53 protein-coding genes (1 of these 53 running past the window's edge) are annotated in these 57,671 nt (G+C 59.4%); 11 read left to right on the top strand and 42 right to left on the bottom strand.

What is annotated here, in order from left to right:
- From CAY35_RS08245 to fabF, 4 genes are all read left to right on the top strand, one after another.
- Positions 1–314, top strand: partial view of a PucR family transcriptional regulator gene (locus tag CAY35_RS08245; protein ID WP_109304153.1) — the end only. It extends 964 nt beyond the left edge of the window; only the last 314 of its 1,278 coding nucleotides appear in the window; its start codon lies off the left edge, out of view; the stop codon is at positions 312–314.
- A 206-nt stretch (positions 315–520) separates the two neighbouring features.
- Positions 521–1,447 carry an ACP S-malonyltransferase gene (locus CAY35_RS08240; RefSeq protein ID WP_109304152.1) on the top strand — a complete coding sequence of 309 codons (927 nt, stop codon included), beginning with the start codon at positions 521–523 and terminating at the stop codon, positions 1,445–1,447.
- Between the two features lie 162 nt (positions 1,448–1,609).
- Positions 1,610–1,858 (top strand): acyl carrier protein, encoded by a 249-nt coding sequence (locus CAY35_RS08235; RefSeq protein WP_035754216.1) that lies wholly within the window; start codon positions 1,610–1,612, stop codon positions 1,856–1,858.
- A gap of 219 nt (positions 1,859–2,077) precedes the next feature.
- A complete protein-coding gene (gene fabF / locus CAY35_RS08230) occupies positions 2,078–3,316 on the top strand; it encodes a beta-ketoacyl-ACP synthase II (protein WP_109304146.1) in 1,239 nt (412 codons plus the stop codon).
- Between the two features lie 91 nt (positions 3,317–3,407).
- Here the strand turns inward: fabF and CAY35_RS08225 are convergent, their stop codons facing one another.
- From CAY35_RS08225 to CAY35_RS08140, 18 genes are all read right to left on the bottom strand, one after another.
- Positions 3,408–3,911 carry a DUF3145 domain-containing protein gene (locus tag CAY35_RS08225; RefSeq protein WP_101629430.1) on the bottom strand — a complete coding sequence of 168 codons (504 nt, stop codon included), beginning with the start codon at positions 3,909–3,911 and terminating at the stop codon, positions 3,408–3,410.
- Positions 3,912–4,081: 170 nt separating this feature from the next.
- Positions 4,082–5,071, bottom strand: coding sequence for a tyrosine recombinase XerC (locus CAY35_RS08220; RefSeq protein ID WP_109304145.1), 990 nt, complete (start codon positions 5,069–5,071; stop codon positions 4,082–4,084).
- A 50-nt stretch (positions 5,072–5,121) separates the two neighbouring features.
- Positions 5,122–6,348, bottom strand: a complete 1,227-nt coding sequence (gene dprA / locus CAY35_RS08215; RefSeq protein WP_109304144.1) for a DNA-processing protein DprA — start codon at positions 6,346–6,348, stop codon at positions 5,122–5,124.
- Between the two features lie 2 nt (positions 6,349–6,350).
- A complete protein-coding gene (locus CAY35_RS08210; protein ID WP_258265709.1) occupies positions 6,351–7,928 on the bottom strand; it encodes a YifB family Mg chelatase-like AAA ATPase in 1,578 nt (525 codons plus the stop codon).
- Positions 7,929–8,011: 83 nt separating this feature from the next.
- Positions 8,012–8,491 (bottom strand): YraN family protein, encoded by a 480-nt coding sequence (locus CAY35_RS08205; protein WP_109304142.1) that lies wholly within the window; start codon positions 8,489–8,491, stop codon positions 8,012–8,014.
- Between the two features lie 146 nt (positions 8,492–8,637).
- Complete coding sequence (locus CAY35_RS08200) at positions 8,638–8,970, bottom strand: DUF2469 domain-containing protein (RefSeq protein ID WP_109304141.1); 333 nt, start codon at positions 8,968–8,970, stop codon at positions 8,638–8,640.
- A gap of 56 nt (positions 8,971–9,026) precedes the next feature.
- The gene (locus CAY35_RS08195; protein WP_258265708.1) at positions 9,027–9,740 is read right to left on the bottom strand and encodes a ribonuclease HII; all 714 of its coding nucleotides are present in this window, start codon (positions 9,738–9,740) and stop codon (positions 9,027–9,029) included.
- Positions 9,741–9,744: 4 nt separating this feature from the next.
- Positions 9,745–10,488, bottom strand: a complete 744-nt coding sequence (lepB, locus tag CAY35_RS08190; protein ID WP_109304139.1) for a signal peptidase I — start codon at positions 10,486–10,488, stop codon at positions 9,745–9,747.
- A gap of 113 nt (positions 10,489–10,601) precedes the next feature.
- Positions 10,602–10,955, bottom strand: a complete 354-nt coding sequence (gene rplS, locus CAY35_RS08185) for a 50S ribosomal protein L19 (protein WP_109304138.1) — start codon at positions 10,953–10,955, stop codon at positions 10,602–10,604.
- A 194-nt stretch (positions 10,956–11,149) separates the two neighbouring features.
- Positions 11,150–11,953, bottom strand: a complete 804-nt coding sequence (trmD, locus tag CAY35_RS08180; protein ID WP_109304137.1) for a tRNA (guanosine(37)-N1)-methyltransferase TrmD — start codon at positions 11,951–11,953, stop codon at positions 11,150–11,152.
- A 21-nt stretch (positions 11,954–11,974) separates the two neighbouring features.
- Entirely contained in the window at positions 11,975–12,484 is a 510-nt protein-coding gene (rimM, locus tag CAY35_RS08175; RefSeq protein ID WP_109304136.1) for a ribosome maturation factor RimM, read from the bottom strand.
- 139 nt (positions 12,485–12,623) lie between these two features.
- Positions 12,624–12,866 carry an RNA-binding protein gene (locus CAY35_RS08170; protein ID WP_101629440.1) on the bottom strand — a complete coding sequence of 81 codons (243 nt, stop codon included), beginning with the start codon at positions 12,864–12,866 and terminating at the stop codon, positions 12,624–12,626.
- A gap of 11 nt (positions 12,867–12,877) precedes the next feature.
- Positions 12,878–13,318, bottom strand: coding sequence for a 30S ribosomal protein S16 (gene rpsP / locus CAY35_RS08165; protein WP_109304151.1), 441 nt, complete (start codon positions 13,316–13,318; stop codon positions 12,878–12,880).
- 210 nt (positions 13,319–13,528) lie between these two features.
- Positions 13,529–15,226 carry a hypothetical protein gene (locus tag CAY35_RS08160; protein ID WP_109304135.1) on the bottom strand — a complete coding sequence of 566 codons (1,698 nt, stop codon included), beginning with the start codon at positions 15,224–15,226 and terminating at the stop codon, positions 13,529–13,531.
- A complete protein-coding gene (locus CAY35_RS08155; RefSeq protein WP_109304134.1) occupies positions 15,223–16,182 on the bottom strand; it encodes a DUF308 domain-containing protein in 960 nt (319 codons plus the stop codon). Before CAY35_RS08155 ends, CAY35_RS08160 begins: the two co-directional genes overlap by 4 nt.
- 4 nt (positions 16,183–16,186) lie before the next feature.
- Entirely contained in the window at positions 16,187–17,728 is a 1,542-nt protein-coding gene (ffh, locus tag CAY35_RS08150) for a signal recognition particle protein (protein ID WP_109304133.1), read from the bottom strand.
- A 124-nt stretch (positions 17,729–17,852) separates the two neighbouring features.
- Positions 17,853–19,052 carry a signal recognition particle-docking protein FtsY gene (gene ftsY / locus CAY35_RS08145; protein WP_258265707.1) on the bottom strand — a complete coding sequence of 400 codons (1,200 nt, stop codon included), beginning with the start codon at positions 19,050–19,052 and terminating at the stop codon, positions 17,853–17,855.
- A 40-nt stretch (positions 19,053–19,092) separates the two neighbouring features.
- Positions 19,093–21,132, bottom strand: a complete 2,040-nt coding sequence (locus tag CAY35_RS08140) for an acyltransferase family protein (protein ID WP_109304132.1) — start codon at positions 21,130–21,132, stop codon at positions 19,093–19,095.
- Between the two features lie 173 nt (positions 21,133–21,305).
- On the opposite strand from CAY35_RS08140, the gene CAY35_RS08135 reads away from it, so the two are divergent.
- The gene (locus tag CAY35_RS08135) at positions 21,306–22,556 is read left to right on the top strand and encodes an MFS transporter (RefSeq protein ID WP_109304149.1); all 1,251 of its coding nucleotides are present in this window, start codon (positions 21,306–21,308) and stop codon (positions 22,554–22,556) included.
- 25 nt (positions 22,557–22,581) lie between these two features.
- Here CAY35_RS08135 and smc read toward each other — a convergent pair whose 3' ends face one another.
- From smc to coaD, 16 genes are all read right to left on the bottom strand, one after another.
- Positions 22,582–26,166 carry a chromosome segregation protein SMC gene (smc, locus tag CAY35_RS08130; protein WP_109304131.1) on the bottom strand — a complete coding sequence of 1,195 codons (3,585 nt, stop codon included), beginning with the start codon at positions 26,164–26,166 and terminating at the stop codon, positions 22,582–22,584.
- 19 nt (positions 26,167–26,185) lie between these two features.
- On the bottom strand, positions 26,186–27,142 hold the full coding sequence (gene mutM, locus CAY35_RS08125; protein ID WP_101629447.1) for a bifunctional DNA-formamidopyrimidine glycosylase/DNA-(apurinic or apyrimidinic site) lyase: 957 nt from the start codon (positions 27,140–27,142) through the stop codon (positions 26,186–26,188).
- Complete coding sequence (gene rnc / locus CAY35_RS08120) at positions 27,142–27,879, bottom strand: ribonuclease III (protein WP_101629691.1); 738 nt, start codon at positions 27,877–27,879, stop codon at positions 27,142–27,144. The genes mutM and rnc overlap by 1 nt, the downstream gene beginning before the upstream one ends.
- Positions 27,880–27,886: 7 nt before the next feature.
- On the bottom strand, positions 27,887–28,090 hold the full coding sequence (gene rpmF / locus CAY35_RS08115) for a 50S ribosomal protein L32 (protein ID WP_035757176.1): 204 nt from the start codon (positions 28,088–28,090) through the stop codon (positions 27,887–27,889).
- 100 nt (positions 28,091–28,190) lie between these two features.
- Positions 28,191–28,772, bottom strand: a complete 582-nt coding sequence (locus CAY35_RS08110) for a YceD family protein (protein WP_258265706.1) — start codon at positions 28,770–28,772, stop codon at positions 28,191–28,193.
- 139 nt (positions 28,773–28,911) lie between these two features.
- Positions 28,912–32,322 carry a CDP-glycerol glycerophosphotransferase family protein gene (locus CAY35_RS08105; RefSeq protein WP_181377531.1) on the bottom strand — a complete coding sequence of 1,137 codons (3,411 nt, stop codon included), beginning with the start codon at positions 32,320–32,322 and terminating at the stop codon, positions 28,912–28,914.
- A gap of 113 nt (positions 32,323–32,435) precedes the next feature.
- Positions 32,436–33,782 (bottom strand): Stealth CR1 domain-containing protein, encoded by a 1,347-nt coding sequence (locus CAY35_RS08100; protein ID WP_109304129.1) that lies wholly within the window; start codon positions 33,780–33,782, stop codon positions 32,436–32,438.
- A 65-nt stretch (positions 33,783–33,847) separates the two neighbouring features.
- Positions 33,848–35,095 carry a CDP-glycerol glycerophosphotransferase family protein gene (locus CAY35_RS08095; protein WP_181377530.1) on the bottom strand — a complete coding sequence of 416 codons (1,248 nt, stop codon included), beginning with the start codon at positions 35,093–35,095 and terminating at the stop codon, positions 33,848–33,850.
- Between the two features lie 62 nt (positions 35,096–35,157).
- Positions 35,158–35,619, bottom strand: coding sequence for an adenylyltransferase/cytidyltransferase family protein (locus CAY35_RS08090; RefSeq protein WP_109304127.1), 462 nt, complete (start codon positions 35,617–35,619; stop codon positions 35,158–35,160).
- Between the two features lie 114 nt (positions 35,620–35,733).
- The gene (locus CAY35_RS08085) at positions 35,734–36,687 is read right to left on the bottom strand and encodes a glycosyltransferase family 2 protein (protein ID WP_109304126.1); all 954 of its coding nucleotides are present in this window, start codon (positions 36,685–36,687) and stop codon (positions 35,734–35,736) included.
- Positions 36,687–37,673 (bottom strand): CDP-alcohol phosphatidyltransferase family protein, encoded by a 987-nt coding sequence (locus CAY35_RS08080; RefSeq protein ID WP_258265705.1) that lies wholly within the window; start codon positions 37,671–37,673, stop codon positions 36,687–36,689. Before CAY35_RS08080 ends, CAY35_RS08085 begins: the two co-directional genes overlap by 1 nt.
- On the bottom strand, positions 37,670–38,728 hold the full coding sequence (locus tag CAY35_RS08075) for a glycosyltransferase family 2 protein (protein WP_109304125.1): 1,059 nt from the start codon (positions 38,726–38,728) through the stop codon (positions 37,670–37,672). The genes CAY35_RS08080 and CAY35_RS08075 overlap by 4 nt, the downstream gene beginning before the upstream one ends.
- Positions 38,728–39,549, bottom strand: coding sequence for an ABC transporter ATP-binding protein (locus CAY35_RS08070; RefSeq protein ID WP_109304124.1), 822 nt, complete (start codon positions 39,547–39,549; stop codon positions 38,728–38,730). The genes CAY35_RS08075 and CAY35_RS08070 overlap by 1 nt, the downstream gene beginning before the upstream one ends.
- Positions 39,533–40,384, bottom strand: coding sequence for an ABC transporter permease (locus CAY35_RS08065; protein ID WP_109304123.1), 852 nt, complete (start codon positions 40,382–40,384; stop codon positions 39,533–39,535). The genes CAY35_RS08070 and CAY35_RS08065 overlap by 17 nt, the downstream gene beginning before the upstream one ends.
- A 137-nt stretch (positions 40,385–40,521) precedes the next feature.
- Positions 40,522–41,577, bottom strand: coding sequence for an LCP family protein (locus CAY35_RS08060; protein ID WP_109304122.1), 1,056 nt, complete (start codon positions 41,575–41,577; stop codon positions 40,522–40,524).
- A gap of 170 nt (positions 41,578–41,747) precedes the next feature.
- On the bottom strand, positions 41,748–42,215 hold the full coding sequence (coaD, locus tag CAY35_RS08055) for a pantetheine-phosphate adenylyltransferase (RefSeq protein ID WP_109304121.1): 468 nt from the start codon (positions 42,213–42,215) through the stop codon (positions 41,748–41,750).
- Positions 42,216–42,301: 86 nt separating this feature from the next.
- Between coaD and CAY35_RS08050 the strand changes: the two genes are divergently transcribed.
- Genes CAY35_RS08050 through rsmD form a run of 3 tightly spaced genes read left to right on the top strand, consistent with a single transcriptional unit; the run spans position 42,302 to position 45,176 of the window.
- Complete coding sequence (locus CAY35_RS08050) at positions 42,302–43,609, top strand: aminotransferase class I/II-fold pyridoxal phosphate-dependent enzyme (protein WP_109304120.1); 1,308 nt, start codon at positions 42,302–42,304, stop codon at positions 43,607–43,609.
- Between the two features lie 11 nt (positions 43,610–43,620).
- Positions 43,621–44,523 (top strand): spermidine synthase, encoded by a 903-nt coding sequence (locus tag CAY35_RS08045; protein WP_109304119.1) that lies wholly within the window; start codon positions 43,621–43,623, stop codon positions 44,521–44,523.
- A complete protein-coding gene (gene rsmD, locus CAY35_RS08040) occupies positions 44,520–45,176 on the top strand; it encodes a 16S rRNA (guanine(966)-N(2))-methyltransferase RsmD (protein ID WP_109304118.1) in 657 nt (218 codons plus the stop codon). Before CAY35_RS08045 ends, rsmD begins: the two co-directional genes overlap by 4 nt.
- 18 nt (positions 45,177–45,194) lie before the next feature.
- On the opposite strand, the gene CAY35_RS08035 is transcribed toward rsmD, so the two are convergent.
- From CAY35_RS08035 to CAY35_RS08025, 3 genes are read right to left on the bottom strand one after another with little or no spacing between them, the layout of a single operon-like run.
- Positions 45,195–47,426 carry an ATP-dependent DNA helicase RecG gene (locus CAY35_RS08035; protein ID WP_109304117.1) on the bottom strand — a complete coding sequence of 744 codons (2,232 nt, stop codon included), beginning with the start codon at positions 47,424–47,426 and terminating at the stop codon, positions 45,195–45,197.
- A complete protein-coding gene (locus tag CAY35_RS08030; RefSeq protein WP_109304116.1) occupies positions 47,426–48,559 on the bottom strand; it encodes a DAK2 domain-containing protein in 1,134 nt (377 codons plus the stop codon). The genes CAY35_RS08035 and CAY35_RS08030 overlap by 1 nt, the downstream gene beginning before the upstream one ends.
- A gap of 47 nt (positions 48,560–48,606) precedes the next feature.
- A complete protein-coding gene (locus CAY35_RS08025) occupies positions 48,607–49,851 on the bottom strand; it encodes an LCP family protein (protein ID WP_109304115.1) in 1,245 nt (414 codons plus the stop codon).
- 109 nt (positions 49,852–49,960) lie between these two features.
- On the opposite strand from CAY35_RS08025, the gene CAY35_RS08020 reads away from it, so the two are divergent.
- The gene (locus tag CAY35_RS08020; RefSeq protein WP_109304114.1) at positions 49,961–50,548 is read left to right on the top strand and encodes a DUF3515 domain-containing protein; all 588 of its coding nucleotides are present in this window, start codon (positions 49,961–49,963) and stop codon (positions 50,546–50,548) included.
- A 54-nt stretch (positions 50,549–50,602) separates the two neighbouring features.
- On the opposite strand, the gene CAY35_RS08015 is transcribed toward CAY35_RS08020, so the two are convergent.
- From CAY35_RS08015 to CAY35_RS07995, 5 genes are all read right to left on the bottom strand, one after another.
- Complete coding sequence (locus CAY35_RS08015) at positions 50,603–51,736, bottom strand: D-alanine--D-alanine ligase family protein (protein WP_109304113.1); 1,134 nt, start codon at positions 51,734–51,736, stop codon at positions 50,603–50,605.
- Positions 51,733–52,752 (bottom strand): NAD(P)H-dependent glycerol-3-phosphate dehydrogenase, encoded by a 1,020-nt coding sequence (locus CAY35_RS08010; protein ID WP_109304112.1) that lies wholly within the window; start codon positions 52,750–52,752, stop codon positions 51,733–51,735. Before CAY35_RS08010 ends, CAY35_RS08015 begins: the two co-directional genes overlap by 4 nt.
- A 102-nt stretch (positions 52,753–52,854) precedes the next feature.
- Positions 52,855–53,634: a lysophospholipid acyltransferase family protein gene (locus tag CAY35_RS08005; protein WP_109304111.1), complete on the bottom strand. Its 780-nt coding sequence runs from the start codon at positions 53,632–53,634 to the stop codon at positions 52,855–52,857.
- Positions 53,634–54,965 carry a UDP-N-acetylglucosamine 1-carboxyvinyltransferase gene (murA, locus tag CAY35_RS08000; protein WP_109304110.1) on the bottom strand — a complete coding sequence of 444 codons (1,332 nt, stop codon included), beginning with the start codon at positions 54,963–54,965 and terminating at the stop codon, positions 53,634–53,636. The genes CAY35_RS08005 and murA overlap by 1 nt, the downstream gene beginning before the upstream one ends.
- A 44-nt stretch (positions 54,966–55,009) precedes the next feature.
- The gene (locus CAY35_RS07995) at positions 55,010–55,225 is read right to left on the bottom strand and encodes a hypothetical protein (RefSeq protein WP_109304109.1); all 216 of its coding nucleotides are present in this window, start codon (positions 55,223–55,225) and stop codon (positions 55,010–55,012) included.
- 249 nt (positions 55,226–55,474) lie between these two features.
- Between CAY35_RS07995 and CAY35_RS07990 the strand changes: the two genes are divergently transcribed.
- Both CAY35_RS07990 and CAY35_RS07985 read left to right on the top strand, forming a co-directional pair.
- Positions 55,475–56,212, top strand: a complete 738-nt coding sequence (locus CAY35_RS07990; protein ID WP_109304108.1) for a hypothetical protein — start codon at positions 55,475–55,477, stop codon at positions 56,210–56,212.
- Positions 56,213–56,286: 74 nt separating this feature from the next.
- Entirely contained in the window at positions 56,287–57,456 is a 1,170-nt protein-coding gene (locus CAY35_RS07985) for a hypothetical protein (protein ID WP_109304107.1), read from the top strand.
- Positions 57,457–57,671 lie beyond the last annotated feature (215 nt).

Raw genomic sequence — 57,671 nt, 5'->3', positions numbered from 1 at the left:
GAGCTGAGGATTTGTGGCCAGAACGTGCTCTTGCAGGAGACGAGCTGGCCATCGCCGAGCTGATTGAACGGGTCTATGAACCCATCGCGCACTCCGACGCGGTGCTTGCGCAGACCTTATCGACTTACGTTGCTGGTGGGCGTTCCCTCGAAGGCACAGCTCGTGAGCTTTATGTCCACGCCAATACGGTGCGCTACCGCTTGCGCCGGGTCACGGAGCTGACCGGCTGGGATCCTTTGCTACCGCGCGACGCACTTGTTTTGCACGTTGCTCTGATTGTTGGCCGGATTCACGGCGCAAATGCGTCTGCCTAAGCTCGATAAGCACCTCATCTTGCTCTTGACGCTGCGCGGCCCTTCACAAGATGCGTTGTGCTATTCAACCAATGAAGTCGACACCTCGGCGCCGAGTTTTCACCGAACCGCACGCACCGCTTTGTAGGATGTCTACAAAAGTCATCCGTGACCTTGGTCTCTCGCATGCCAGCCAGAGTCCGTGAAATTTTGGAAGAGTGGAACACGTGTTAGCAATAGTTTGCCCTGGACAGGGTTCGCAGACTCCCGGTTTCTTGACAAGCTGGCTCGAAGAGCCTGCTCTCGCCTCGCGTTTGGCTGAGCTGTCTGACGCAGCGGGCAAGGATCTCGCTTGGCTCGGCACCGAAGCCGACGAGGAAACCATCAAGGATACGGCGCATGCACAGCGCCTCATCGTTGCCGCTGGACTGCTGGCTGCCGATGCGCTGTTCGGCGACGACGGCGCCCCAGCTGATGCGGTTTACGCGGGCCACTCTGTCGGTGAGATCACCGCATCCGCCATTACCGGCGTCATGAGCTACGAGGATGCACTCCGCTTTGTCGCTTTGCGCGCGGATGAGATGGCGAAGGCATCGAACGCACAGCCAACCGGCATGGCGGCCGTCTTGGGCGGTGACCACGCGGAGGTCATCGCAGCCATCGAGGCCGCAGGCGCTGCCCCAGCGAACATGAACGGCGGCGGGCAGATCGTTGCCGCAGGTAGCCTCGAAAGCCTCGAGAAGCTCGGAGAAAACCCTCCAGCCAAAGCCCGGGTCATCCCACTGAAGGTTGCTGGGGCATTCCACACCGAATACATGGCCCCAGCTGTAGACCCTCTGCGCGAACTGGCGGCATCTATCACCGCTAGGGATCCACGCGGGCCGCTACTGACAAACGCTGGCGGTTCCGAAGTAGACACGGGAACCCACATGCTCCGGCTTCTTGTCGACCAGGTGACACGCCCTGTGGACTGGGAGTCCTGCCAGGAAACCATGAAAGACCTGGGCGTCACCGGCCTCATCGAGCTCACGCCAGCCGGCACGCTAACCGGCCTGGCCCGTCGTGGGCTCAAAGGCGTCAAAACATTCGCTCTCAAGACACCGGATCAGCTCGAAGAAGCACGCGCTTTCATCAACGAGCATTCCGGTAACTAACCACAGCTTTCACGGGGCCACCATCTTCACAGAAGTAGCCCCGTAATACTGAACTCTGTCCCACAACCACATAGGCTTAGTTCAGACCGTCAATCCAGTTTTGGCGGAGAACACCACAACCTGGCCACCCACGGGCAGGTACAAACAATGAAGGAGCCACACATGGCAGCAAGCAAGGAAGAGATTCTCGCCGGCCTGGCAGAGATCGTCAACGAAGAGACCGACATCGACGTTGAAGAGATCCAGCTCGAGAAGTCCTTCACCGAGGACCTCGACATCGACTCGATCTCGATGATGACCATCGTTGTTGAAGCTGAGTCCAAGTTCGACGTCAAGATCCCAGATGAGGAAGTAAAGAACCTCAAGACTGTTGGCGACGCCGTTGACTACATCGAGAAGGCTCAGGCCTAGTCTTAGCTAGCCTGTACAGGCTTGAGCGGTGTGCGGCCGATTTCCAGGAAGCTTGTGCGGCCGGTGTTCGGCCGCACACCGTATTTCCACCCTTTCAGGGTAAGTGTCGCGCCCATCCAGCGTTGTCTACGGTTTCCGTAGCATCAACGTGGTTGTGCGCTCCCCTATCAGATCTTGACTATACGAAGCCCTCAGCGGCCCGTGACTAAAGGATGTTCTATGGCTCAGAAAGTTGTCGTGACTGGCCTTGGCGCCACGACGCCGATCGGTGGTGACGTCCCTACGACGTGGGAGGCGGCTCTGGCTGGCACCTCGGGTGTCGGGCACCTCAATGAGGACTGGGTCGAGCAGTACAGCTTGCCGGTGAACATCGCCGCACGGGTAGCTGTTCCGGCATCTGAAGTGCTGTCCCGCGCCGAAATTAAACGCAATGACCCGTCAACCCAGCTTGCCCTGGTTTCAGCGCGGGAAGCGTGGGCGGATGCACAGCTGGAAGACGCTGGGATTGACCACGAACGCTTGGGCGTCGCGTACGCAACCGGCATCGGTGGCGTCAACACTCTTCTTGACGCGTGGGACACCCTGCGCGACAAGGGCCCACGCCGCGTTCTTCCGATGACGGTGCCGATGTTGATGCCGAACGCCGCTTCTGGCGCGCTCTCGCTTGCTTTCGGCGCTAAGGCCGCGGCCCGCACGCCGGTCTCTGCATGCGCATCGGGCACCGAAGCTCTCGCCGTAGCACAGCAGATGATCCGCGATGGCCACGCTGACGTTGTGATCACGGGTGGCTGCGAAGCAGCTATTCACCCGATTACGATCGCCGCGTTCTCCTCTATGCAGGCGCTATCTCGCCGCAACGATGACCCACAGGCCGCTTCCCGCCCGTACGACGTTGACCGCGATGGTTTCGTCATGGGTGAAGGCGCTGGCGCGTTGATCCTCGAATCTGAAGAGCACGCTAAGGCACGTGGCGCGAAGATCTACGCTGAGCTCGCAGGCACCGGAATCACCGCTGACGCATTCCACATCACCGCGCCAGACGAGTCCGGCAATGGCGCAATGCGCGCTCTCAAGGCAGCGATGGCCGACGGCGAGTTCAGCCCTGAGGACGTGGTACACGTCAACGCTCACGCAACCTCTACCCCGGTGGGTGACATCCCTGAATACACCGCGATGCGTGCCGCGTTCGGTGACGCGCTCGACAACGTCGCTGTTTCTGCGACGAAGTCGATGACGGGTCACCTGTTGGGCGGCGCTGGTGCTGTAGAAGCCGTCTTGACTGTCCTGGCTCTGCACCACGGCAAGGCCCCAGTGACGATCAACCTGAATCAGCAGGATCCGCAGATCCCGCTTGATGTTGTTACCGGTACGCCGCGTGATCTGAAGCCAGGCGTCGCGGTTTCAAACTCGTTTGGTTTCGGCGGCCACAACGCCGTCGCTGCATTCCGTAGCTACTGATAACGCTCAAAAGCGTTAAAGGTTTGTGCCCCACACAGCGTGTGGGGCACAAACCTTTAAGCAGTGAAGTTTGATCTAAATAAGCGGAGCTTTAGCCGACGTGGTGGAGCCAGCGGATCGGTGCGCCGTCGGACGCCGCACGGAATGGCTCGAGTTCCTCGTCCCAGGCTTCGCCGAGAGCGATCGAGAGTTCATGGTAGACCGCAGCTGGGTTTCCACGGCCTTGTTCGTAGGCGTAACGGATGCGATCTTCGGACACGAGGATATTTCCAGCAACGTCCGTGGTTGCATGGAAGATGCCAAGTTCAGGGGTGTGCGACCAGCGGCCTGCATCAACGCCACGTGAGGCTTCTTCCGTAATTTCGTAGCGCAAGTGCGCCCACCCGCGCAGGGTGGACGTCAAAACTGCGCCCGTGCCTTGTGGACCGGCCCAGGCCATTTCGGCCCGGAGCATTCCGGGCGAGGCTGGCTGCGGAACCCACTCAAGTGTTGTGTGGCGCTCAACCACCGAGCCGATAGCCCACTCGATATGAGGGCACAGCGCTGCAGGGGCCGAGTGGATATACAAGGCGCCCCTTGTCATTGGTTGTGACATGCCGCTCCTTCTTCACTGCTTCGGTACGTCTTCCCCTACGACCGATGCTGAATTAGAACGGTGGGTCTATTCTGTCAAGTACTAGGCCGGTTCACAAGCGGCCTATCACTTGAGTCACACTGGTCACAGCTGCTTCATATGTTGCGTTTTCAAGGCCCTATCGACGGTGTTTATGCCCGTGGGTGCCCTTGTTGATATGCCGTCCTGAGCCGTTCGACTGAGACGTGTGTATAGAGCTGGGTTGTAGCTAGGGATGAGTGTCCGAGTAGCTCTTGGACGCTGCGTAAGTCTGCACCGCCGTCGAGCAGGTGGGTTGCTGCTGAATGTCGTAGGGCGTGTGGGCCACGAGCGGATGTGTCGCCGAGCTTTTCAAGTTCAGTGTTGACTGCTTCGCGGATCTGGCGGCTTCCCCACCGTCCGCCTCTCACACCAAGGAACAACGCTTCCTCCAGGGCATTGCCTTGATTGTTGTTCTTCTCCGTAGCGCTCTTCGCCTGCGCAGACGCCTTGAGCAAATGAGGTCGGCCGTCGTTGAGCCATTCTCGGATCGCAGCTTCGGCAGGAACACCGAACGGGACAACACGTTCCTTGTTTCCTTTGCCGAGGACTTTCGCGGTCCGCTGGTCGAGGTCGATGTCTTCCAGGTTGAGTCCTTCGAGTTCGGATACGCGGATGCCACTCGCGTAGAGAAGCTCGAGGGCCGCCAGGTTTCGCAGGCGTACTGCGCGTTGCTGCGGCGCTTCCGGTGCGGAATCGACGGGTTGGGCTGAATGGCTCAGCAAACGTTCCGCTTGCTGGTTCCTCAGAACCTGCGGGAGATGCTTATTCCGTTTTGGGGCTTTGAGTCGGTTTGATGGGTCCGATTCGATGAGCCCTTCGCGTAGCGCCCAAGCGAGGAATGTACGGGCTGATGCGGCTTGTCGGGCAAGAGTGGCTGGAGCTCTACCGTCATGGGCCGCTTGGGCGAGCCATGCTCGTAGTTCAGCAATCGTGATGCGGCGCAGCGCATCGGCCTTGTCTGCCTCGAACTCGAGCCCTGCGTGCTCGCACAGTGCAGTGACGTCGGAGGTATAGGCACGGATCGTGTGTTCGGATCGGCCCCGTTCGTACCGGAGGTGGCGGGCAAACGAATCAATGACGTCGCTCAGTGATTCGCCCATAGTCCCTCCTTGACTCAGTGCCAGCTTACACATGCCCCGCGTTGGTTCCATCAGGCTGGCGCTTTGCCGCGTTTCCATGCGTGTCCCCTCTGAACAGCCAGACCACGACGGTGTAGTTGGCTTAGCACAGGCATTGCTTCAGGCACTGACAGACCAGCTATCGCGAAGACCTCATCGAGATTGCGGTAGGTGCGTGGCGACAGTGCTTCTACGATTCGTTGTTCGATGGGGTTAAGACCGTCAGTCAAACGTTGCGGGCCGGCCGTTGCGTCTGGAATGAGCATTGGCTGGGTTTGGTTGTTGAACCCTAGCGAGTTGCACAGTTCGGCTCCAGAACTAACGAGCTCCACAGGGTAGTCACGGATGAGCCGGTGCGGACCGGCTGAGGTTGCCGATGTCACGGGCCCTGGTACCGCTCCAACCCAGCGGCCTATCTCCAGACCATGTACTGCTGTTGAAATCGCACCTGAGCGGTGGCGACCTTCGGTCACGAGGATTCCACGACTCAACGCCGCGATGATGCGGTTGCGAGCCAAGAATCTCCATCGCATGGGCGATGCCCCCGGAGCCGCTTCGGAAATGATGACCTGTTCTTTCCCGATTCGTTCCAGCAGCGCTCGATTCGCTGCCGGGTAGAGGCGATCTACTCCCCCGGCTAAAACCACGGCTGTTGCGAGCGGAGCGGTTGAATGTTCAAGTGCCGTGTGGTGTGCCAAGGCGTCTACTCCGAGCGCGCCTCCCGACACGATCGTTGCGCCACGCTCTGCCATCTCGGCCGTGTATTCGCGGGTTACATGTTCTCCGTATGGTGTGGGATCACGCGTACCGACGACCGCAACGCATTCATTCGTGTTGGTAGGAATGCTCTGAGCGCCGCGCCACCAGAGTCCGTATGGGGTTGATTCGCCGAGATCGTTCAGGGCTTCCGGCCATCCGGGATCTCCCGGGATGACGAAGCCTCCACCTTGTGAAGTGATGTATGCGAGGTCGCGTTCAGGGGCGCTCTGTTCTCGGCGGCTTTTCCAACGGTCTAGAGCGTGTTCCAGCGTTACGTGGCGCTGGCGTTGACGTGTTCCTCCGTAGGCTTCGCGAACAGAGGCACTGAACCGTTCTCGTTCCTCTGACGATGGGACGGAACCTGAGATGAGTTCCCACAACCGTACGGCGCCGAAAACACAGACTCCAAGCCGCGCCGGGTAGTCGTCGGCTTCAGTAACACGCGAGAGACCTGCGCGCGCCTGACGTTCGGGTTCGAAAGTAGCTTTGGTGGTCACCATGATCAGTTGAATGCCTCCGGTGTGCCTCGCAGGTGTACGGCCGCTGCAATATCGTCTGGGCTGGGTAGGCCCCTTCCTGCGAGGTCGGCAAGCGTCCACGAAATCCTGAGCACGCGGTCCAGCCCGCGGCCAGTCAGCCCACTGTGCATGCTGATTGCTAAGAGCTCTTTTGACGCTGCACCCGAAGGCCGGAACTTGTGAGACCTCAATACCGAGGCAGGCACAGACGCGTTGGTTAGAGATCCGGTACCGTGCGATGCTGGGTGATCCGCCTTATCCATCACGCTCCGCCATCTTTCACGTGCAGAGGCTCTGGCTCTTTCGACTCGTTGCCGAATACACGCTGAGCTTTCCTCTGCATCGCTCGCTAGAAGTGATGCTAAGCGCGCGGCAGGAACGTTGACGCGAATATCCACTCGGTCTAGCAGCGGCCCCGACATGCGGGCCCAGTACCGTCGCTTCGTGAGCGCCGGGCATTCACAAGCAGAACCTTCCTTCCCGCATGGGCAAGGATTAGCCGCCATGATGAGCTGGAAACGCGCCGGATACGTCGCTACCCCGGCCGAACGATGCAAGGTAATGACTCCAGACTCGAGGGGTTCACGCAGAGCATCGAGTGTGCGGGCCTGAAACTCAGGAGCTTCATCCAAGAACAAGACTCCACCGTGTGCCCGGGACGCCGCCCCTGGACGAGGTATACCTGACCCTCCGCCCACCAGCGCGGCCGCACTCGAAGTGTGGTGCGGGGCCTGGAAGGGCGCAACCCTCATCAAGCCTGAAACGGTTTCTCCGGACAGCGAATGCACGCTCGTGGTGAGCATGGCTTCCTCATCGTTCAACGGCGGAAGAATACCGGGCAGCCTCTCCGCAAGCATCGTTTTACCAGCGCCCGGAGGCCCCGTCAGCAAGAGATGGTGCCCGCCTGCAGCGGCAACTTCAAGCGCCCATCGCCCAGTCGCTTGACCACGGACATCAGCCATATCCGGAACCTCAGAAACGCTACCGCTTCGCTCGGCGGTCTGTTGTTGGACCTGCTCGTTAGGCTCTGACACGCTTTCCACTTGTTTGCCTGGCCTCACGATGTGCCGCACGTCAGCACCCAAGTCCGCCAGCAGAGCACTGACGTGGTTGTAGCTGCGGACTTCTATGCCCGGGACCAGACGCGCTTCTTCTGCGTTGGCGGCAGGGACGACGATGCGTTTGATCCCGAGTTCACGAGCCTGAAGCACCGCAGGCAACGTTCCGATGAATGGCCTGAGCGAGCCGTCAAGCCCCAGTTCACCGATGTATGCGGTATCTGCAGGCGATGAGATACGTCCGTCTGCAGCCATCGCTGCGACCAGGATCGAGACATCGAAACCCGGGCCTTTCTTGGGTAATCCAGCTGGGATCAGATTGATCACGATGCGGCGTGCGCTCAGCGGAATGCCAACGTTGCGCGCAGCTGACCGGACTCGGTCGCGGGCCTCGTTGAGGCTCGCGTCGGGAAGCCCGAGAAGGGTCATCCCCGGCAGACCGTTACCGATATCGGCTTGGACCTCAACCTTGTGCCCTTTCAACCCAACCAATGCGATACTCAAGGATGACCCCAAGCCCCGCTCGTGAACGGGGGCGGATTTCGCCCTCGCTGCTCGCGGTGTGCTTTGAGGTGCCGTTACCGCGTTCATGCTCCAGTCACCTCTCGGTAGTAGTCGACTGAAGCAGGGGCTGACGCTTTTCGTGGCCAGACGATACCCAAAACATCAACCCGAGTTCCGCCCTGTGCCGTGCCGATAGCCTCGGCGTATTCCCTACCTTGGGCATACTCCCAAATAAGCCTTTGCAGACGTTCAAACTTAGGTAACGTCACGGCTTCAGCGGGTAGGCCATACCCAGTTCCCGACCGGGTCTTGACCTCAAGCGCGACCAACTGTTGCGCAGCAGGGTCATAACCCACGATGTCCAGTTCGCCGTGACTCCCACGCCAGTTACGATCGAGCACGATGATCCCGTTTTCGTGACACCAGCCCGCCGCGAACTCTTCACCGCGCCGCCCCAACTCAGTGCGAAGCTGGGCTAGTTCCAGTTGCGCTGTGTCCCGTTGCACTGAGTCCAGTTGGGCGCTGTCTTGGGCGATGTGATTGTCAGCCTGCGTCGATGCCATGTTTCCTCCACTGGATGAGCTTGTAGCTTCATCTCAGCGTGGAAATCCCTCACGCATACCAAGATCGAAAAGAATGTGGATAGAACGCAGGCATCTATGGCCTGTGAATACGGAAAGCGCCTGCTCACTCGCCCGTGTTGGAGCTATTAAGACTCGCCCTGCGTCCCAGGAAGCTCTTCACCTTTGAAAAGATCCGGTTTAGATAGCTCTTCGACGTTCACGTCCTTGAACGTGATGACTTTGACCGATTTCACGAACCTTTGCGGCCGGTACACGTCCCACACCCACGCGTCGGTCAGCGTTATCGCGAAATAGATTTCACCGTTGGAAGTCAGGGTCTCGAGCTCGACGTGGTTCGCTAGATAGAACCTACGTTCCGTCTCTACGACATAGGAAAACAGGCCCACAACGTCGCGGTATTCGCGGTAGAGGTTCAGCTCCGCTTGGGTCTCAAACTTTTCGATCTCTTCATCGCTCACGGGATCTGTTCCCCCTTCCTGCTCGTAATGACTTCCTGCTCACAACAGTTTCCGTGTCACAACAGCTTCCATGTGCGCCGATGGTTGTCGGTCGCCCCATGTTCCAGGATTGCGGCTCGGTGTTTCGCTGAGCCATATCCCTTGTTTGTATCCCATCCATACTGAGGATGAGCCTTCGATAGTTCTACCATGACACTATCGCGATGCGTCTTTGCGAGGATGCTCGCTGCAGACACCGATGCGCAGTCGCGGTCCGCTTTAGTCCGCGTGATCACGGGCGGCAGGTCCAAGCCGTCCAGCGCATCAGCCTCAGGCGCCGAGTCGGACTCCGCGTCCGTTACAAGATCGCTGAACAGGTCGGGTTCTGGTGTGCTGAGCCAGTCATGCACCCCGTCGAGCAAAATAACGATGGGGGCCTCACCCGCCGCTGGATCGTCAGCGAGCTGTTGCAGTGCCTCAATGTAGGCTCGCTGTCCAGCGAGCCTCAGTGCCGCCACGATCCCGAAACGGTCAATCTCTTCTGGGCTTGCACTGCCGACGCCCCACGCCGCGACCCAATCCCGGATCAACGGTACGAGTGCCTCACGCCGAGCGGGAGTAACGTCTTTCGAGTCCCCGAGCCCTTCGGGATGCGGGCCACATTCGTGTGGCGCTACGAACGTGAGCCCCACAGTAACCGGGCCTGCAAGCGCGCCCCTGCCCACCTCGTCGACTGCCACAATCAACTGGCAAGGCGCCACCAAGCCTTTTTCTACCTCGAGGTCAGGCACAGCCCTACTCTTTCGGCTCGCGGTCAGGAACCGCGTCGAAGGCGCCTTCCGGGTTCGCTACCCCGCCCCAACGGTCCAACGGCCACGCAATAAAATCTGCGCGCCCCACCACGGAGTCCATCGAAACCATGCCGTTGTTTTTATCGGTGTGATAGCGCGAATCCCCGGAATCGGAGCGGTGATCGCCCAAGACCCACAGATGATCCTTCGGAACCGTGACCTTGAACGGCACCTCGGAAGGCTTGTCCCCCGGATACAAGTACGGCTCGGTAATCTCGACCCCATTCACGGAAATCTTTCCGCTAGCCGTACAACACTCGACTGTGTCGCCCGGAAGCCCGATGATGCGCTTAATGAGGTGCTGCGTACCGTCATCCGGCCGCAGGCCCACGAAGGTCAACGCCTTCTCGAAAGCGTTCGGTTGCGCAGCTTGTGGGAGCTCCGGCAACCACTTCTCATCATCCTTGAAAACAATGACGTTGCCGCGTTCAAGCTTGAACGGCTGAGGGAACAGCTGATTCACGAACACGCGGTCGTTAACCAGTAACGTGTTCTGCATCGAAGTTGATGGGATCACAAAAGCCCTGAATAGGAACGTTTTAATCACAATCGAGACCGCGAGCGCGATCACGACGGTCAGGAGGATCTCCCGGACAGAACCCCAGACGCCACGCTTCTTATGATCGCGTACCTCACCCTCGTCCTCGTCGAGGTCGACCCGGGGTTCTTTGTCACTGAATCTCTTCACGAACGTTCCTCAAAGCTTCTCGTATGACATGAAGCAGGCGCCACCCCATTCGAAGTGTCGGGGTGGCGCCTGCCATGTGCTCACAAGGGAGCACGGAAGTCAGTAAGCCGCGCTTACTTTGCGCCCTCGCGCTTCTCGCGGATACGAGCTGCCTTACCGTGGCGGTCGCGCATGTAGTACAGCTTGGCGCGGCGAACGTCACCACGGGACACGACCTCGATCTTGTCGATGACCGGGGAGTGAACCGGGAAGGTACGCTCAACACCTACGCCGAAGGAAACCTTGCGAACCTTGAAGGTTTCGCGAACGCCGCCACCCTGGCGAGCCAGGACGAAGCCCTGGAAAACCTGAACACGGGAGTTCTTACCTTCGATGATGTTTACGTGAACCTTGACGGTGTCACCCGGCGCGAAGTCCGGGATGTCGTTACGAAGGCTCTTGGCATCGAGAGAATCAAGAAGATTCATTCTTTTCTCCACATGGAACCGGCCGCAGGTCCGTGAGCCATGATGTATACGGGCGTTGCACTCTCATGGAGTTCGCCGATATTCCCGGCCCGCTCAAGCGAGCCGGACCCGACCGTTTTCACACATGACCCCTGCGGCAGTCATGCATGCGGTGGGTAACAACTTAGATATTCTAACGCAGTTCCATCGCGATGTCAGTTTCCTGAGCGAGCCGGGTGGTTTCCTTCAAGATTCCACCCCAACGACGTGAGGGTTGCCTTGTCTTGTTTGTCGAGGGCATCGGTGGTGAGCTTCTCGATGAGGTCTGGTCGGCGCTCGCTTGTACGTTCGAGCTGCCAGTCGCGACGAGCCCTCGCGACTTTGGCGTGATCCCCGCTCAGCAATACTGCTGGGGCTTCGCGCCCCTCCCACACCGCCGGCTTGGTGTAGACCGGGTATTCAAGCAGCGCATCGCCTGCGACCGAGTGGCTTTCTTCAATGAGCGATTCAGGGTTGCCCACCATCCCGGGAACTAGACGCACGACGGCTTCGATCACCGCCATCGACGCTACTTCCCCGCCGTTGAGTACGTAGTCACCCAACGAGAACGGAACCACACGGAAGCGTTCGCGCGCCCATTCGATGACGCGCTCATCGATCCCTTCGTAGCGCCCGCACGCGAAGACGATGTGGGGTTCTTCAGCCCAGGCGTGTGCAGTTGGCTGGCCGAAGACTTGCCCGGCCGGCGAAGGCACGAGCAACAAGGGCGGATTGTCTGCTTCAACGCCTGCATCATTGAGGACGTGAGTCAGCGCTTCTCCCCACGGTTCAGGCTTCATAACCATGCCCGCGCCGCCGCCATACGGGGTGTCATCGACTGTCCTGTGTCGGTCGTATGTGTATGCGCGCAGGTCGTGAATATGGACGTCAATGAGACCGCGCTGCTTGGCTTTGCCAATCAGTGAGATGTCGAGAGCTTCGAAGAACTCGGGGAAGATCGTGATGATGTCGATGCGCATGAAAACCTAAGTCCTGTCTCGTTACTGGTCGCCGCGGTCGAGCTCAAGCAGGCCAGGAGGCGGGGTCGCGATAACCGTTGCCGCGTCGAGATCGATGTCCGGGATGATGTCCTCAACGAGCGGGAGCAGGGCCTCAGAGCCGTCGTTGAGTGTGACTTCAAGCAGATCCTGCGCAGGCCCGGTGTGCAATGCAGACACCTTGCCGATGGCCTCGCCCTCGATGACAACTTCAAGACCAACGAGGTCGTGTTCGAACCACGCGTCGTCGCTGGATTCTTCCGCTTCGACGTAAAGCATGGTTCCGCGAAGCTCTTCGGCACGGTTGCGGTCGGAAACTTCTTCAAACCCGAGCAACAGGATGTGTTTGTTCCACCGCGCTGACTTCACAGTGAGAGGGCCGTTCGCTTCCGGGTCCGTCAGCAAGCGAGCTCCCCGCGCAAAACGGGTTTCCGGGTCGTCTGTGAGAACTTGAACCGTAACCTCACCGCGAATACCGTGCGGCTTGCCGATGCGCGCAACTTTTACGTCCATGCGTGGCCTCTTTTGCTCAAAACTGGAATCCAGCTACTTCAACGGGATACGAAAGCGGCCCTAGCCGACTCAGGTTGGCTAGGGCCGCTTTCGTCACAACGTGATCGACGCCGATCAGACTTGGTTAGTACAGGCGCGGTTAGCGTTGTCGGTCGGTGTCTACGACGTCGACTCGGACCTCGTCTCCACCAGGCAGAGCACCGATAACAGCGCGCAACGCTTTCGCGGTGCGGCCCTGCCGGCCGATCACACGGCCAAGGTCCTCTGGGTTGACACGAACCTGCAACACGTCGTGTCGGCGGCCTGAGCGGCGGCGGACATCGACGTCGTCCGGGTTGTCTACAATCCCGGACACCAAGTGATCGAGTGCGTCTTCAAGCATCAAACTGAGCCTCAGGCTTCTTCAGTCTCAGCTGGCTCTTCAGCAGCCTCTGCTGCTTCCTCAGCTGGAGCTTCTTCAGCGTCTGCCTTCGACTTCTTAGGGGTGGTTGCCTCTGGGAGGATGACCGAACCCTTGTCTGGTGCAACGAACTCAGGCTTAGGCTCTGGGTACTTAACCGAGCCTTCCTGACCTTCGATGCCCTTGAACTTCTGCCAGTCACCGGTCAGCTTGAGGATCGAGAGAACACGATCCGATGGCTGTGCGCCAACACCGAGCCAGTACTGAGCACGCTCGGACTCAACCTTGATGGTCGATGGGTTGGTCATTGGGTTGTACGTACCGATTTCCTCGATCGGACGGCCGTCGCGCTTTGCGCGACCATCGATGACGACGATGCGGTAGTGAGGCTGGCGGATTTTGCCCATCCGCTTCAGGCGAATCTTAACGGCCACGTTAGTGGTCACTCCTGTTTCTGTTGAACGGGACGAGTCCGCCAGGCTCTGGGGTAAAGCAGCGATAAACGTCCCAAATGTCCGACGAACGCAGAGAGAGGGGGCCACGCACGCCGAGTACTCGGTCCATTATGCCATGCGTTACGGTTCAACGCACACTCACGATGCGTGTGTCACCACACACGCAAGGCGCCGTCGGTAGCGCAGCGGCTACTTTCGTTGGCGCGGCCACATCGACGCGGCCAGAAGCATGCATGCACCGCCGACAAGCGCTACGATGCCGCCAATGACGGCCAACGTCGAACGTGCTTGGAACGCGACCTCGGGGAAGGAAATGACGTCCGTCCCGCGCAGAACCAAGAAGGCCCCAACAATGAGTCCCACAATGCCAACGACCAACCACACGATATGAGCCACACGGCGAGGAGCAGTCCCTAACTCGGTCTCTGTAGCAACCGAGGTCTGCCCCGCCGGCGTTGGTTGCGGATAGTCCGAGCCTGGCTGGACAGCTTTGGGATCGTTCGTGTTTGACTGCAACCCGAGGATCTCGCTGAAGCTCGGCTCCGATTTAGAGCTTGTTGCGTCTGCAAGCTGCGACTCGAAGCCGCCTTGCGACGCTTCGGTCTCCCCTGGCTCATCATGGTCAGGTTGAGCGTCTGCCGACGCTGCCCCCGCCTCAGAAACAGGTACGAGTCCGGCATCAGCGACCGGTACATCAGATGCGTAGTCGACACCGGTTTCCTGTTCAGCGACTTCCTGTTCTGCCGATTCGGTATCGTTCGGATCCGCTTCGAACTGGTCATGCCCAGGAACACCGACTGGACGTACCGAACCGCCAACTGGTGACCTGCCTTCGAACAGGCCGACCCATTCAGTGTCCTCCCCTAGCGCTTCAAGCATCGCGCGAGTAGCGGAATAAGCCTGTTCCTGCTCCTGGTCAGAGGTGTCTTCAACCTCTTCACCTGGCATCAGTCCGTCTTCGAGCACAGCCAACGCGCCCGCTTCTGGATCAACACCGCGCACAGGGGCATCGTTGATCGCCGAAACCAACGCGTCAACGCGCTTAGGCGGAAGCATCGAGGCAAGAGTCTTAATGTCGTTCTCAGAAAGCGGAGCGAAATCATCCTCGAGCCGCAGCAGTAGCGAGGCAACTTGCGAGCCTGCCGGGCGGTACATTTCCGGGAGAACAATTGGTCGGCAACGGGCGCCAGCATGCGTATTGATGAGTGGAGTGAACTGAGCCGCACGACGACGACGAGTAGCCGGTTGCTGCCGGGACTCAGATGGGCCCCACAGCGCAACGTCAACGCGACCGGCGCGCTCCCGAATCGAGCACGAAACCTTATCCGACCCAGGCATGATGAGCATCGTCGGGTCAGATGGGACCGAGTTCAACGCAACGACCGTGCGCTCGCCTTCAGCCATCCACCCCGAAACCTCGCTGCGATCCAAGGCGTCTTCGACCGCACTTGGACGAACAGTATCGAGCAGAAGAACCGACGTGATCCGTTCCTCCAGCACGCCGGCGATCTGGCGGTCCCCGAATTGTTCCGGGGCCGCCAAGACAGCGAAGTCCCCCGATGCGGGGTCACCATTGACGATGACCGCGCCCGTGCTCGCATGCAACTCGCGTGCGAACTCCTCACCATCGAGTCCCGGCTCAACATCGCCTTCGAACGTAGCGCTCAGAACCCGCGTTTCACGCATTGGAAGTACGAGTTCAACCGCGACACCTCGGCGGGTCGGACGCCCAGGCCCCATGAGGCCCACGATCTTACGGTGCGTCAGAATCTGCATGAGACCATCAACGCGTTCCTGCTGGCCTACCGGATCAGTTTCCGGCCAAGCGACAGTAACGCGCCACACGGTTTGTCGTTCAGAGTTCTGGGCATTGATCGTGGCGATCATTTCACATGACCTTTCCCTAGAGGGCCATCAGACCCTTGCCGAGCGCGCGCTTTCTTGGCTTTCAGACCCGCGAACGCCGCGATCAAACCGACCACCGCGTCGAGCCCCAGCGCGAAGGCGACAACATAATTGAGCCACACAAGCGTCAACGGTCTAAACATCAACACGACGACGGCCAACGCGATCCACAAGACGGACAACAGGATCGCCGGAATCGGGTGGCGGCTACGCCATGTCTCGGCACCTGGAGCTGCAACCGAAGCTCCGCGCGACGCTTCAGCCACGCTTTCACGTGCCTCGTTCAACGCTTCGCGGCTCGCTCGTTGGTGAGCGTTCTCTTTGGCGGCTTCCACAACACGAACACCGTGTGGAGCGGAAAGCCCGAGCGCGAGCGCAACCCACTTAGGGTCCTGGCCCAGCAACGTCAGGGCTTCCTCGAGAGGTGCTCGCACAAGCTCTGCCGCGCGGCCGCTCGGTGCATCAGCCGCCGCCGAAGCTAACTCCGCAACCTCGCTGAGATACTGCTCTGCTTGGGCTACAGCTTCCGCACCCACGGATCCAGCAAGTCCGGCATCGGCCTTCAGGCGCGCGTTCGATGCGCTATCCCACTCAACGGTTGGTTTCGATTCACCCGCTGCGTCCTGAGATCCAGCCGCCCACAAGCGCAAAGAAACTACGATGCCAGTTTCAGATTCTCGAGTTTCAGCAGGATAAGCCGAAAGCAGCATCATTGCCCGCGAGCCCGAGAAGACCGAGCGTGAACCCGCCGACGGCGAGTCGAGCAAAACCGCATCTTCAAGCCAACGGGTACCGGGGCCGCCTAGTTCAGGCGCATCCACGCCCGTCAGAACCGCAGGACCCAGCAATGACACGCCGTACTGCGACGCACCCGCTTCACGGCCCGAGGGCTCCCCCGCGGGACCGTCAGCAGAATCCGAGAATGTACGCTCGCTCACAGACTCACCGCAAGAACTTCTCGAAGCCCTTAGGGAGCTTCAAATCCTCAGGCTTGAGCTCCTGATTCCTAGCGAACGAAGCCCCAGACTGCTTGTGGCCTTGCACCTTCTCGCCACGCGCAGCAGCGGCCGCGCGTGCCGGGTTGCCGTACTTCTTACCGCGCTTCTTGTTCGCCGCGCCCTTGCGGCGAGCAGCACGACCCCCGGGAATACCCGGCATCGCGCCCTGAGCGGCCATACGCTTCATCATCTTCTGAGCCTGAGTGAAGCGCTCAAGCAACTGGTTCACCTCGGACACCGAAACACCCGAACCACGGGCGATACGTGCACGACGCGAACCGTTGATGATCTTAGGAGCAGCGCGCTCATGCGGAGTCATCGAACGAACAATCGCCTCGACGCGATCCGCCTGCGAATCATCGAACTGCTCAAGCTGACGCTTATCGATGCCCATGTTCGGCATCAACGCCAGCATCTTCTTCATCGAGCCCATCTTCTTGATCTGCTGCATCTGAGCCAAGAAGTCATCGAGCGTGAAGTCCTCCTGATCGGCGAACTTCTTAGCCATGCGCTCGGCCTCAGCCTTGTCCCACGTGCGCTCGGCCTGCTCGATCAGGGTCATGACGTCGCCCATGTCCAGGATGCGCGAAGCCATACGGTCAGGGTGGAAAACCTCGAAGTCGCCGACGTTTTCACCCGTCGAGGCGAACATGATCGGCTTACCCGTAACCGAAGCAACAGACAGCGCGGCACCACCACGCGCATCGCCATCAAGCTTCGACAAAACGACACCCGTGAAGTCAACGCCCTCGTTGAACGCCTGCGCAGTAGCCACAGCGTCCTGACCGATCATCGCATCGATCACAAACAGGACTTCGTTCGGCGAAATCGCATCACGAATGTTGCGGGCCTGCTGCATCAACTCGGCGTCAACACCAAGGCGACCAGCGGTATCAACGATCACCACATCGTGCTGCTTCTGACGAGCCTCAGAAACACCGTTACGCGCAACCACAACCGGGTCGCCCGTAACCTCTTCGAACTCCGACTGCACACCAGGGTGCGGGGCGTAAACAGGAACACCCGCACGCTGACCAACAACCTGAAGCTGCGTCACTGCGTTCGGGCGCTGCAAGTCAGCGGCCACAAGCAACGGAGTGTGCCCCTCAGACGCAAGCCACTTGGCCAACTTACCGGCCAACGTCGTCTTACCGGCACCCTGCAAACCAGCCAGCATGATGATGGTCGGGCCGGTCTTCGCGAACTCAAGACGGCGAGTCTGGCCACCCAAAACCTCAACGAGTTGCTCGTTGACGATCTTCACGACCTGCTGGGCAGGGTTCAGCGCCTCAGAAACCTCAGCCGAAAGCGCGCGCTCCTTAACGTTGGCCGCGAATTCGCGGGCAACCGAAACGGCGACGTCCGCGTCCAGCAGTGCACGCCGGATCTCACGGACGGTACCGTCAACATCGGCTTCCGAAAGACGGCCCTTACCCCGCAGATTCCGGAACGTCGAGGTGAGGCGCTCTGTTAGAGAATTGAACACGTTGTCCTGCTCGCTTATCTGGTTGAACTTCTGTAGGTGAAGGCCTACACGTTTACATGTCGACCTACCATTTTATCCCGTTCGGGGCACAGCTTCTGCCTGAGCCCGCGACGGCGTGGTTATGTCAGTCGAGAATCGCTTCCACAAACGCTTCCGGTTCGAACGGAGCTAGGTCATCCGGGCCCTCGCCGAGGCCCACCAACTTGACCGGAACTCCCAACTGACGCTGGATGGCAACAACGATGCCGCCCTTTGCCGTGCCGTCAAGCTTGGTCAGAACGATGCCGGTGACGTCTACGACCTCAGAGAAAACCTTGGCCTGGCTCAGACCGTTCTGGCCCGTCGTCGCATCCAGAACCAGCAGTACCTCGCGCACCTCAGCACGCTTGTTGATGACGCGCTTGATCTTGCCGAGCTCATCCATGAGGTTCGAGCGGTTCTGGAGGCGTCCCGCGGTGTCCACCAAGACGGTGTCAACCTCAGCCTCGATGCCCTTATCCACCGCATCGAAAGCTACCGATGCGGGATCCGCACCGTCCTTGTCCGAACGAACCGTCGGCACACCCACTCGGGAACCCCAGGTCTGCAGCTGATCAGCGGCCGCCGCACGGAACGTGTCGGCAGCGCCCAACAGAACGTCCTTGTCTTCCGCGACCAAAACGCGGGCGATCTTACCGATGGTCGTGGTCTTACCCACACCGTTGACGCCAACCACAAGGATGACCGACGGCTTGCCGTCCTTGCGCTCGGTATCAAGCGAGCGGTCCATCGTCGGGTCAACGATCTTCAAAAGCTCTTCATGCAAAATCTGACGAACCCGTTCAGGAGAACGGGAACCTTCGATCTTGACGCGCTCACGCAAGCTAGCGATGAGCTCATCCGTAGCGTCAGTGCCGAGGTCCGCAGCCAAGAGGGTCATCTCAACTTCGTCCCACACATCCTCGTCGATCTTGTCCGAGGACAGCAGGGCCAAAAGACCCTTACCGAAAACGTTATTCGAGCGAACCAGACGCGCACGCAAACGCGCCAATCGCCCCTGGGCAGGCGCTGGGGTGTCAAATGCTGGAGCCGGCTCGGCCGCTTCCCCAGCAGGCGCATCCTCAACCGCTACGCCTCCAGCTGGTGGCGAATGAGCCCGCGGGCTATCAACATCGGCAGACCCCGATGGGCCAGAACCTGCCCCACGAACCGGGGCCTGAGAGGTCTTAGGCGCCTGCGGTACACGCGTCTTGCGTGAGCGCACCACCACAGCGATGATGATCGCCGCGATGAGCACCACGGCCGCGATGCCGATAATGATCCACAAAGTCTGTTCATTATTCACAGCATTAGCTTCTCACAGACCGCGGGCCGAATGCCTCAAGCTAAAAGGAGTTCAACGCCTTCGTGACCTCGTTGACCCACATCATGGCAGACTCAGGGCCAGGGTGAATGCCGTCCGAAGCGATGTCGGTAGCGTTGACCGCGACCTGATCCCAGTGAGCCACGCGTACCTTCTCCGGATTGTCCTTAGCGAACGCGGCAATGCTCTTACGCGCTTGCGGAATCCACTCGCGATCGCCGTATGGCATCACCAAAATGAACTTGGTGTTCTTTCCCGCAATATTGAGAAGCTCACCGAGCTGCGCCGGAGTGAACGTCGAGTTCGTGCCCAAGCCCAAAACGACATACTCACCGAGCTTGCCCTGAGCCTTGAGTTTGCGAACCACATCCGGAGCGTCCCAAATGTGCATACCGACAGTCGCCTGCACCGGAGACTTCGGGTAGACCTGGCGGATCGCAGGAACCGAAGCGAGCGTCACCGAGTCACCGATGAACGTGACCTTCTGCGACGGGACGGATGGGGTGGCCTTGTCAGTCGAGCCCTTCTCCGGCTTATCCTTATCGGCCGGCTTATCCTTATCGGCTGGCTTGTCGGATTCCGCCGGCTTTTCAGACTCTGCCGGCTTCTCCTTGTCGGCTGGCTTTTCTTGATCCTCATCCGAGCCCGGCTTCGGCTCTTCGCCAGCAGGAGCATCGTCCATGCCCGGACCTTCAGGGTCCAAAGCCTGCGCCTGTGCAGCCAGAGCTTCAAGACGCTTCTGCTGCTCGGTCTTAGCGGGCGCCGTAGCAACCGCAACCAAAGCAAGAATCACTAAAATCGCGACCGCGCTGCCCCACGACCACGCAGCTGCGCGCGAAACACGAGCCTTCAACTCGGCCCACCACACCCGATATCCATGCTTCAAAATCGGCTGCTCAACCCAACGGTACGAAACCGCGGACAACACAAACGTCACAACAACAACCAACGATGCGCGAGCAAGCAACAGCGGAAGCTCAACTTCGCCACCATTAGGGTCAGGCATCCACGAAGCCACCAGCACGACCATCGGCCAGTGCCAGAGATACATCGCATACGAGCGCTCAGCGGTCCACCGCAAACCAGCCGCGATCAAGCCGCGCGGTTGCCAATGAGCCTGCTTGCCCGTCCTACCCATCAGAACAGCGCCGGCGGCCGCGACCGAAAAGACGAACATGCCACCCAACTGGGTGATCGCGGTCTGCTCCTTCAAAACCACGACGCCCACGGCCAACAGAGCCCACGAACCCGCCGTCACAGCGAAACGCAGGCCCCGACCCAGCTGAAGATCCCGCGGAATACACGCAACCACCGCACCGAGCAACAAACCGAAGCAGTGCGTCAGCGTGTTGAGGTACGCCTGGTCGAAGTTCTGGGTCAGCGAGTACGTCACGGCCATCGAAATCCCGGATGCGACCGCGACGACCAACGCCACAATCCCTACCGTTCGATGCAGCGAAACACGCTTCGACGCAGTATGTACGCCGATGTAGGACAAGCCGATAATGATGATCGGCCAGAACAGATAGAACTGCTCCTCAATCGCGAGCGACCACATGTGATTCAGAAGCTGCGGCTGATCCTGATCAAAATACGAAACACCCGCTGCCAACTGGACCCAGTTCGCGGTAGCCGTCAGAGCGCCGGCAACCTGCCGCCCCAAATGCAGACGCACATCCGGGTGCGACAAAAGCGTCAAAGGGACGATCACGATCAACATCAAGATCGCCGCAGGCACCAAACGCCGCAAACGACCCAGATAGAACTTGCCGAAGAACCCCTTCAAACGAGCACGCCGGGTGCCCGACTCGACGTACAGGTGCGACGTGCGGCGCAACAAGCTCGACGTAATCAGATAACCCGACAAAACGAAGAACAAGTCAACACCGAGGTAGCCTGCCGGAACCGAAGCAGGAGCCACGTGATAAGCGATAACCAAGAGCACCGCGAGGGCGCGCATCGCGTCCAGCACAAAATTGCGCTGATGGCCGCTAGCGGTGCGGCCTGGCGCCCCGAAACCTTGAGAAGGCTCACGGGGTTCAACGCTGATGACTTGGCTCACTTGACACACCTTTCGACGCTAAACACGAGTCGACACTCAACACGAGCTAATCCACGATACAAAGCACGCGATGTTTCCCATGCCATTAACAGGCGTTGATATCGCATTGATACACAACTCCCAGGAATCGTTATGATCTCGTTGCGATAGGCATGATCTACGATCGAAATATCATGGCTCGCACCCTCCCTCCTCGCCCCACAACACCACCGCCATCAACGCCGGTCCCCAACGAGATTAAAGTCCTCATCGCCGGCGCGCTTCTGATCGCGCTGGGTTTCGGTTTGATCGCCCCGATCCTGCCCCAATACGCCTCAAGCTTCGCTGTGAATCACATGATGGCCGCGGCCATCGTCTCGGTGTTTGCTTTCACTCGCCTGGGTTTCGCGCCATTCGCGGGCGGGGTGTCTGAAAAGCTTGGCGAACCTGGAGCGTACGTGCTCGGTGTCATGATCGTGGCGCTCTCAACCATCGCGTGCGGGCTAGCACCCAACTATTGGACCTTGATCGTGGGGCGAGGCATCGGTGGCATCGGCTCAGTTACGTTCACGGTCGCTGCCTCGAGCTTTATTGCCCGGACCTCGCCGCCAGATATCCGCGGCCGCATCGCTGGCCTCTACGGTGGCGCTTTCCTCATCGGTAACGTGTGCGGACCACTCGTTGGCGGTTTGCTCGCCCCGCTGGGCTACCGTGTGCCGTTCTTCATCTACGGCGGCTCACTCATCGCGGCGTCGCTCGTCGTTTTCTACTTCCTGGTCAGCTCCCGCGGACGCCAAGGACAGCCGCGCGAACGCCACAACCTGCCCCCGTACAGCCTTGCGGACGCCCTCGCCAACCCGAAATACCGTGCCGCCTTGCTCTCCAACTTCGGCAACGGCTGGATGTCGTTCGGCGTACGCGTCGCGATCGTCCCGCTCTTCGCCGCCCAAGTACTCGGTCTCGATCCTCTCGCCGTTGGGCTTGTCATGACGTGTTTTGCGGCAGGCAACGCCGCCGCACTGACCTTCAGCGGCCGCTGGTCGGACCGCGTAGGGCGCCGCCGCCCCATCATCATCGGGCTGAGCCTCGCCGCTGTATGTTCCGCGGCCATCGGCCTCTCCCCTAACCTCGCGTTGCTTGTTGTGCTGTCCCTACTCTCGGGTTTCGGAACCGGAATCTTCAACCCCGCCCAGCAAGCCGCGGTAGCCGACATCGTGGGGCCGGAACACCACGCCGGCCGCGTGATGTCGATGTTCCAGATGGCAGCCGACCTCCCCGCGATGATCGCTCCGCTCATCGCCGGATGGATCGCAGATCACTTCGGATTCAGCTGGGCCTTCATACTCTCAGGTGTCATCATGGGCATCGGAGTCATCGCATGGATTCTGGTGGCTCCACGGCAAAGCATCGACCACACAGAAGTCACGCCACGCAAGGGTTCGTGAGGCTGGGCAAGAGCTGAGTCAGCGCCTACGCCGTATCAGCGGAATCCATGCCGCCGGCCGCGATCCGCTGCGAAACCACGTGACTCACGCCATCGCCGCGCATCGAAACACCATACAGCGCGTCCGCGATGTCCATCGTGTGCTTCTGGTGCGTGATGATGATCAGCTGCGAGGCCTCCTGGAGATCCTTGAACACCTCGAGCAGGCGCAGCAAGTTGCGTTCATCAAGCGCCGCCTCGACCTCGTCCATGACATAGAAAGGCGACGGACGCGCCTTGAAAATCGCGATCAACATCGCAAGAGCGGTAAGCGATCGTTCACCACCGGACAACAGCGAAAGTCGCTTGACCTTCTTTCCTGCCGGCCGCGCTTCAACCTCGATGCCGGTCGTCAGCATGTCCGACGGGTCGGTGAGCGTGAGCTTGCCCTCACCACCCGGGAACAAACGACTGAAGATCGCCGTGAACTCTTTAGCGGTATCAGCAAACGCATCAGCGAAGACCGTCTGCACGTGCTGATCCACTTCGTCGATGAGCTTCAACAGCTCGGCGCGGGTGTTCGTCAAGTCCTGGACTTGCCCCACCAAATACTGATGCCGTTCCTCAAGCGCCGCGAACTCTTCCAAAGCCAACGGATTGACCTTGCCCAGAGCCTGAAGGTCGCGCTCTGCCTGTTTCAGACGCTTGAGCTGAACCTCACGGTCGAACGGCTCGCCATCCACCGGGTTGCCGTCCTCATCCACCTCTTGCCGCAGCTCGGCCCACGGGTCCGACGAGTCGGAGAAATCCGAAGGCACCGGAAGATGCGGGCCAAAGTGCTCAACGAGGTGGTCCGGGGTCATCGAAACCTCAGACAACGCCTTTTCTTCAAGCGCCTCGTACCGCGCCTGACGTTCGGCCTGATCGATCTCGGTCTTGTGCGATTCATCCCGCAACTCGGACAGCCGAGCCTGCGCCTTCGCAAGCGAGCCGCGTGCTGTCTCAAGCTGCGCGTTACAGCGACGCACCGCTTCCTCAGCTTCCTCAACGCGCACCTGCGCAGCCTCAACGGAACGAGCCAAGAGACCCTGTGCAGTCCGCACTCGCTGAGCCACCGTCTCAGCTTTCTTAGCCTGGGCCGCACGCCGCGCCGCCCGACGTTGCGCTTCCTCTCGTGCTGCACGCTCAGCCCGTGCCGCACGGCGCTGTGAATGGGCTCGGTCCCGAAGCTTCCGCGCAAGTTCCTCCGCCTCGCGCACCGCCAACCGCGCCTGTGTCTCAGCCTCACGAGCTTGCGACGCCGCCTCAGCTAGCCGGTCACGCTCAGCCGTGGACGGCTCAGCCTCCTCTGGAACATCCTGCGCCACAGTCAAACGATCATTCAGCTCCGCAAGCGCAACCCGCGCCTTGTCAACCGCGGCATCAGCAGCGACATACGCATCCGCATGCCGCTCAACATCCGCATCGGCCTGCGCCGCTAACGACGTCAAACGCTCGACACGCGAGGCCGCAGTGCGCGAAGCATCAGTCGCTTGGCGAGCCGCTTCCTGCGCTGTTGCCAGCTCTGTTTGCGCCTTCTGCACCACCGGCTGAGCGCGCTCGACCTCAGCTTCAGCCGATTCACACACCACTTCAGCCTCGGCAAGCTCCTCCCGCGCGATTTCCAGCGAACGCACGCGCGCCAACGCACCGGCACCGTCGCCAGCGCCAATCACAACACCCGCACGCGACCACCGATGCCCCGCAACCGTTACCGCGATGCAACCGGATTCAGACACCACGCGGCGAGCTTCAGCATCCGTATCCACCAGGGCGACCGAACCCAACAGGGCCTGCACAAGCCGCTCATCCCCAGGCTTGGTACCCACCACGTCGACGACGCTACGCACACCGGAGGGCAGGGACACAGCACGATGCTCCCCCACGGTGTGCAGCAACGTCACCGAACCCTCGGTGCCAGCTGCGGAGGCATCCGCGATCTGCTCGAGCGTCACAGCAGCCACGGCGACCAAACCCTCATCAGCGCCCTGCAACGCAGCCTTAACGGCCGCCTCAAAGCCCGGCTCAACCGTCAAGCGGTCGCTTAAAACGTCCAGCAGGGCGTCTTCATGCCCTTCAAGCAATGCTCCCGCACCGGCCTGCGACTGCGTCGTCTCGGCCAAAACAGCAACGCGGGCCTCAAGGCCGGCCCGGCGCTGGCGCGCCGTGTTCAACGCATCACGAGCCGACTGCAACGCGGCCTTAGCCTCATCCAGCGCCTTTTGCGCTTCAGGCACACGCGCCAACGGCTCAACCGTGGCCTCGCGAGCTTCATCCGCTGCGGCCTGCGCCTCGTCCATGTGGCCCTTGGCCTCGGCACTACGCGCCTGCGCCGCATCACGCGCCTCAACCGCGCGCTCACGCTCACCCACCGCAGACTCGAGCCGCTGACGAGCCGTACCCACCTGGCCAGCAAGCCGAGCCAAACCCTCACGACGGTCCGCAACAGCCCGCAACAACGCAGTCAAACGATCATTCTCGGCCTGCTGTTTCGCCTCAGCTTCGACCCGTTCCGCACCGGCAGTATCAAGCGCCTCCCGCGCGGAAACCACCGCGGCATCGGCCTCATCGGCCTCCGCATCAGTCGCTTGCGCCCGCTGTTCCAAAACATCCGGATCTTCGCCCACATTCGAGCGCTCAAGCGGCTGCCCCAAAAGCCGTTGCCGCTCCTCCGCAACGCGCAAAAGACCCGCGTAACGCTCACTCAGCTGAGACAGCTCATACCACGTCTCTCGCGCCGAAGCCGCCGCCGGAACCGCCTTCGACGCACCAACCTCAGCCTCAGAAACCAACCGGCCAGCAGCATCCACAGACTCGCGCGCCTGCTTCTGTGCCTCATCAAGATCAGCCTTGCGAGCCGCCGCCGACTCGGCCTCGTTCATCAGAGCCACAACATCGTCGGCAAGCAAACGCGACTTCGCGTCCCGCAACCGCGCTTGCACGCTCCGAGCACGCCGCGCGGTATCAGCCTGCCGCCCCAAAGGCTTCAGCTGGCGAGCGATCTCCTTGACGAGGTCCTCAAGCCGGTTGAGATTCGCCTGCGTCGAGTCCAGCTTCCGCAGAGTCTTCTCTTTACGGCGCCGATGCTTCAAGATGCCCGCAGCTTCCTCGATGAAACCGCGGCGCTCCTCCGCGCTTGCCCTCAGGATCTTATCGAGCTGCCCCTGCCCCACGATCACGTGCATCTCACGGCCCAAGCCGGAATCCGAGAGCAGCTCCTGAATATCCAGCAATCGCACGGGTGAGCCGTTGATCGCATATTCGGACCCGCCCGAACGGAACAGCGTGCGGGAGATCGTGACCTCGGTGTACTCGATCGGCAACGCGCCGTCCGAGTTGTCGATCGTCAACGTGACGTGCGCGCGCCCCAGCGCTTGCCGCGAACTCGTGCCCGCGAAAATCACGTCCTCCATGCTTCCGCCTCGCAACGTTTTAGCGCCCTGCTCACCCATGACCCACGCGAGCGCATCCACGACGTTCGACTTACCTGACCCGTTCGGGCCCACCACGGCTGTGATGCCGGGTTCAAAGTCGAAACTGGTCGCGGAAGCAAAAGACTTAAAGCCGCGGACCGTGAGGGATTTCAAATACATGGTGTTCTCTATTATGTCCCTAAAGCCCGCGTGGACGGCGCTGACACCAACTACACCGATACGATGAGCGGCCACCCCACGGCTCGCGAACGATGAGCCCCGGCTTGCCTTCGCGTTCGCACCGCGGGCACGGCTCGCCTGCCCGGCCGTACGCGTTGAGCGAGCGGTCAAAATAACCCGAGGCGCCGTTGACGTTGACGTAGAGCGAGTCAAAGCTCGTCCCACCGGCGTCCAGCGCACTATTCATGACTGCACGCAGCGCCTCAAGGAGCTCCCCGATTTCGCGCAAGGACAGCCGCGAGACCGGCGTGTCATAGTGCCGTCTCACCCGCCAGAGCGCCTCGTCGGCATAAATGTTCCCGACCCCGGAGATCACGCTCTGATCCATGAGCGCGTTCTTGATCCCGGTGCGCTTGTTGCGCCACTGCTTCCGCAGTGCCTGGGCGTTGGTCATGGGGTCAAGCACATCGCGCCCGATGTGGCTAGCGGCTCGCGGGATCGAGTGGGCTTGGTCTCCTACCCCGCCGGGCCCGTGGTCCGGTGTTGGGGTGAGCTCCGAGATCCACATCCCGCCGAAGATCCGTTGGTCGATGAAGCGCAGCTCTGCAGGTGCGCCGTCACGTTCCGAAAGAACAAAGCGCACTTTGAGGTGCCTCTCCCACGGCTGTTCGGCGTCCTCAACGAGCATTTGTCCAGACATGCCCAAATGAGCCATGAGCGCGAAGCGCGGCTCCGCGCCAGAGTCGTTTCCGGCATCAGACGCTGTTTCAGGCGCAAGCGTGAGCCACAAGAACTTACCGCGACGCGCCGCCGAGGTAATGACCATCGAGGAGGTTGCCGCTAGAAAAGCTTCGGGGCCGCCAACCTGCCGGCGCACCGAACGCGAATCATGGACCTCGACGTGTTCGATTCGCCGCCCCACAACCCAGTCAACGAGGCCGCGGCGGACAACCTCAACTTCGGGCAGTTCAGGCATCAGTTGGAGGTCTTGTGCCCAGGCGAGAGCGGATCCTCATCGATCACGCCCATCGCCATCAAATCGCCGACGAGCGTGTTCCACGACGCACCTGCAGCGAGCTTCTCCGCGTCCTTCTTAGAGGTAGCAGTGCCTTGTCCGTACCGTTTCTCGCCGATCAACAACCGTGCGGTGTACGTGTGAGCGTGATCCGGGCCTTCGCCCGTGACGTCGTACACGACTTCACCCAGATCGTGCTGGCCCGCGATCTGCCGGATGAGCGTCTTCCAGTCGGTGCTGCGGCGAATCGTTTCTTCGTCGTCGATCAGGGGCAGCACGTTCTCCGCGATGATCGCCTTGACGGCGTCCAGGCCGTGAGTCAGGTAAACAGCCCCCAGAAGGGCTTCCATGGTGTCCGCGAGGATCGAATCTTTATCCTGGCCGTTGGACTGCTGCTCACCTTTACCGAGCCGGATGTGCGGGCCCACACCAATATTCCGGGCAACGTGCGCGAGAGTCTGGGTTGAAACCAAACGGGCGCGCAGAGCCGTCATCTGGCTCTCAGCAACGCTCGGATACTGGTCAAAAATGAATGTAGTCACGCAAAAGCCGAGCACCGAATCCCCAAGGAACTCGAGGCGCTCGTTGTGTGCACCGTCGTGCTCATAAGCCCACGAACGGTGTGTCAACGCTAAACGAAGCGTCTCGGGGTCCAAAGAGACCCCGAGACGCTTCGTAAGCTCAGTTGCTTTAGCCACGGACAACTTAGGCGTCGGCTACCTTACGTCCCTTGTACTCAAGGAACAGCTCGGTGCCAGCCGAGTCGGTGACCATCTTTGCCTGGTGAGGCAGGCTGTACGTCACGCGACCGTTTTCAACGGTCTTCACCAGAGTTGGCGCAGTGGCCTTCCACTGAGCGCGGCGGTTGCGTGTATTCGCACGGGACATCTTCCGCTTTGGAACAGCCACGGCTTGTCTCTCTTCCTAGTTGCTGGTCAATCCTGGGCTATGGACGCCCAGAGTGAAAATCTATGTTGGTTCAGCCTGTCCCGGTTCTCCCGGGCTGGGCTTAGCCTTTGTTGTGCTCCTGGGGCGCTTCCTCACCCAAGGTGCTCAAACCACGCAGTGCTTCCCAACGAGGATCCACGATGTCGTGGTGGTGTTCCGGCTCATCGTCGAGTCGAACCCCACACTGGTCGCACAAACCCATGCAGTCTTCGTTACACAACGGTTGAAACGGAAGTTCGCCAACCACTGCGGTGCGAAGCAACGGTTCCAGGTTGACCTTGTCGTCGACGATCACGGAAGTTTCCGTGTCATCCTCCGAGTCAAGCTGCTGTTCCGGATGGAAAAACAGCTCCTGGAAGTGCGCATCGTACGTGTAGGAAATGGGGTCCAGACAACGGCCACACTCGCCATTGATTGACAAGGATGCTTGTCCGGTCACCAATACACCTTCGTGCACGCCTTCAAACCTGAGTTCCACTGGAACGCGCGAGCCGGGCTCTACGCCAATCAACGGAACCGATAGACCCTCGGGCGCTGGAAGCGTCTTCTGCTCTTCGTGCATCGAACCGACCTTGCGGGCGATCTCATGCACGTCGAAGACCCAGGCTGATGCCGAAGGCGCGTTCAACGCCTCAGTGGTCATCTACCTAACTCCTTCTACGAGCAGAACACATGCGACATTCCATCTTAGCTGATTCAACGACGCGTCTCCAATCAGCATCCCCATGGCGTGGCGCGGTCATGTTCTGCAACGGACGAGCTGACGCGTTAATTCTAAGACGTCAGTACAGTTCGTCGACGACACGTTCTGCGGCGTGCCCGTCGTCTTTCGGTGCAAAACGTTCGATGAAGCGGTCGCGTTGGTCTTGGTCGATCCCGTGTTCGAGGGCCTCATTCACGGTGGCCCACAGATCGGCCTCGTCTTGAACGATGGGCCCAGGGAGGTCCTTCATGTAGTCGAGGTAGAAGCCACGCAGGTTCTGTTGGTAGTCCTCGAGGTCATAGGCGAAGAATACGATCGGATAACGCAACACTGCCGCATCGAAGAACACTGACGAGTAGTCGGTGATCAAAGCGTCCGATGCGAGGAAGAGTTCCTGGATGTCTGAATACTTGGAGACGTCCTTGACTCGGTCGCGTAGGTGCGCAGGGATGCGGATGCTGTTGGCTATGAGTGTGTGCATACGCAGCAGGAGCACGGTGTCTTCTGGCATCTGCTCTGCGAACGTTTCCAGGTCAAACGGCAGTTTGAAAGCAAGCTTGCCGCGCGCATTCTTCTGGTTGTCTCGGAAGGTCGGCGCGTACAAGACTGCTCGTTGCCGCTCCCCCAAACCCAGGTGGGCACGGGTGTGCGCCCTGACCTGCGGCGCTTTCGGAGAAACGAGGACGTCGTTGCGCGGGTAACCGAGTTCAACGATGGGGCCCTTGAAACCGAACGCGGACCGGAACGCTGCGCTCGCGTACGGGCTTGGCGAGAGCAGGTGCGTCCATTGCCGCACCCCGGCTTGAGCGCGTTTGAGATAGCCGTTGCCTTGGTCTTGCTTCCCCGCCGCGTCGAGCTGCATGTGCTTGAGCGGGGTGCCGTGCCAGGTCTGAACGAAACGCACCTTTCGCGGCCGCTTCAGATACGACGGCGCAGACTGGTTCATGGTCCACATCTTGGCGCGCGCCAGAGCTAGATAGTATTCCGGGGTTAGCCGTTTCACGACACTCGTGTGCGGATCAGTGAAAACGTGCGGCCCGTTGTAGATCCACACTTTCGGACGCGTGTCTCCCCGCCGCAACAGCTCTTCATAGATGTACCGCGGCGAGTCTGAGTACTGCTTACCGAGGCCAGACTCGAACACGAGAGTTTCGCGTCGTCCCGGCATCGCGGACAGCGCCTTATACAGCGCCCGCATCGACTTTCCGTACCAACGGCTACGACGTAGCCGCCGCTGAACCACTGGCATCGCGTCTTTCCACTGGGATCCTGCTCCGACCACGGTGTGTTCCGGGCCGGCAAGAATCGCGCGGTAAACACGCTCACAGTTACGCACATCACGATGCGTCATGAAGCTGATGCTGCGGGCGCGAAGCTCAGGGGTCTGTTTGAAGCCGGTGGCAACGCAGTCAGTCAGGCGGGCTACGACGTCGTCTGCAGTGACAACAATGAAGCCAGGCAACTCTTCATCAAGGTCGAGGTGCGAGCCGGCCCGACCGATGAAGCGGGAACGGTCGAATTGGAAATAGATCACAGGACGGCCGAGGAAACTGAAGTCGAATGCGACCGACGAATAGTCGGTGATCATCAGCTCAGATTCCTGCAAGAGCCGCTGGATGTCTTCCTCCCCCGCGAAAACCACCGTGACAGGCAGATCGCTGAAGTGATGCGCGAAGCGTTGCATGTTTGTGTGCAAGTAGAGCTTGACCTCAAGCTCGTTCTCGTTCACAACGCGCGCGAAATCCTCGTGCGCCAGCACCTCGCGCCACTGTTGGAAGTACTCTGACGATAGGAAGTCTTCCTCGTCGCGAATCCAGTCACGCCACGTCGGCATCACGACAACCTGGCCGCGGCGCACCGAAACGTCCTTCCCCAACAGTTCATCGAAACGCGGCAATCCCGTCACGACGACCTCATTGGCCTTATACCCCAGGTCCTTCATGACGATCTCGCGCTCTTTCTCCGACGTGACGAAGAACTGATCGACCTTGAACTGGGGCGCGTTCTTGCCGTACGTGGAGGTCATGCGTTTAACTCCGAGCACACCGTGTTGCAAGAACACGCGAGTTCCATGCAAACGCGACTTAAACTCCGACGCATAGGTTGGCATCAGGAAGTCCGGATGGTGGGTTCCGATGAACTTGCTGGCTTGAAGCGCCTTCTCGAAGTGAGCATAAGTTCCGCTGTACAGAACATTGCTCTCGTCAGCGAACTTCACGACATCCGGTGAATCTTTACTGATCACGTAGTAAGCGTTGATCTCTGGATGCTCACGCCGCACCCATCTGAAAAAGTGATAGCCATTATCACCGGCGCGCCACGGCTGTTCACCGATGAGCCACACATTCTCTAGAGGCTCAACGCTACGGGTACCGTTCAACAACGGCTTGACCGACGCATCGAAACATTCGATGTGGAAAGACAGCGCTTTCGCTTTGAAAGTGAAGTAAGGGCTGACGCATACAAGCCGCCCGTCGTGCTCCATGGTCCCACCACGCGCGGCAACACGAGATTCGACCGGCACACGCGAAACCCGGCGAACATGCACCGCGCCTTCCACGTCATAGAACTCAACCACTGCATCGAATGGTTCCGAGTTATTGAAGCTGTCCCACATCACCGGGCTGATAGGCACGCGGACGTCATACGTGAAATGCCGGCGCCCAAAATCGCTGTTCGTCCAGGACTGATCAAAGTCCAGATTCATGAGGGACTCAAAACGCGTACCGGTCTCGCGTCCCACGACCACGAAACGAGCCTGAACTACGTTCCCCTGAGCCGAAGCCACACGGCCCCTCACGCGAATAGCGCCCGATTCAACACAAACGTCGTCGGAATAGATCAGCGCGTGAATCGATGACGGAGTGTCAACGTCGATTCGGATATTGCCACGTATCGTAATCAGAGGGGCCACAGTATGGCCGCTGACGTTACGACGGAGCAGGCGGGACGCCTCCGTGGTCGCTGCGCGACCAACCCATTCAATCCATTGATTTGCTTTTACGACGAAACCCTCGGCGTCGTCGTCTTCCAAGCTGTTTTCGGCGTCTTGCAACAACGCGTCAGAGGATTCGAGGAGCCAGCCAAGCCGCACCTTCCAGCCTTCGCCTTCGTCGTCCGCTTCCTCATAGTCCAGCTCGTCGTCTTCAGTAGGCTCAGTGCTCAACGAGTCAACCGAAAACTCTCGAAGCGCATCGACCAGCTTTCGATAGTCAACAGCGGCCGTATACGCATCATCTCGACGGCCGACTGTGGCCCCAGCGACCTCGAAACGAGCCACCACTTGGTTCCCCACAACCGCGACCAACGCAACCGGCAAGCGGTCCAAACCATACGCGGTCAGCGATAAAGCTGCAGCATCCGAGCTCACCGCAAGGTATTCACTACCGGCACGCGGCTTCAACTTCCGCTGCCGCCGCAAAGCTACGCGCGTCATGTTCACCGAACGCATCGCCGCACGCATCGCGTTGCTTTTGGCCTTGTTCACCATGCCCATAGGGTTCACTTGCTGATAATTCCTTTATCGATCTTGGCCACGAACGCCGCAGGCACATCCATAGGGCGCCTCATCATTGAAAGCATAAACGTTGAGTTGGTTAGGCTTCATCCTCTTCGCACTTCCCAAGGGGAAGCCCACGGCCATAAAGCCTCAAGTGCTTTGGCCAGCGCGCGACGATTTCGCTCGGTCATATTGCCGACCTGATTGAAACAGTTGACTAGCCGCCCGCCTTGCTTCACCAGCCCGCCCAGCCGCCGCACTGAGTTGCCTTCCCCCAGGTCAATATAGGAGTACGAGAACTCCGACGGGGTCGCACGGCCCGTTGCGACCCCAAAACTGAGCAACAACGACGAAGCGAATGAAACATCCTCAGGATCCCTGAAACGATGTTTCCTAGTGTCATCCAAGCGTTCCGCGATAGCCTCTTCAAGCTCAAAAGCGAGGCTCTTGCTCTGCGCATGCGGCACGTGCTTATAGCGACGATCCATGAGTGTGCCCGTCAACTGAGAGAGCAGCTCACGGTTGTTGCGTGCCGAGTCCATAACCGGTAGATCGCCATGAATCCCTTGAGGGCTCAGCGCGACCTGCAACAAACCAGCAGGCGTGAAGAAGTCCTCAGGCGTGCTCGGCTCGCCTAAGACCACATCGTCATTGAAATACAAGTAGTGTTCCGAAAGCCCAGGGATCCGATGTAACGCAGACTCAATGACATGTGAATTGAAGGTCGTCAAAACGCTCTGCGGCAGAATCTGGCTATGGTCCACGATGCTGACAGTGGTGCTGCTAGAAAGCCCTGCAGAGCTCGGGTCGGCAAGCAAAGTGTCTTGGTCAAGGAAGCCTGGGATTTGCCGATCAGTCACGATGAACACGTGGCGTATCCACGGGGCATAAGCTGCAATCCCACGCAAACACGCACGCAGCTCATCGTTATCGCTATAGCGGGCTTCCGCATCGGACGTCTCATGCGCCGACTCAGCAGGCTCAAAAGACTGCTTGCGGCGCAGCCAATCAGGGTCGGACCCATCAACCCACGTGATGACGGCGTCCACCGGCTCGTTGAAGAACATCGTTCCGCGCACATCGTCACGCGGCTTCCCCGCACAGATCAACGGCCGAGCGGCCGGGTGGATTGCGCGGCCATCGATAGCGGTAACCTGCCAGGCATCGTCTGCCTCCGGAGGAACGAACTTACGCGAAACTCTATCCAGACGCAGGCCTTCCGGCGGTTGGGCAACAGCGGCCGCGGCATCATCCCCAAGCCAGAACACCGGTCGACCCCGGAACGTCGAGCGTTCGATAGCATCGAGTTGCCGCTGGATCTCATCAGCGATGCCTCGAACGTATTCGTCCCACCGGCTACCTTGATCTAGCCCCATCGCGTCATGGCGCCGATTCAGGGCGCGCGATGCAACGGCACTGCGGATTGTGAACAACGAATCTTTGATCGACACCGCGCTTCCTTCCTCTGAACCGTCTAACGTTTATCTTGAATCTGGCTACGCTGGTTTCGCATCCCTTACTCGGGAAGAATTGACGCTATTCCAAGGGTGTCTGCCAACGCTCGATCGCGCTCAACGAGAATGTCCCAACACGCATCGATAAATCGGCCACGCTGAGCACCCGGGCTGACATCGCCAAAGTAATACGACGCGCACCTGCGCCGTTCTGCAACCGCATCCTCACGTTCTGCAAGCTTCAGAAGATCACGGATGCCGGCCCCTTCAGCTACCGCTGCACCGTCAGTTCCAGTCGCGGCAGGATCCATGACCACGAGCGACTCGAGGATTCCGCCACTAACCCGCTCGGCCTTCTCGTGTTCAGGAGCAATCACCACGGTCGGCAGGTCGGCCGCCAACGCATCAAACGCCATCGCGGACACATCGAGCACCGCGGCGTCGGACACTCCCCACTGCCAGCCCAGGCCTGGACGGTCATCGACAAGGTGTTCCGAGCCAGCCTGTTGCAGGATCCTGCGGATCTTCCGATCAGCAGCCGCATGGAGCGCAGAGTTCCGCCCCGTCTGCGGGTGGGGGCGATAAATAACCCGGTAGCCGGCCGCGACAAGATCAGTGACAACCGGAGCTCCGCACGAGGCGACCGAAGAGTAAGACATCTCCGGCCTGTCCCCTTCCCACGTGGGTGCATAGAAAACAGTGCGCTTCGATGTCGCCGGAACATGCTCCGGAGGCGGGTCCGGGAAGTCCATCTGCGGCCGTCCGACCTCGTACAGCGCAACCCGCTCCAGCCCCACAAGCCGGGCATTCAGGCGATCACGCGCTCCCTGACCCGCGATCAACGCGGCATCGTAAGCACGCAACTGATTCGAGACCATCGACGCCTTATCAGACTCGCCGTGGCCCACGTGCACGTGCGCTGGGAGCTGCGCCGCCATCGCCTGGAAGTTCAACGTGTTGTTGTTCGCATACAGAGCGACACGAACGCTCGGCCGGCCGAGGGCCTCGATGACCTCGGCCATCCCCCACGCCAACACAACCGGCACCTTCGCGATGTCACTGCATTCACGCATGACCCTCGGATCCCGGACGACGATAGCGGCACCTGGTAGTCCGCGCTCACGCAAGTACTCATCGAGGTCATTGAGGGGGCGCACCCACTGACGCATCTGATACGTAGTCAGCGGTCCACCTGCGTGAACGAGCGCAACCGAATACTCGGCTTCGTTGTCAGTTGCGAAGCCCCGCGCGGCAACGCGTTTAGCCACTTGGTCGTTGAGGGCACGCACACCAGCGTTGCCCAAAGTCACACTTCTCGTAACAGCGCGGCGCATTTTCCGCATCGCGTCAAGAGGCGAAACGCCACGCGGCATTAGCCGAGCTCCTCAACGATTCGCGAGAGCGTATCGAGAGAATCCTTAAGCTCGGTGACCTTACGCTTATCAAAACCGGACAAGATGCGCTTGAGTTCTGTGGTGGAGATACCGTCGGTTCGCGGCAGGTAGATGACCTCTACGATGTCCTCGAGCTCATCGAACTTACCCTTCCAGTCCTCACCGATTGCGAAGGCATCGACATTGTGTTCCTTAATGTCGTTGCGCTTCTGCTCCCAGTTAGCTTCTGGGATCGCCTCATCCACGTAGCGGATAGCACGGACAATCTCGATCCGCTGCTCGAACGGGACAATAGGCTTCTTGCCCTTCATTTCGTTGAACTCATCGGTCGAAACACCCACGATGAGGCGGTCGCATTGCTCTTTGAGACGACGCAAGATGTTCAGGTGACCGACGTGGAAAAGGTCGAAGGTTCCATAGGTGATGATGGTGCGTGCCACAGGTCCTCCGGTTGATTACTGAAAGGCTCGAAAACTACAAAACGAAAGCGCCCAAACAAAAGATGGACGCAAGGTTAACTCCGTCTATCATCTCACAAGCTCAACAAGATCCATTTACACAAACGGTGGGCGCCCATACAGCGCCATCCGCAGATGTGTAGACCATTTCAACGGCGGCCGCGGATGGTGATACCACGGAGACCCTTCCCAACCGGATTGGTACCCCTCCCAATACCGTTGCAAACCACGCGGATCTTTACGCATCCGCAACGTCTGCCCAAGAGCCCAAACCATCGGATAGATCCACCGGAAAGGTGGCCGCAAATTACGTCGAGCGAGCCACACGCGGTTCCGGGCATTCAAACGGTAGAACTCTTTGTGCCTACGGGCGTCAACAACTGGGTGCCCCACACGCATATCACCCGCATACCAGACACGATGCCCCGTATCCCAAATGCGCCACGCGAGCTCAATGCCTTCGTGCGCATACCAAAAGCCGCCAGCCCAGCCACCTGTTTCATCGAATAAATGACGAGGCATAACCAAGCACGTTTCGCCCACATGAAAAACGTTGCTTGAAACGTCCGGGGTCCGCTTCCAGATACGCGGCGTCCACCGGCGCGGCGATTGATCCGGTTTGGCAGGGTCCACAATCTGCGGCTGCAACAAGCCCATCGACGGATAGCGACGGAAACGCTCAACCGCTTCAGCCACAAAATCCTTATCAAGCAACCATGAATCGTCGTCCAAGAACATGAGGTACTCCCCATGCACGTGTTCAACACCCGCGTTACGTCCCGCAGGGATACCCAGGTTCTCCTCGAGCTTGACGCCCTTAACCCCGGGCGGCAAACCCACAGGTTCCCACCCGTTGCCCACCACGGCGATGTTGATGTTGACGTCCTTCTGACGCAACAGCGAGCGCAAGGCACGGTCGAGCTCTGCAGGCCTCTGCCCCATCGTAAGGACAACGACACCCACCGTAGGCGTGCCTTCAACCTGCAGATGCGGTTGGCGCCGGCTACGCGACCGGCGGTTCGAGACTCGACGTTTGAGAGAAGAGAACATCAGCGCTCACCGTGCCGCTCACCTGAGATCTCGGCCTGGCTACCCAGCAACTCTGCCGGCTGAACATCGACATCCTCAGGACGCTTGTATTCCCATCCAGTTGAAAGAGGCGCCAAGCGAGCAGAAAAGACCTGGGCACAGAAATGCCCGATGTTCACACCCAGCGTCGCAACCAGCAGGATCCACATGACCCACGCCTCAGCGATGACTGGCTTGCCGATCAACGCCGAGACAATCGATGCAGCTAGGAAAATCAGGCTCAACTCGACCGCGTGCAGCATGCGATGGAACGGAACGAAACGAGCCAAGCGGCGCAAACGTCCAATGAGCGAAGCCGGAGGCATCGCACGAGCTTCCCGCGTGTCCGGGAGCTTCTCAACTCCGGCGAACGCCCGCGAAGCGTGCATCATGATCGACTGCGAACGGTTCATCAACAACAGCACGCCCAATGTTGAGCCCGCCCATGCGGCCGCCCACCCAGCAGCTGTGAAGGCGTCCGGCGAGATGCCCATCGCAACACGCACGCCAACACCGACAGCAACAGCCGCCTCGGTCGAGTGGTGTGCGACCATATCGATGAAAATGCCCTTCGGACCGCGGACCCCACGCCACCGCGCGATCTCTCCGTCACAGCAATCGAGATAGAGCTGAACCTGCGACAACACCACCGCAATCAACGGACCCCAGATCCCCGGGATCAGCATCGCAGCACCCATGAACCAGCCGGTGATCATCATGATCGTGGTGACCTGGTTCGCAGTGATCGGTGTCTTGATGAGCAGACGCGTGAAGTAGATCGAAATGTGGCGAAGATAGAGCTCCGCCGTCCAGTGTTCAGCGTTCTTGCGTGCGCGCACGTGCGGCGGCTGGCAGACCGCGCGCAACTGGCTTAGCGTCGGATTATGAGGCCGAATCAAACCATCCGGGCCAACAGGAACTGTACCGTCGGCAGAAACCTGAAGATTCGATGGAAAGTTTTGACTCATTTAACTCTCGATGTGTCCTTGACGTCGCCTGCTCCCAGGATGCGACCGCGAATAAAACCTGCTGCCCACGTTCCGTGCATGGTTGGCAAAACCCGCGCGAGCAAACCCTTTTCCTTCAATGTAAGCTCACGCCCTGCGTGCCATGCGGCACCGAGGATCCCGATGCCGTAACCAATCGGAGCGATAGCCGCTACTGTAGTGGCTTTGCGGGCTTTGGACCCTTTCGATGTGAACGGACGGATCAGCAAGCCGAGCACGCCCGCGCCGAACGCTATCAACCCGGCAGGAGGCGCATAGTGCTTGATGCGGGCGCCGCCTGGACCTCGCCGGCCGAGTTCGCCACGCCACACTCCCGACGCGAACGTTTGCCGGGCTAGGGCCCCGAAGTTATCTCGCGGATAGTAACGAACACGCAGCTGAGGATCGAACCACACCGTATACCCGGCCTCACGGATTCGTTTGCACAGTTCCCAGTCCTGAGCCCGAATCATCGACTCGTCATACAGGCCCACGATGTCGAAGATCTCGCGCCGGAAGACACCCAGGTACGCCGAATCCGCTGGCCCAGCTTGCGCTCCCGTATGGTACGGCGCGTTGCCCAAACCAAATGGAGACTTGTACGCCGCGGCGACCGCGCGCTGAATCGGATTCGTGCCCTGAGCATCCATGATTCCGCCGACGTCCGCCGCTCCGGTCTGCCGCAACGTCTCAATCGCGATGCGCGTATATCCCTTGCTCAGAACCGAGTGGCCATCCACGCGAATGATGACATCCGCATCGACCGCTTCAATGGCTCTGTTCAGGCCAGACGGAGTATTTCCAGCAGGGTTCTCAACGAACAAAACCCTGGAATCTTCGGCTGCGAGACCCTGCACGATCTCTTCTGTTCCGTCGTGGCTGGGGCCCACGGCCACCGCCACTTTCTGGGTCCCCTCATAGTCTTGAGCCAGAACCGAGGCCACTGCTTCCGCGATATAGGCAGCCCCGTTCAAAACAGGAATCACATACGCAACCGTTGGATTCGCTTTAAGTTCGGGCAACGCATTTTTCGTCATTAGCCTCGCGACCTCTGATACGCCTTGATCACGTCCGGGGTGTCCCCGTCCATCATCAAAACGCCCTTCTCAATCCAAATAGTTCTGCTGCACGTGTCCTGAATCGACTTCATCGAGTGAGACACCAGGAAGACCGTGCCGGCTTCGTCTCGGATTTCACGGATCCGCTTCTCGGAACGCTTGCGGAACGCGGCGTCACCGACGGACAGCGCCTCGTCGACGATGAGGATGTCGTGGAACTTCGATGCAGCGATCGAGAACTTCAAACGCGCTTGCATACCTGACGAGTATGTGCGCATCGGAAGGTCAATGAAGTCCTCAAGGCCAGCGAACTCAACAATCTTGGGGCGTAGCTCTTCGATCTCGTCCATCGAGAAGCCTAGGGCCAAGCAACCCAGAGTGATGTTCTCGTCGCCGGAAACGCTTGGAATCAGCGCAGCGCCGACGCCCAAGAGGTTCGGGCGGGTTGCAGCATACGTAGCGCCAGCCGCCGGCGGCGTGAGACCAGTGATGGCGCGCAGAAGCGTCGACTTACCTGAGCCGTTCGAGCCGATGATGCCTATGGATTCGTTCTTGTACGCAACAAAGCTGACGCCCTTGAGCGCGTGCACTTCGCGTACTCCGCGCATCCCTTTCTTGAAGATACCGCCCCGTGCAGTAGCTCCCGCGGAACGCCCCGAAGAGAACGCCTTGTATTTGACGTGCAGGTCGTCCACGATCACGACCGGCTGACGGTCAGGGTCGATGCGGAGCTGTTCTTCCCGCGTTGGCGGTACAACCTCAGGCACGTCTTGCTTGTCTTGATTAGGAGACTCGGCCATACAGTTCCTCCGCTCGCCAGAAGAAAATAGTGCCAATCAGGAACAGGCCCACGGCCCAGCAGGACACAACAACCCAGGCAATCGGTTCATACGTGTGGCTTCCACCCAGGACTAGGCCACGAGCAATCGTCAGGACCTGGTAGATCGGATGGTAGTCGTACACGGCGACCACGGAAGGGTATTGTTCAAAGATGCTCTCGACAGAGAACAGAACACCCGATGTGAAGAAGAAGAAACGGTTGATAACCGGAAGTAGCTGCGTCAGGTCGTGCGTGTGCACGGTCAAGCGGGCGAACGAGAACGCTACACCCATGTTGAAAACCGCGTAGATCACGAACAGTGGGATGATCAGTAGCCACTCCCACCGTGGCCAGTAGCCCAGCGCCATGACATAGATAAACATGACGCCGATCATCGGGATCTGTGTGAGGATCTGTTGGATCACGATCGAGAACGGCAGAGTCGCGCGCGGGAACGCGAGAGACTGCACGAGAGCCCGGTTACCTGTGATGGAGCGGGCACCGTCGCTCATGGACTTTGAGAAGAATTCCATGAGGAACACGCCGATGACGACGAACGCCGCGAAGCCAGGTGGACGCCGGTCACCCTGCAAAACACCGAAAATGAATCCGTACATCAACGCGTTAAACGTTGGTTTCAGGATCTCCCAGAGAACGCCGAGGCGGTTTTGAGAGTTGCGTGCACGGATTTTGGACTTTGCAAAGACGATGGCGAATCGCCTGCGGCGCCATGTCTCTCGGTAATACGAGAATAAACCAGGGCGCGCACCCACACGGCTCAAACCGTGGGATTTTGCCAGCGCTGGGATGTCCATAGACGAGCTACTGCTTCCTCTGATGATATTGCCGTGCCTTTCAACGGCAGGCTTGGTGTCAACGAGTCTATCTGTTCATGTCTGTGCCTCAGCGTATCGCCACCCTCCTATCTGGTAGCGGAACGCTGTTGCGGAACTTACTTCTTCTGCTCCTCCGGCAAGGACGCATAGAACTCGCCGACAGTGTCGTTGCGTAGTGCTTCACCCAGCGCGGCGATCGCGTCGTAATCCGGCAAAACGATCGACTGGCCATCCGCGCTCCAGCCGCCACCCTTATTCGGCAACGTGAAGCTCACGATGTCTGAGGCGCGCACATTCTTGAGCTGGAGCCCCAGGCCAGTCAGCAGGGCTGGGTCTGAGAATTCTTCGTCCATCGAAATGTATGGAGCGATCGAGTCAACCACTTTGAAAAGCTTGGCTGGATTGGAAAGCGTTTCCTCGCTCAAGACCTTGCCGAACACGGCTTTCAGGAACTTCTGCTGGTTACGTACCCGCTGGTAGTCACCATCTGGGAAGCTCTTGCGTTCACGAACGAAACGCAACGCCCTGTCGCCTTCGATGTGGACTTTGCCTTTCGGATAGTGGTAGTCGGTGTCGTGCGCAACGAAGTCGAAATCGTTGTCCACGGTCACTCCGCCGATGGCCGTCGTGAGGTCACGGAAGCCCTGGAAATCGATGATCGCAACGTGGTCGATGCGGGTGTCCAGTTGGCTTTCAAGGGTCTGGACCAGCAGAGGCACGCCTCCGAAGGCCATCGCAGCGTTAATTTTCGCTTCGCCGTGACCGGGGATGTTGACCCAGGTGTCGCGGAGCATCGAGATGACGTAAACCTTGTCGCGCGATTCTGGGATATGGACGAGCATCATCGAATCGGAGCGCCGGTCCGTTTGAGTCGCATTCGGGTCTATAGCTACCCGTTTACCCTTCCCCGGCCCACCGTCGGCGCCAAGCAGAAGGATGTTGATCGACGTGTCGCCGGGATCCTTTACCGGGCGATCCTCTTCTTCTGGGAATGCGCTCGCGATAGTCGTTGTTTTCTCAAACGCTCTGCCGAACTTTGACGCGAGGCCAAGCCCGGCCCCCACGACTGTAACCATGATGATGAGCAGACAACCTAGGACGACGCGCCCTACGTGCCTTGGCCGGTGCTTCACTCGGCGCGGCACATAGGTGCCGTGCGTAGTTCCGGTCATTGACGATCCTCCGGTAGTCGGTTCGCGACTCTGGGCAGTCCGCGGCTTTCGGTTGTTTAGTTTCAAGTTAGGCCGGCTGTTGTGCGACGTGTGCCGACCGTTCTAAGAATAAGGCGATTTCAGCTTTACTATGTGAATTTAGCTTTACGCTGTGAATTTACGCTGTGAATTTAATCTGCAAATTTGGCGGCGACGCTTTTAGGAACGAATTCCGTAATGTCCCCACCTAGCGATGCCACTTCTTTAATGAGCGACGAAGAAACATACTGGTATTCGGGGTCTCCGAGTATGAATACCGTCTCAACGCCTGTGAGGTGGCGGTTCATCGACGCCATGGGGGTCTCGAATTGGAAATCCTGGCTGTTACGCAGACCTTTCAGGATGGCGCGGGACCCTTTGCGCGCGCAGTAGTCCGCCAATAGCCCGTTCCCCATGGGCTCAACGATGATGCCGCTGATCGAGGACACCTGATCGCGAATCATCTGGACGCGTTCGTCTTCGCTGAAGCGATACGTCTTCGCTGGATTCGTGGATACAGCGACGATCACTTCGTCGAAAAGCGAGGCCGCACGCATGAAGACCTCGAGGTGGCCTTTGTGTACAGGGTCGAATGATCCTGGGCATACAACACGAGTCATGTGAATACTGTGTCACATTTTCCTGGGAGGTTCCTTGTATTGGTGCAGTTCGGGAAGCCTGTGGAGTTCGCCGGTAGTGTAGAGGCATGTCCAGCAGCAACGATCAGAACAGCAGTGACCTGCAGCCGGGTTTTTCTTCGATTCCTGCCCGTGACACGATCGCGCCGTGGTTTCAGGGTGCCCGACGCGCTCGTTTGGCTGGTGAGCATGGTCTGAAGAAGACTATTTTCGAAGAGATTTCGGATCTGGCGCGTCAGCATGATGCGGTGAACCTGGGGCAAGGCTTCCCGGATGACGATGCGCCCCAAGAGTTGGTCGATATCGCTCAACAGATGCTGGCGCGGGGTCACCATCAATACGCTCCGGCGGCAGGTACCAAGGATTTGCGCGAAGCGATCGCTGAGCATCAGCAGGCGTGGTACCGCTTTACTGTGGATCCGGATACACAGGTAGTTGTGACGTCGGGTGCCACTGAGGCGATTGCTGCCGCGGTCCTGGCATTTGTTCGTCCGGGCGACAACATCGTGACGTTCGAGCCGTTCTATGACGCGTACGCCGCTATCACGGGTTTCGCGCGTGTTGAGTTGCGCACGGTTCCGTTGGTTTTCGATGAGGCAACGGGTTCCTTCCAACCGGATTGCGAGGCACTCGCGGAGGCCGTGGATGACAAGACCCGCTTCATCATCGTGAACGATCCGCATAACCCTACGGGCTCGGTGTTCAGTTTGGAGAGCCGTAAGGCGATCGTGAAGGCCGCTGTGGGCGCCTCGGCTTTGATTCTTGCCGATGAGGTCTATGAGCACCTGGTCTACGACGGCGGCTTCCTCCCGTTTTCACATACCCCCGGAGCGTCGGAGCGCACGATCTCGGTGTCTTCGTCCGGTAAGACGTTTTCGCTCACGGGTTGGAAGGTCGGCTGGGCTACGGGCCCAGCTCAGCTGATCGACGCGGTGCGCACCGTCAAGCAGTACCTCACGTTTTCGTCAGGCCCGATGTTCCAACCGGCCATCGCTCATGGATTGCGTATGCCGCGCGAGTTCTTCACCGAGCGGGCTGAAGACATGGGCCGCAAGGCAGAGCTTTTGGTTTCAGCACTTGAGGATGCAGGCGCGAAAGTGATTCGCCCGTGTGGCGGGTATTTTGTGCTCGCGGATATGGCGCCGTTCGGAATTGAGGACGCTACGGAACTCGCGCAGGTTCTTCCGGAGAAAGCTGGAATTGCGGCGATCCCTGTGAGCGCTTTCACGACGCCTCATTTCGAGGGCCGTTACGCGTCTTATCTTCGGTTTGCGGCGTGCAAGTCGTACGAGACAGTTGAGGAAGGCGCCAACCGCATCCGTGCTTCGCTCGCAGATGTTGCCCGCGAGGTAGCTCGCGGAGACGCTCAAGCTTGAACGGAGCCGACATGAACATGGACGGTCCACTCGATTCTTCGCGTCCGAGCGGTTCCGAGTTCGTTGCGAGCGAGGTCTTGGGATCCGGTGCGGTGGCTGCTTGGTGGCGTTCCCCATGGATTCCAGGCGGTTTGACGCTGGATATCGATGGCGCCGAGCAGTCCACGATCTTCCCCGAGGATCAATCGCGGCTCCTGTATGACTATCTGCAGTGGATGCAAGCGGCTCTTCAGCTGTGGACCGTGCCCCGCATCGAGCCCGGATCCGCGACGTTCATCCACCTCGGTGGGGGCGGCTTGTCGCTCCCGCGGGCCCTGGCGGTAGCTGACCCGGCTGGCACGCACATCGTGGTGGATCTGGACCCTGACCTGATCGATGTGGTTTTGGCGCGGGTTCCGTTCCCGAGCGAGAAAGCTCCTGTGGTGATCGCGGGCGATGTGCGTGATGCGTTGCCGCGGGCAGTTGAAGCGGCCGGTGGGCTGGCTGATGCGCTTGTTCTGGACATCGCGATTGAGCCGGACTCCCCGGACCGTCTCTTCGATCCGGAGTTCATGACTGAGATGTTCGATGCGGTACGTGCTGGTGGCCTCGTGCTGATCAATATCGGCGATGATCCGGGGCTCGATGCGACGCGCCGCATGGCGGGTTCACTCGAGCAGGCTGGCGGCAGCTATTTTGTGGCGGCTGATTCTTCGATGTTCACGCTCGCGATGCCTGGGAACGTGGTTCTCGGTGCGCGGAAGGATGCGGGGGCGCAAAGGGATGCCGGCGCGTTCGATGCGGACGAGCTGGCCGCGCTGCACGCGGCGGGCCCGCGCCCTGGAACGGTCATGGGTCCGGCCGAGTTTTCTGAACTGTTCGTTCGCCATGATCGCGGCGGATCATCAAACACCCCAGGCTGGGAGGACAAATGAGCCGAATCATCGCTGGTGTCGCAGGTGGCCGTAAGCTCGACAGCGTCGCGGGGCAAGACACCCGCCCGACCACCGACCGGGTCAAGGAAGCGTTGTTCTCCCGCCTCGATTCGTGGGATGTTCTCACCGATGCCAGGGTTCTGGATCTGTTCGCGGGCTCCGGCGCGCTCGGCATCGAAAGTTTGTCGCGTGGCGCCCGGAGCGCGATTCTAGTGGATCATGCCCGCTCGGCCGTCACAGCTTTGCGACCAAATGCGAAGCTCATCAACTCAGTGCTGGGCCTCGGTTCGGCGCGTCAAGGAACATCAAATGCAGGCGCGAGGGTTGAGCAGGCTAAAGCCGCAACCTTCCTCGCCAACTATGCGGGACCTTCGTTCACGCTCGCGTTCCTCGACCCTCCCTACCCCATGAGTAGCGAAGACGTGGACGCGATCCTCACGGCGCTCGTTCCCCATCTGGATCACGATGCGGTGGTGTGCCTCGAACGTGCCTCCAGCTCCCCTGCCCCGCAGTGGCCGGAAGGGCTTTCAGCGCTAAAGCCGCGCCGCTACGGAGAGACGACGTTGCACTTTGCCGAAACACCTATAGCCGAGACACCCATCGCAGAGACACCTGTGACTGAAGCACCCGCGGACGAGACACCCACGCCCTAGCGCTGCACCCATCGCAGTTTAGGAGCGTTGCAGGTACGCCGCGCTCTCCGAGTCTTCAAGTTCGGCCACGAGCCGCGCTAGCTCAGGGTGAGCCGCACGCCAACCCGGCGCGACGATCTGCTGAGCGTCCTCGCGCGCCGCTTGGATCACATCGGCGTCCCGCATGACCCGCAAAAGGTTGAGCGTCGATTTCCCGCCGGACTGGTTCTGCCCCAGAATGTCGCCTTCACGGCGGAGCTTGACGTCCTCTTCCGCGAGCTTGAAACCGTCGGTTGTCGAGGCGACCGTCTCGAGCCGTTCAACAGACGGGTGTTGGCGTTCAAGGTTCGTGACCAGCAGGCACGTTCCGGGCAGATTCCCGCGACCGATACGTCCACGCAGCTGGTGCAGCTGCGAGATACCGAACGCATCGGCGTCAATGATTGCCATGACGGTAGCATTCGGAACGTCTACGCCCACCTCGATCACTGTCGTCGCAAGCAAAACGTCACTGCGGTGGTTTTCAAAGTCCGCCATCGCTTGCGCTTTGTCCTCGGGATCCATAGCGCCATGCAAAACGCCGATGCGCACGTCCTTAAGCGCCGGATGCGCGGCGAGGACTACGTACATGGTTTCAAGCGGGGTGCGTTGCGCGTGTGCCTCGTGTGTTTGAACCTCGAGCGGCAACATCCCGTCTTCCGGCGATACCGTCGCGGTGTCGGAACCGGAGGCCACATCCTCGCTCGCTGTGATCCGCGGAACCACAACGTACGCTTGGTGTCCTTTGGCGACCTCGTCGCGGATCAGCGTGAAGATGCGTTCCTTCCACGCAGGTAGGGCTAGCGGCACGACGTAGGTGCTGACTTCCGCGCGCCCCGCAGGCAAACCTTTGAGCGTCGAAACATCGACGTCACCGAACACCGTCATCGCTACGGTGCGCGGAATCGGCGTAGCCGTCATGACAAGCATGTGCGGCGTGGCGCCCGCGCCGTCTCGCAACTTATCGCGCTGCTCAACGCCAAAGCGGTGCTGCTCATCAACCACCACGAGCCCGAGCTCCGCGAACTGAACGTTATCCGAGATCAGAGCGTGCGTACCCACCACGATCCCGGCCTGCCCCGAGGCCGCGGCCAACAAGGTCTCGCGCTTCTGGCCCGTCTTGAGTGAGCCCGTCAACAGCTCAACCCTCGTGGCTGTTTCCGGGGCACCCAGCTCACCGGCCCGCGCAAGATCACCGAGCATCGACCGCAACGTCGCGGCATGCTGCTGAGCCAAAACCTCAGTTGGCGCCATGAACGCTGCCTGGCCACCCGCATCGACAACCTGGAGCATCGCGCGTAACGCAACCAGCGTTTTACCCGAACCAACATCACCCTGAACCAGCCGGTTCATGGGGTGCGGCCGTGCCAGGTCCTGAGCGATCTGCTCGCCGACCTCCTGCTGACCCGGTGTTAAAGCGAAAGGCAAAGACGCATCGAAAGCCTCGAGCAGACCTCCACCACGCAACGGGCGTGACACAGCTGTTTGCCCTGCGACGGCCGCCTTACGGTCAGCCAAAAACGTCTGCAAAACCAAAGCCTCTTGGAACACGAAACGCTCGCGTGCCTTAAACGCCTCGGTCAACGTGTCCGGCTGATGGATTGAACGCAACGCGCTCACACGGTCCGGAAGCCGGTGGCGCTCCCGCACCGAGGCTTCGATCGGGTCAGCGAACGCATCCGGATTGATATCTTCAAGTAGCTTCGCCTGCAAGGTCCGCATACGGATCTGCCCAAATTTGCCCTTGAGCGGATAGATCGGGAACGGCTTAGCTTCGGCTTCCTGATCCTCTCCCAGTAACGTGTACTCCGGATGCGAAAGCTGCAACGCGCCCTTATAGGCAGTGACCTTGCCGCTGAAAACAGCGCGCGTCCCAGGCGTCAGCTGCTGAGCGGCAACATAACCGTTGAAGAACGTCATCGGCATGAGCCCGCCGTCTTGCTCGGACTCGACCTCAATTTCGAGCAAGAACCCCTTGCGCCGGTGCATCCTGCGTTGATGTGCGTGGATGACCCTCGCGGCAACAGTGACGTCCTCACCGAGCGGAAGGTCACGCACCGCAGTCAACTCCCCCACATCGAGATAACGACGAGGGATGTGCGTGAGCATCTGTTCAACCGTTTGGAAGCCGAAAGCTTTCTGAACCGCCTGGGCGTCACGTGCACCTAAGGCTTCAGATAACGGCGTGTTAGGGATCAAGGAACCCTTGGTCGCGTTTGACTCGTTCGACATCAGCGCGCTCTGCCAGTCTCGGTAGCACCAGTCTCGCTAGCCCCGCAGGCTGCTGCGCCGCCATGATGACCTGGCTGAGTTGTCTGGCCTGGCTGTGGGGAGCCAACTTGAGACAGCGGCGTGACCACCACATCGGTAGGTTCCCCCGCTTTGCTGATGATGTCGAGCGCAACCGATTCCGTTGGAACATGAACATGCACACGCCACGTCAGAGAGTCGTCGACGCGCCCCTGGCTCGCGCTCGCATGGTTGTATCCGCTGTATTCCGGATCCCGTTCAGGTGCGGGATCCATAGCCGACATCACAACGGACTCACCCACGGCGTCGAGCGCGGCCCGCATGAGTGCCGCGTCCAGAGCAGACGCCGCGACAGTGCACACAACCTCGACCCCATCAGTGGCAGGGATCTGCTCGATGCCTAGCTCACCGGGGTCTTGATATCCAGGGAGGTCCTTATACGGTTCAGGGTCGACCTCGCCTCCGCGCACGGCTGCGAGCAAGCAGTTGATGATGATGACGAAACCAACTGCGCCCGCATCCACGACGGCGATATCGGTCAGCTCTTTGAGGCGGCTCTGTGTATGTTGCGCCTCGATGAGGCTCGCTTGCCATGCGGCCTCGAGAGTCCCGACGAGCGCAAGCGCTTCCAGCTCACGGTCCTGACGTGTACGCCGGCCTTGCGAGCTTGCATGCGTCCGGGCGGCCTGACTCGCGGCAGCCATGACAGAGAGAATCGTTCCACCCACTGGCTCAGATAACGCAGACCATGCTCTCAAACGGCCCGCTTCCAAGCTCTCGGCGAGCGCGAACGCTGTGAGGTCTTCTATGCCTGCGAGCGATTCACCCATACCTAGGAGGAAAACCGAGATGAGGGATCCCGAGTTTCCTTGCGCTGAGCCGAGAGCCTGCCTTGCGGCTACGGCAAGGTGGTGGCCAAGGTCTGCGTGGGGTTCTTGTGTGGCGAGCGTTTCGTGTGCGGTGCGCATCGTGGCCACTAGGTTGGTTCCAGTATCACCATCCGGGACGGGGAACACGTTGATGGCGTTGAGAGCTTCTTGTTGACGGGTCAGCTCGGTAACGCTGAGCTTCAGCCACTCTTCGAGCGCTGAAAACCCTGTACGGATTTCCGTCATCGTTCCCTCCCTCCGGCATAACTGGCCACTACGCTGGCTTAGCTTACTTATTTAGCTAGCCCGTAGCGAGTCATGAAGTCTTTCATGCCGCCTTCGCGCATCGCTTTGGAGAACTCCCCGATCGCGTCCATGTCGGGAATCACGATGGACTGGCCATCGGCGCTTGTCCCGGTGCCTTTATTCGGCAGGGTCATGAAGTGGAAGTCGTTCGACCTGATACCGGGCATCGAGGCACCAAGTTTCATGAGGCTCCAGCCGGTCAACGTTTCATCACGTGTCATGTATGGAGCCATGGCGCCGACGGTGTTGGTCATCTTGACCGGATCCAAGATCGTCTGTGGGCTCAGCATCTTGGAGAAGATCACTTTCACAAGCTGCTGCTGGTTCTTGACTCGCTGATAGTCGCCGTCTTGGAATGCATAGCGTTCCCGCACGAACCACAAAGCCTGCTTACCGTTGACGTCCATGCGGCCTTCATAGTGAGTGCCTGCCTTATCGAACGGCTTTGGGACGTCGATTGTGACGCCACCCAGCGCGTCGACCATGCCTTCAAAACCGGAGAAGTCGATCGTCATGACGTGATCGATCGGGACGTTGAACAGGTTCTCCAGGGTTGCGACCGTAAGCGGCATCTTCCCCAACGCATAGGCTGCGTTGATCTTCGCTTCGCCGTGGCCCGGGATCGTAACCCACGTGTCACGCATGATCGATGTCACGTACACGCCGTCCCTGTTCGATGGGATGTGCATGAGCATCATCGTGTCGGTGCGGCCGGCGTCTTTATTGCCGTCACGCGAGTCATTGCCGAGGAGCAAGATGTTGACGGACTTGTCCCCCGCAGCGTGTTGCGGACGCTCCCCTTGCGGGAACGCCTCAGCCACCGGGATCGCGTGGGACTCGTTGAACTTGGAGGCAAGTACCGCAGCATAACCACCGAGCGCGGCAACCAGGACCACAACGATCGTCAGCAGGGTTATGAGGACCCGCTTGCCGGTTTTCTTCTTGCGACGCTTACGATGCGGTTGTTGCGGCTGTTGGTACGGCTCGCTGTTCTGCCACTGCTGCTGTTGCCACGGCTGTGCCTGCTGCGGATAGCCGTAACCTACCGGGCCGCCTTGATAGCCGTTGCCACTTTGGTAGCCGCCGTCGCCGTAGCCGCCGTAGCCCTGTTGTCCTGAATACGAAGATCCAGAGCCGTAGCTTGAACTGCCCGACGAGGTAGCACTGAACTCGTCGCCCCACTGATCGTCGTCATAACGATCAGGGTCAACGTCAAACCTCCGGTCGCTCATTCGCGGCCTCCAACTTCTTCCAAAACGAATTGCCGTACACAGAATCACTGCCGTACACAGAATCTATACACAGGATTCTAGTTCCGTAGCCTGTAGATAAACTGGAGGTATGCGTGCAAGTTCCGTTTTTCGCCAACCGTTCGTCTCAGGACGCTCGAGCCAGCCATACCGCTCTCGCGTACGCAAGGCTTCGATCGCGACTGTACTGGCTCTAGGTGCGGGTCTTTCCTTGAGCGGCTGTAGCGAACCCGTTGAAGTCACACCCGCTGAGAACGCGGCCGATGCCCGATGCGCGCAAGTCATGATCACCCTGCCACGCGAAATCTCTGGCCAGCCTAAACGGAAGACCACAAGCCAAGCCACCGCGGCGTGGGGTCAGCCAGCTTCCGCGATTCTCAAATGTGGCGAGATCGCTCCTGCTGTGACATCCGATCGGTGCTCAACCATTGACGAGGTCGACTGGACTGCGCGGGAAAACAACGACGGCACATGGACGATCGCGACCTACGGACGCGAGCCCTACATCACTATCACAATCGACACAGCACGCATCTCGTCCTCAGACGTCGCAGTTGCCGTCTCTGACGCCGTCAAGAACAACGAAGCGACGAAACGGTGCTCGTCGGCACGTGACCTCAATTTGGATACGCCTGAAGACCTCGACGAAGACGTCGTCAGCAAAGGCGCAGACAGCTAAAGGCGCAGGCAGCTAAACCAGCCAACTAAACGCGCAGGAGGCTAGCGAAATGCGCTAGCGGAGCAGCCCTGCTCGGCGCTCTAGTGCGAGCGTGATCAGCTCCGTAATCAAATCCTCATACGGTAGCCCGCTCGCCGCCCACAACTGCGGGTACATGCTGATCGGCGTGAAGCCGGGCATCGTGTTGATCTCGTTGATGATCCACTCGCCGGTCTCGTCCAAGAAAAAGTCCACGCGCGCAGGACCTTCGCAGCCCAACGCGTCATACGCAACGATCGCCTGTTCCTGGAGCGAGGCAGCCTGCTCATCAGTCAGCCGCGCGGGAGCCTCGGTGCGGGCGTTATCGTCCGCCAAGTACTTCGACTCGTAGTCGTACAGATCAGCCGCGGCCGCATCGACCACAACCTCACCACCAACCGAAGCACGCGTCGGCATTCCACGGCGTCCTTCAAGCGCTGCGCATTCGATCTCACGGCCCGAAATACCCTGCTCTACCAAAACCTTCGGGTCATGCATCCGCGCCTCCTCAATCGCAAGGCTCAAGTCCTCACGATCATCAACGCGAACAACGCCCTGCGAAGAACCCGCGCGAGCAGGCTTCACAAACAAGGGAAGCTCAAGGCCCTCACAGCGGTCTAGGCACCCCTGAGGATCAGCGTCCCACGCGCGGTCAGTGACCACCTGATACGGCCCCACACGCAAACCGGCAGCGCTGAAAGCCATCTTCATCAGATGCTTATCCATACCCACAGCCGAGGCCGCTACACCGGAGCCCACATAGGGAACACCGAGCAGCTCCAAGAAGCCCTGAACCGTGCCATCCTCACCGTATGGACCATGCAACAGAGGGAACACAACATCGATCCCAGCGAGCATCTTAACCATCTCACCAGGCTGAGCATCCGTCACCAAGCGAGCAGCCGCATCGGAATCCTCAGAACGCATGAGCCGCACCGGCTGCCCCTGCAGCTCGACGACCGGCTCAACACCGCCATCGAACGAATACGTGAGAACCTGCTGAGGAGGAACCACGGTCCAACGGCCGTCCTGCGTCACACCCACCGGAATCACCGTGAACCGATCCGTGTCGATAGCGCGCAAAACACCGGCCGCGGTCACGCACGAAACCGAGTGCTCACTCGACTGGCCGCCGAACAGGAGCAGAACTCTTTTTTGAGACGTCGTCACTGGTTACGCTCCTCAGATTTCAAATCGCGGTCAAGTAATAGTTTCGGCATCTTGATAACAGGCACGGAGCCGTCCAGAACCTTCGACGCTGCAGCGGCGATCGGCATGTCAACGCCGTTCTCGTGGGCAAGCTCCAAAACCGCCGAACAGCTCTTGACGCCCTCGGCAACCTGCGTCATCTTCGACGTCACCTGGTCCATGCTGAGCCCCTGCCCAAACAAACGTCCCGCAGTGTAGTTACGCGACAACGACGACGCGCACGTCGCCACAAGGTCGCCCATTCCGGCGAGCCCCGACATCGTCTCAGCCTTACCGCCTATCGCCACGGCTAAACGCGTGGTCTCGGCAAGCCCACGCGTGATCACAGTCGCCTTCGTGTTGTCACCCATGCCCATGCCGTCGCACATGCCGACAGCTAGGGCGATGATGTTCTTCACGATGCCGCCGATCTCAGCGCCGATAACGTCGCGGTTCGTATACGGACGGAAATACGCCGCGGTGCACGCCTGCGCTACCGCATCAGCAGTTTCGGTTACAGAGCACGCAACCACCGACGCGGTCGGTTCCTCCCGCGCGATCTCCCGCGCGAGATTCGGGCCTGAAAGGACCACAAGCTTGTCATCCGAGGTCCCCAGGACTTCCTGGACAACCTGCGTCATACGCAAGCCCGTGCCCCGCTCAAGGCCCTTCATGAGAGAAACAATAACTGCGTCAGCTGGGATCGCGTCCGCCCACTGCGTGAGCTGTTCACGCAATGTCTGCGCAGGAACCGCCAAAACCACCATCTCCGCGCCATTCAGCGCGGCTACGGCGTCCGATGTCGCAGTGATGTTGAAAGGCAACGTCAAGTCACCGAGGTAGCCACTATTGGTGTGTTTCGTAGCGATCTCTTCGGCCACCTCATCACGGCGGGCCCACAAGGTTACAGTCGCTTCCGGGTTGGCGTCTGCCAGAACCTTTGCGAACGTGGTTCCCCACGAACCCGAACCCATGACGGTGAGATTCTTCACGCGCATGCCTCCAACGCTGTGCTGTGCTCTAAAGCGTTTATCTATTCTGAAGCGTTCATCTGTCCTGAAGCGTTCATCTTCACGCCTGCTTGCGACTGACGCCGCCCGTTACCAGTCCTCTTGCTCTTCACGGCGCCGCTTTTCCTCTTCGCGTCGCTTGAGCTGTTCCTCCCGGTCACCTGTAGGCGACCACGGGACCTCTGGCGGTTCTTCGCCGCGCAGATCAGCAACCAAGTACATCATGTGCTTCGTGATGCGGCTGGTTGCCTCATCCAGAACGGAACGGGTCATAGGCCCTTCACGCAGATCATCCATCTCGATCTCGGAGCCTGCCATGACCACGGTCGCTTTCCGAGGGAACAACCGTAGCCTACGTGGCTTGCCTCCCAGAAGTTCCTGGTCGCCCCAGTGAACTACCGGAACGATGGGCGCATTGGTTTTCAATGCAAGCCGGGCTGCGCCGGTACGCGCCTCCATCGGCCACTTATCCGGGTCCTTCGTCAAGGTACCTTCCGGATAGATGATGATGACGCCGCCGCGCCCGATGACTTCGGCAGCGGCCTCGAGCGAAAGCTTAGCGCCAGGGCCGCCACGCTCGACTGGAATCTGCCCGGTCGCTTTCAGAATCCGACCCACAACCGGAATCTTGAACAGTGAGGCCTTCGCGAGGAAACGCGGAAGGAGCTTGTGCGCGTACAAGGCTTCAGCCACGATCAGCGGATCAAGTTCGCTGATGTGGTTCGAAACAATGATCGAACCCGGTTTGATCGAACCCAAGCCAACCCAGGTTCGCTTGAGCATCAGCGCCAAAGTGGGCCGCACGAACGATGCGGCGAAACCAAAAGTGAAACGTGCGGCGCGGGTTTCGTTAGATCCCTTCCGCGCCATCAGTTGTTCTGTTCCTTGAGCTCAACATCGGCGCCAAGAGCGAGCAACTTATCGATGAAGTGTTCGTAGCCGCGATTGATGAGGTCGATACCGGTCGCGTTCGAGACGCCGTCTGCAGCGAGAGCCGCGATCACGTGGGAAAAACCGCCGCGCAAGTCCGGGATCACAAAGTCTGCGCCCTTGAGCTGGGACTTACCCGTGATGACTGCCGAGTGCAGGAAGTCGCGGTTACCGAAGCGGCACGGAAGCGAACCGAGGCACTGACGATGCAACTGGATCGTGGCACCCATGCGCTTGAGCGCGTCAGTGAAGCCGAAACGGTTCTCATACACGGTCTCGTGAACAATCGAAACGCCGGTCGCCTGGGTCAGCGCAACCACGAGCGGCTGCTGCCAGTCCGTCATAAAGCCTGGATGCACATCGGTCTCAAGAACCAGCGGGTTGAGCTCACCACCCGGGTGGAAGAACCGGATCCCTTCGTTCTGTACCTCGAACTCACCACCAAGTCGGCGATAGCAGTTCAGGAACGCAGAGAGATCCTTCTGCGCGGCACCCTTAACGAGGATGTCGCCACCCGTCGCCAGCGCTGCCGAAGCCCACGATGCACCCTCATTACGGTCAGGCAGCGCAGTGTGGTCGTAGGCTCGCAGGGACTCGACGCCTTCAATCACGAGCGTGCGTTCACCGCGAAGATCGATGATCGCGCCCATCTTCTGCAAAACAGAAATGAGGTCCTGAATCTCAGGCTCAACCGCAGCGTTTTTGAGCTCAGTAATGCCCTTGGCCCGAACCGCAGTCAGCAGAACCTGCTCGGTAGCGCCCACGGATGGGTACGGAAGCTCAACCTTTGCACCGTAGAGGCCGTTGCGAGCCGAAATGGTGATCCCGTTCGGGGCCTTGTCGACGATCGCACCGAACTCCCGCAAAACCTGCAAGTGGTAGTCGATCGGACGGTCGCCAATACGGCAACCGCCGAGGTCTGGGATGAAAGCTTCCCCGATCGTGTGCATGAGAGGTCCACAGAACAGGATCGGAATGCGCGAGTCCCCAGCGTACGCATCAATCTCCGCGCTTGAAGCCGTCTTCGCGCCGGACGGATCCATCACGATCTCACCCTTGGCATGGTCCACATCCACAGTGACGCCGTGCAGCCGCAACAAGCCGGCAACCACATCGACATCCTTAATCTGAGGCACGTTACGCAAGATCGACTTACCGCTACCCAACAGGGACGCGACCATCGCCTTAGGCACCAGATTCTTGGCGCCGCGAACGGTCACTTCACCGTTGAGAGGGCGGCCACCGTTAATGGACAAGACCTTAGTCGTCACGCTTCAGTATTCCTTGTCATGAGCGGGCAATGGACGGCACGGGATCAACCCGTAAGTTCCTCACCATCATATAGGTCGGCACGCATAACACGTGGGAGGAAACTCATCCCGGCTCCACGCGTTGGATCAAATACCTTGATCTTCGAGCTTCGTTCATGGAGTCGGCTCAGCTTGGCTTTTGAATCGTAGGAACGGTCAAACTCATCCCCAAGTTCGTCAAGCAAGAGTGGCACGATCGTCTTCAAACCATCTTTAGCCACGAGAGTGCTTCTTCCCAAGGGTCTTGCGCCCTGGCGCGGAGGGCGATGAGTGTCCCGTGGTGACGTGCTTAACGCTAGGATCATTTTATCCACTGATCTGAAATATTATTTCTCTTCAGATCAAGGATCTTTTTCGTTGAACGTGCGTCGGATGCGCTATGCGTTTTTGTGCTTCTTTATGTTCATGTTTGACCGGTTACTTGGATCATTACTGCTACGTGCTAGGGGTTGTGTTTTGAAAAACGTCATATGCTCGCGGGAATCGCCGCTTCGAGCATGCTGGTCATTGGTTCGGCTATGCCGGCGTTGGCTGATACGGGAAACGGTTCTTTGAATGAGCTGGCAAGTCTCAATCCTGGAACCTCGGTCACCGAGCTGAGAGATTCGCTGGGTGAGTTCGCACAGGACGAAGGAATCAGTTTGGACGAAGCCGTTAATCGGGCTTTGTCCGAGAGTAAGGCTTCGGTGCGGGAAGCGAAATCGGTCGATTCTCTGGCTAATCGAAGCGTTGCTTCGGCCCGCAGCAGTAGCGGGGGCAACGGTACCGTTACCTTGGGTCCTGCAAAGCGTAAGGGTGATATTTTCGTCTCTCCTGCTTCGACGTTTTTCGTTCAGCATGGCCACACAGGCATTTACTACTCAACCGCAACCATCGTGGAAGCTCCCGGGACCGGAAAGAATAGCCGATCGATCGCAGCCAAAAAGGTGAAAGTAGGCAAGGGCGCGGTGAAGCAGTACGTTAGGACTACATCGACCAATAGAGGTAAGGCTGCTAACTATGCCTTCAACAAATTGCTCGGCAAGGGATATAACTCCAATTTTGCCGTGAACAAGTCGACGACCGGTTCGAAGATGAATTGTTCGCAGTTGGTGTGGGCGGCCTACAAGGCGGCGACGATGATTGATCTCGACGGCAACGGAGGTCCTGGCGTTTATCCTTACAACATTAAGGATTCCTCAAAGACAGTGACGTACAAGACCCTCTAAACGTACTGGAAAACTAGTATTTGGGCCGGCCTAAGATTGGGCCGGCCCAAACTCTGTATCAGAATGGAACATTCATGATTCACGGACGTCGTATCATCACCGCAGCGGCAGTGTCGGCCACTGTTTTTACCCTGGTTAGCTGTTCACCAGCTGATCCCCCATCCCAAAAAACCGAGGCTCTAGGCGAGGCCGCGTACGCACTGTGCTTCAGTGCTCAGAGCCGTGACATGGATGGGAAAAGCCAAGACGGAAAGGTTTTGCTGGTAAACGACGATGGTGCTTTTTCAGAAGTGCAGACCTGGGGCATGGACATGTGCTCGATGGCGTGGACTGAGAAGGGGCTGTTCTTCAGTGATATGAAGACCGACTATTTACTTGATGGTAACGGCATGAAGAGTTTTGAGAATGCAAAAACGGACAGCCAATACGCCATGCTTGCCACCACGCCGGATACTGTAGTGGGACTTTATAATCTGGGCTTCAGCGACGTCGGGTATACGACTCAGGTTGTGACCACCACCAGTTCCGGAAGCTCTCTAGCCGAAGTTGAAGGTAGCTATTTCATTGCTGCTCAGTGCGAGGGGGAGGTCTTCGGGATAGGTTTGGCTACCGGTCCATATTCGAAGACGGGTGATCCTGATACAGAGCCCATGGTTCTCAGCCAATTAACTGGCACGAACGATGGCAAGGAGAAAGTTGTCGGCAGCAGTACTCAGGCTAGAGAGGGCGCGGTACTCAATGATGCGCCATGCCTTAATGGAAAGATCTACTACATCTCTGACGAGAGACGAGGTGGATTGGATGTTGCTGCTAAGCCCGTTTTATCGATTTGGGACACCAAGCCCGGTAAGTATGAGAGCAAGGCCCTGAGCTCAGATGAAGTGACCGAGCCTTTCATCAGTGAAGATGGTACAGGCTTTCCTCATGTAACCCGTCAGTCGCTGAAGGACGGAAAGCTTGAGTGGTACGGGGTTAAGGATTCGATCATGTCCACGGACATCAAGACGGGACATACGGAACGCAAATTTAGCGTTGAAGGATATAGCGATAATTCCGCTTCATCCGTGGCGATCTTCACTGATACTGAGGTTGTCGTCATGGCAGATAATAATGATGGTTCTCCGTACAGAATTTTGCGTTATGACCGGTCCACCGGCGAAGAAGTGGGGCGGGTCGTGCTGGATGACGATCCGGCAAAAATCAGTAGCGGTCTCTTCTTTAGGGGATTTGCAGTGAGGCCGTAAAGTGAAGCGCCCTGGGTTTGGTGGAGGCTCCAGAGTTATGGAACGAGAATGGAGCCATGGTCCAACACATGAACAAGGGACGCCGCTATTCGACCGAGGAGAAGGCTGCGGCGGTCCGGATGGTGCGAACGCTCCGCGCCGAGCTCGGTACGAGCCAAGGAACGACCTCGCGGGTGGCTGAGCAACTCGGTTATGGTGTCGAGTCAGTGCGCTCC

This window comes from Pseudoglutamicibacter cumminsii, assembly GCF_003143995.1.
In the GTDB taxonomy this organism is placed as follows: domain Bacteria; phylum Actinomycetota; class Actinomycetes; order Actinomycetales; family Micrococcaceae; genus Pseudoglutamicibacter; species Pseudoglutamicibacter cumminsii_B.
The sequence above is the reverse complement of the archived record's forward strand: the minus strand, read 5'-3'. Positions and strand labels throughout refer to the sequence as shown.

Coding starts and splice junctions, on each gene's coding strand:
- CAY35_RS08235 (WP_035754216.1), top strand. CDS start 1,610: ATGGCAGCAAGCAAGGAAGAGATTCTCGCCGGCCTGGCAGAGATCGTC.
- fabF (WP_109304146.1), top strand. CDS start 2,078: ATGGCTCAGAAAGTTGTCGTGACTGGCCTTGGCGCCACGACGCCGATC.
- CAY35_RS08225 (WP_101629430.1), bottom strand. CDS start 3,911: ATGTCACAACCAATGACAAGGGGCGCCTTGTATATCCACTCGGCCCCT.
- CAY35_RS08220 (WP_109304145.1), bottom strand. CDS start 5,071: ATGGGCGAATCACTGAGCGACGTCATTGATTCGTTTGCCCGCCACCTC.
- dprA (WP_109304144.1), bottom strand. CDS start 6,348: ATGGTGACCACCAAAGCTACTTTCGAACCCGAACGTCAGGCGCGCGCA.
- CAY35_RS08205 (WP_109304142.1), bottom strand. CDS start 8,491: ATGGCATCGACGCAGGCTGACAATCACATCGCCCAAGACAGCGCCCAA.
- rplS (WP_109304138.1), bottom strand. CDS start 10,955: ATGAATCTTCTTGATTCTCTCGATGCCAAGAGCCTTCGTAACGACATC.
- trmD (WP_109304137.1), bottom strand. CDS start 11,953: ATGCGCATCGACATCATCACGATCTTCCCCGAGTTCTTCGAAGCTCTC.
- rimM (WP_109304136.1), bottom strand. CDS start 12,484: ATGGACGTAAAAGTTGCGCGCATCGGCAAGCCGCACGGTATTCGCGGT.
- CAY35_RS08170 (WP_101629440.1), bottom strand. CDS start 12,866: ATGCTTGAAGACGCACTCGATCACTTGGTGTCCGGGATTGTAGACAAC.
- CAY35_RS08160 (WP_109304135.1), bottom strand. CDS start 15,226: ATGATCGCCACGATCAATGCCCAGAACTCTGAACGACAAACCGTGTGG.
- CAY35_RS08135 (WP_109304149.1), top strand. CDS start 21,306: ATGGCTCGCACCCTCCCTCCTCGCCCCACAACACCACCGCCATCAACG.
- smc (WP_109304131.1), bottom strand. CDS start 26,166: ATGTATTTGAAATCCCTCACGGTCCGCGGCTTTAAGTCTTTTGCTTCC.
- mutM (WP_101629447.1), bottom strand. CDS start 27,142: ATGCCTGAACTGCCCGAAGTTGAGGTTGTCCGCCGCGGCCTCGTTGAC.
- CAY35_RS08110 (WP_258265706.1), bottom strand. CDS start 28,772: ATGACCACTGAGGCGTTGAACGCGCCTTCGGCATCAGCCTGGGTCTTC.
- CAY35_RS08105 (WP_181377531.1), bottom strand. CDS start 32,322: ATGGTGAACAAGGCCAAAAGCAACGCGATGCGTGCGGCGATGCGTTCG.
- CAY35_RS08085 (WP_109304126.1), bottom strand. CDS start 36,687: ATGTTCTCTTCTCTCAAACGTCGAGTCTCGAACCGCCGGTCGCGTAGC.
- CAY35_RS08080 (WP_258265705.1), bottom strand. CDS start 37,673: ATGAGTCAAAACTTTCCATCGAATCTTCAGGTTTCTGCCGACGGTACA.
- CAY35_RS08075 (WP_109304125.1), bottom strand. CDS start 38,728: ATGACGAAAAATGCGTTGCCCGAACTTAAAGCGAATCCAACGGTTGCG.
- CAY35_RS08070 (WP_109304124.1), bottom strand. CDS start 39,549: ATGGCCGAGTCTCCTAATCAAGACAAGCAAGACGTGCCTGAGGTTGTA.
- CAY35_RS08065 (WP_109304123.1), bottom strand. CDS start 40,384: ATGGACATCCCAGCGCTGGCAAAATCCCACGGTTTGAGCCGTGTGGGT.
- CAY35_RS08060 (WP_109304122.1), bottom strand. CDS start 41,577: ATGACCGGAACTACGCACGGCACCTATGTGCCGCGCCGAGTGAAGCAC.
- coaD (WP_109304121.1), bottom strand. CDS start 42,215: ATGACTCGTGTTGTATGCCCAGGATCATTCGACCCTGTACACAAAGGC.
- CAY35_RS08050 (WP_109304120.1), top strand. CDS start 42,302: ATGTCCAGCAGCAACGATCAGAACAGCAGTGACCTGCAGCCGGGTTTT.
- CAY35_RS08045 (WP_109304119.1), top strand. CDS start 43,621: ATGAACATGGACGGTCCACTCGATTCTTCGCGTCCGAGCGGTTCCGAG.
- rsmD (WP_109304118.1), top strand. CDS start 44,520: ATGAGCCGAATCATCGCTGGTGTCGCAGGTGGCCGTAAGCTCGACAGC.
- CAY35_RS08035 (WP_109304117.1), bottom strand. CDS start 47,426: ATGTCGAACGAGTCAAACGCGACCAAGGGTTCCTTGATCCCTAACACG.
- CAY35_RS08030 (WP_109304116.1), bottom strand. CDS start 48,559: ATGACGGAAATCCGTACAGGGTTTTCAGCGCTCGAAGAGTGGCTGAAG.
- CAY35_RS08025 (WP_109304115.1), bottom strand. CDS start 49,851: ATGAGCGACCGGAGGTTTGACGTTGACCCTGATCGTTATGACGACGAT.
- CAY35_RS08020 (WP_109304114.1), top strand. CDS start 49,961: ATGCGTGCAAGTTCCGTTTTTCGCCAACCGTTCGTCTCAGGACGCTCG.
- CAY35_RS08010 (WP_109304112.1), bottom strand. CDS start 52,752: ATGCGCGTGAAGAATCTCACCGTCATGGGTTCGGGTTCGTGGGGAACC.
- CAY35_RS08005 (WP_109304111.1), bottom strand. CDS start 53,634: ATGGCGCGGAAGGGATCTAACGAAACCCGCGCCGCACGTTTCACTTTT.
- CAY35_RS07990 (WP_109304108.1), top strand. CDS start 55,475: ATGCTCGCGGGAATCGCCGCTTCGAGCATGCTGGTCATTGGTTCGGCT.
- CAY35_RS07985 (WP_109304107.1), top strand. CDS start 56,287: ATGATTCACGGACGTCGTATCATCACCGCAGCGGCAGTGTCGGCCACT.